Origin of the sequence: Microcoleus sp. FACHB-672 (genome assembly GCF_014695725.1) — a bacterium.
Lineage (GTDB): Bacteria > Cyanobacteriota > Cyanobacteriia > Cyanobacteriales > Oscillatoriaceae > FACHB-68.
In genome coordinates this window covers 288,357-346,027 of sequence record NZ_JACJOU010000015.1, presented here as the reverse complement: position 1 = coordinate 346,027, position 57,671 = coordinate 288,357, and the positions used below count along the sequence as shown (strand labels likewise).

Genomic DNA, 57,671 nt, shown 5'->3' with positions numbered 1-57,671 from the left:
CGAATCTCCCAGATATCCTCAACCTTGGCTGGGCGAAGAACACATCCTGGTAATAGAGAAACACTTAACTGATTCATAAATTCTCAAGCTAACGCCGGCAGACTTTATGACAACCAAAGTAACTGAAATTGCCTCAAAAATTACCGGCTTTTCAAATCCGCAATCGCATTCATGGTCATTGTAGCAATTGCCCGATCAGTCGCCTTCGGCAAATGGTAATACTTACCCCCAGCCGATTGCGCCAACTCCTTGGCAAAGCCGGTGGAAACAAACTTATTCTCCGTATCAATCACCAACAACTGAATCCCCAGCATCCGAATTTTGCCGGCAATCTCTAACAATTCCCCCTTAATATCCGGCTTTTCACCCTCAACCGGCGGTTCACCCAGCGATCGCGCCAAGGGAATATTCCCCCGCCCATCCGTAATCGCTACAATTACCACCTGACCGATATCCCCAGATTGCTGGGCATTAACCCCCACGCGCACCGCTTGAGTCAACCCGTGTGCTAGAGGCGAACCCCCACCGCAGGGCATACGTTCCAGACGCCGGCGTGCGGTTGTAATCGAACGCGTGGGCGGCAGCAGCACCTCAGCCGCTTCCCCTCTGAAGGGAATCAGCGACACCTGATCGCGGTTTTGATACGCCTCCGTCAGCAGGTGCATCACCGCACCCTTTGCCGACTGCATCCGGTTCAGCGCCATTGATCCAGAGGCATCCACGACAAAAACCACCAATGCGCCGGCTTTTCTCGCCAACCGCTTTGCCCGAATATCTCCTTGCTCAACAAATACCCGCTTGCTGGGTACGGGTGGGTTTGGTTTATCGCTGGTTTGTGCCGGCAGCTCGGCATCTCCATGACGCGCCCGACGTGCCTTCTGATAAGGTGCAGCAGCGCGTAACGTCGCATCCACCGCAATTCGGCGAACCGGCCCTTTTGGCAACACCGGCTTCACATACCGCCCCCGATCATCCGAGAAAATAATACTGCGACTGCCCGACTTTCCGCGTCGCTGCGCCATTTGAGCGAAAAACAGCACTTCCGGGTCAAGAATCACTCCTTCAGGGTCGAACAGAAACTCCTCCGGAACGCTCATCTCCTCTTCCTCTGGGGGTTCGGGATTTTCCTCTTCCTCCTGTTCTTCCTGCTCTTGCTCTGACTGATCTTCCGGTGGTGGCGGTGGCGGCGGGGGTGGCGGTTCCTCCGGCGGGGGCGTCTGCACAATCGTTGCGCGAGGCACAATCACCAACTCCACAGCGCGGCGCAAATCCTCAGCATTCACCGCTGTGCGCCCGTCCAAAGCTGCTGCCACCTTCGCCACACGTACCGCAAACAGCTCAGCGCGATGTCCCCGCACTCCACCCCGAACCGCCTCTTCTACTAAATAGGCAATTTGCTCGCGGGCAATCGCCACATCCTTCAGCCACTCCCGCGCCAGAATAATCTGCGTTTTCAAATTATCCAAATCTTCTGCATACTGCTGCAAAAATGCTTGAGGCGAATCTGCGTAGGAAAGCGCTTGCTCAACAGCTTGCACCCGCTCATCCAATCCCAATACCCCATCCGCAGAGAGGGCGATCGCAATTCGATCCAGCAAATGCTCCCGCAGCGGCCCTTCTTCCGGGTTATAAGTGGCAATGAATAGAGGTTTGCAAGGATGCTCAAAACTAATACCTTCGCGCTCAACTCGGTTGCGTCCTTCTGTAAGCACACTTAGCAACAAGTTAGCAATATTGTCATCAAGCAGGTTAATTTCATCCACATACAAAACGCCCCGGTGCGCCTCTGCCAGCAACCCCGGTAAAAAGACGGTTTGCCCCTGCCTGACAGACTGCTCAACATCCACCGAACCGATGAGCCGGTCTTCTGTTACCCCCAGCGGAATCTGCACAAACGGTGACGGAATGATTTCCGTACTGGGAACTTCGCCCCCGATTTCTTCCTCCCACTCGCTGGGATCGGCATTCCAAAACGAACCCTTCACCGCTTCTATCGGCGGCAGCAGGGCGTGAAGTGCGCGTGCCATAACCGATTTAGCCGTTCCCCGACGACCGGCAATCGCAACGCCTCCCAACCCCGGATCGACCGCCGCCAGCAGCAGAGCTAACTTGATTGCTTCTTGGCCGACGACCGCTGTTAGGGGAAAAGCAGACATAGAAGTGGGGCTACTCAGCAAAGGCATGGTTTCTCTCAAGGCAGAATCAGAATTTTACCACAGCCGGCGCAACTGCCCTCATTCATTCAATTTAATTTCCCAAAAAAAACTTTTCAAAGCGTTAACCGAAACCGCTAATTCAACGACAGTTTATTCGGAAATTTTGACTTCCATAGGAAAAATTACCGTAAATTTAGAGCCAAATCCGACTTTTGAATTTAACTCGATTTTACCTTGTAATAGTTCCACTAATCTGGTCACAATGGCTAATCCTAGCCCCGTACTGTTAGGCACATAGGACTGATTGCCGGCATCTGCTCCTCGGAAATACGGTTCAAAAATTTGCAATTGTTTTTCTGGAGCGATTCCAATTCCCGTATCTGTGACAGTAATCGACCACTGCCGGTCGGGCAACATCTGGCACTTAATGTTAACTGAACCAGAGTCAGTATAACGAATTGCATTGCTCATCAAGTTTGTAACAATTTGCTGCAATCGCAAGCAATCTGTCACCACTGGCTCTGAAAAATCCTCACAATCTCCAATGACTTTTATATTTTTTGAACGAGCCAGCGGTTCTACCATTTCCGTAACATTAATAATAATTTCTTTCACATTCGTTACGCTTGGCTGCAATATCATCTTTCCGGCTTCATAGCGAGAAATTTCCAAGGCGTCATTGATTAAATGAAGTAACTGTCGGCCTTGCTTCAAGACTTTATCAATATGTCCTAAATTGGGAATCGAATCTTTAACTTCAGGATTTTTTTCTTGTTGCCGCAAAAATAAATCTGAATAGCCGATAATTGAAGTCAGGGGTGTTTTCAATTCGTGGGCAAGATGAGAGAGATTATCCTTACTTGCCCGAACTAAACGAGTCAGTTCCTGATTGGTTAGCTTGAGTTGATTTTGCAGATCCTCCAATTCCCGCAATCGTTCTTCCGTATATGTTTTGAAGCATCGGGCGATTACTTCATCCAGGCCGGTATCAATCAGCCGGCAGGCTCGAATCACTTCTGCCGACGAACCTTTGATTAAATCTTCTTCTAAAGTGGAAAAAATTACCCAGCGCAACAAGCGATATTCCCGCGCAATTTCTTCAGCGTCATAACCTTGCTTAGCTCTGAGCGTGCCGTGTTCTAAACTCTTTTCCACCAAAGTTTTAATATCATTGTCGTCAGAGGGAGATAGCATTCTGGCTATTGCCTGCAGAACAATCGGGACGCTATCACGCACCCCTTTATAAGTCAGTTCCTTGGCGGTTTCGATTCTATCATCCTGCCGAACCGTTTCAATCCAAATTTCTATAATTGTATCAATCTTATTGAGGAGCGCTTGGCTGAAATCCATCATAGTTCGTGCGAGAGGATGAGTATTTACAAGACTTGTCTCTATCTAGATTAAAGTAAAAAAGCGCTCTTTTCAAGAGAACATCGCGTCAGCCCGGATCACCGGCCTTTTTCTAATCAAAGAACCCAACCCTAAAAATTCACCCGTGATTTATCCCCATTCTCGCACTTTTCTAAAAGCAGCAGACAGCATCAAATTTTTCCAGTTTTGAATCGAGTGCCGGCTCTTTGAAATCACAGTTTAATTGTTTTCAAAAATAAAAGCAGTGACGCTAGCCTGTTAACAGGCGCACTCATCTTTAAATTAAATACTGACTAGGGAAGCAGCCCATTTTTTTCGCCATACCTCCCTAACTTAATCAAGAGAGCAGCCTGTAGCCAACTGCTACACCTGTGAATGAGTTTAAATTTTACATGGGCTACCACATCTAACTAAAATACAGTTTTCCCATATTTGCTCAAAAGCTAACAGCGTCTGCTTGCAGTAGGCCGGCATAAACGCTTATTTTACAGAGCGCTAACAGGACAAGCAACTCAGCTGACACTAGCTTCACCCCAGGGCAATTGAGGAACACCGGCACCCAGATTCGCCTTCCCTACCTCGGCTACCGTCAACCCTAAAAAGTGAAAAGCCAGAGAATCTGAGCTGTTGACGCTTCACCTACCTACCTTTGCGCCCGATGGTTGGCGGTTAAACAATCCAGCTGAGTTCAGCTTGATTAAGCTATGTTAGATTTAACAAAAAATAAAATCAGCCAGATTAAAATAAAAAAAATATAAAAAAAGTCCATTAAACCAACAAAATAAAATCTATCAGCTCTGTAAACTTTATTAAGACTCCCTAAAGCAAAGTGCCACCAGATCAGAGAATAAGCAGGTAAGAAATGGGAATTAACACATTGAAAAATCGAATTAATCAGCCTGCCGATCACGCATCGGAGGCTGATCCTTTTTTCAAAATCTCCCTAGATATGCTTTGTGTTGCCGGTTTCGACGGCTATTTCAAACGTATAAACTCGATGTGGGAAAACACCTTCTCATTAAGTGAAGAAGAACTGTTTAGCAAGCCGTTGATTGAATTCGTGCATCCCGAGGATCGAGAATCTACCCTGGCTGCGATTCAAACACTAGCCGGCAACACTGACACACTTTCCTTTGAAAATCGCTATCGCTGCGCCGACGGTTCCTATAAAAGACTGTTGTGGAATGCCACATCTATCCCACAAGAAGAATTAATCTACGCCGTAGCAAAAGATATTAGCAACAACGAAACCACAGCGCCATCAGAGCCGACAATTCAAACGGACGAATCAGAAGCACCTAACCCAAAGAAACCCCCCAAACTCACCCGTACCATCACCCTGCTTAGACAAGAAATTCGCAAAAGTAAACGCGTTCAGAAACAATTGCGGCAAAGCGAAGAACGCTTACGCAGTTACTTAGAACTCTCCGCAATCGGCATCGCCATCACCTCCCCCGAACAAGGCTGGCTAGAAGTCAATGACACTTTATGCAAAATCTTTGGCTATAGCCGCTCGGAACTGATGCAAAAAAGTTGGGAATCGCTAACGCATCCTGAAGATTTGCCGGCTAATTTAACACAATTTAACCGAGCTTTAGCCGGCGAAATTGATAGCTACTCAATCGATCAACGATTTATCCGCTCCGATGGCCAAACGATCCACGCGAACATCTCAGTGCGCTGCGTCCGCCAAAGTGACGAATCAATCGATTATTTCTTTACCTTAGTTCAAGATACCACCGAGCGCGTACAAACCCTAGAGGCACAGCGTCAAAGTGAAGCGCGGCTAAATCTGGCTCTCAAAGCCGCTCGGATGGGCGTTTGGGACTGGGATATTGCCAGCGGCCAAGTCACCTTTTCTGACAGCATGGAAGCCCTATTTGGCCTGCCTCCAAACAGCTTTGCCGGCACCTATTATGCCTTTCTCAACCTCATCCATCCTGAAGATCGTAGTCGGATGATGCTAGCCCTCGCTTGCGCCGTAGAAGCCGGCCACGAGTACAATATCGAAAACCGAATTATTTGGCCCAACGGCATCGTGCGCTGGGTTGCCGGTAATGGGAAAGTCTTGCGAGATAGCGCCGGCAACCCCGTACGAATGATCGGCACCGTCACAGACATCACCGCACGCAAACAAGCCACCGAATCTCTTACACAAGCCAACGAAGAACTGGAAATGAAAGTTGAAGCGCGGACTGCCGCCTTTCGACACGCCATTGGACAACTGCACGGCGAAATTGCCGAACGCAAGCGCGTCGGAGAACAACTTCGCAAATCCCAAGAAATGTTGCAGCAAGTGATGGACAATATTCCCCAATTAATTGCTTGGAAAGATTCCAATTCCGTTTATCTCGGTTGTAACCGCAGCATGGCTAGGGTGGTCGGCTTATGTTCTCCAGAAGACATTATTGGCAAAACTGACAGCGATTTACCCTGGAAGCTTGAAGAGGCCAATTTCTTGCGTGAAGGCGAGCTGCGAGTGATGCATACAGACACGCCTGAATATCACATTATCGAATCCCACCAGCAAGCCGATGGCAACCAAGTTTGGTTAGATAAAAATAGAATTCCCCTTCATGATGGAGCTGGCAATGTTGTCGGTATCTTAGTTACTTCTGAAGATATTACTGAACGTGCCTCTGCCGAAGATGCCTTGCGGAAATCAGAAGCACAACTAAGACAACAAGCAACGCAATTAGAAGCGACTTTGCGTCAGTTGCAAAAAACTCAAACGCAATTGATTCAAACCGAAAAAATGTCTTCTCTGGGGCAATTAGTTGCCGGTGTAGCTCACGAAATTAACAACCCGATTAACTTTATTTACGGCAACATCGAATACGCCAGCCAATACATCCAACAACTGCTCGAAGTCGTACATCTTTACGAAGAATGCTATCCCACACCGATGCCGGCAATTCAAGCAAAAGCAGAAGACATTGACCTAGATTTTGTAACAGAAGACTTGCCCAAAGTTCTCAATTCCATGAGGATAGGCGCAGATCGCATCCGCGCAATTGTGCTGTCCTTACGCAACTTCTCCCGCTTAGATGAAGCCGAAAAAAAACGAGTCGATATTCACGCCGGCATCGATAGTACCCTGCTGATATTACAACACCGGCTCAAAGCCAAAGCCGCTACTGAGGGAATTGAGATCATTAAAGAATATGGCAACTTACCCTTAGTAGATTGCTATGCCGGCCAGCTCAACCAAGTCTTTATGAATCTCCTCTCCAACGCCATCGACGCCCTAGAAAGCCGGCCCATCCCACGGATCATTACAATTCGTACCTCAATCAACTCTGAACCCCTTAGACCCAACTCTGATATTGAACAATCAACTCAAGACATCACTTCAGCCATTATTCGCATTTCTGATAACGGCCTAGGCATGACAGAGGAAGTCCAAACTCGCCTTTTTGACCCCTTCTTTACTACCAAACCCGTCGGTAAAGGCACAGGTTTAGGCTTAACAATCGCCTATCAAATTATCGTAGAAAAACACGGAGGCCGGTTGAGTTGCAATTCCGCGCCGGCGAAAGGTACAGAATTCATCATCGAAATTCCCCTGCAACAGACCCAAGAACATGAATAAACCCCATCTACACATCCAACACCCTTAAAACATCATCCGCGTGAATCTCCCAATCCCTAACCAAAACACTCCGCCTACATCTGCGTTTATCTGTGGGCGCAGGTGAAACTTGAATGACGAGCAAAGCACATTCAAGTTTCACCTGTGGAATCTGCGGTTAAAACATCCAACCTTTTTAATCCCTATTAGAACCCCAAAAACACTTACAAACTCGCCTCATTTCCCAACATTTGCAACTTATACAAACTCGCATAAAGACCTTCTTGCTGTAACAATTCCTCGTGACTACCCGACTCTACCAACTGCCCCCGCTTAAGGACAAAAATTCGATCCACATTGCGAATCGTTGAAAGCCGGTGAGCAATAATAATTGCAGTACGTCCTACCAAAAGACGATCAAGCGCATCCTGAATTAAAGCTTCAGTCCCTACATCTAAACTTGCCGTCGCTTCATCAAGAACCAAAATTTGAGGATTGCGAATTGCAGCGCGGGCAAACGCTAATAGCTGTTTTTGCCCGCCAGAAAGATTCGTTCCTCGCTCTCGCAATTGGGTATTATATCCTTGGGGTAGCTGTTCCATAAAACTCGCCACATTCGTTTGCTGAGCGGCTGTCTGGATTTCCTCAAAAGAATAATCATCTCCAAGGGTAATGTTGCTCTTGACATCACCGGCAAACAAAAAACCATCTTGCAAAATCACACTGAGATGCCGGCGCAATTCTGCTTGAGGCATCTGACGAACATCGACCCCATTCACAAGAACCCGCCCTTTAGTCGGTTCATAAAGCCGGCACAGCAGCCTGATAATCGAACTTTTTCCCGCGCCGGTAGGGCCAACTAACGCTACCTTTTCACCCGGACGAATTGTGAAATCCAAATCTTTCAGGACATATTCATCTTCTTTGTAGGCAAACCAAACGTGTTCAAAGCGAATTTCACCAAGTTGTTCGCTGCCGGCTGCTGACAAATGGCTTTTAACCGATGCTGCCTCTGGATCTCGAATTTCAATCGGTTCACTTAAAATATCGCTGATGCGTTCAACCGCAGTGAAGCCGGCTTGAATCGCGGTGAATTTTTCAGCAAATTGTCGCAGGGGATCAAACAAACGCTGGGCAAACAAAATAAAAGCAGATAATGTACCAAAACTCAGCGCATCTTCCATGACACGAACACCACCCAGCCACAAAACACCGCCAATAGCAACGAGGGCGATCCATTCCAGGGTTGCAGATACCGCTGAGTCGTGAAAGATGGTTTTATCCACCTCTTTGATATAGCGCAGGTTAATGGTACGAAATAGCTCACTATTAAATTGTTCGCGGCGAAATAGTTGTACCACCCCAATACCGGTGATGTTTTCTTGTAGGGTGGCATTTAAACTCGAAAGTTCTTCTCTCGCTTTATAATTCGCTTTGCGATATTGCTGTTGAAAATAAATAATTACACCGGCAACCGGCAACAACATTAGCAACAGCATCAGAGCCAGTTGCCATTGCAGGGTAAACATGGTGATGGTAATCACCACAATTGAAAACAAATCGGTAATAATGCCAATTGCGCCGGTGGAAAATACTTCTCCCAAGGCATCTACATCACTGGTGAGGCGAGTGATTAGCCGGCCTACGGGTGTCCGATCAAAAAATCGCACCGCCAGAGATGTGACGTGGTGAAATAAGTCATTGCGAATATCGGCAGTAATTTTTTGGCCAACCTTCTGCACCAAATAGCTTTGCACCGATTCTAAAGCTAGCCGAATCACGACAGTGAGCAGCAGCAGGCCGGCAAGTATATTCAACCCCTGCGATAGCGGTTTGCCTTGAAGAAAGTCAAAGGTATTGGGTTCAGAACGAATGAGTGAAATTGCCTGCCCAACAATAATCGGCTGAATGGCACCGGCAAAGGATAGGGGCACCAATAACACAAGGGAGATGGCCAGCAAACGCCCGCTACGTCGGGCATAGGGCACTAAACGCAAAAATAAGCGCCAGTCGTTTTCGCGCGATCGCCGGTTTTCGGGAGCCTGTGTCGGCGGTGATAAGCTAGTCATTTAAAACCTAAGCAGCAGCACTGTAGAAAAAACACGCTCTCCCAATGTAACGCAGTCGTTTGCACTGTCATCCTGCGCCAGAGAGAGACAAGCCGGCTAAGCTTCGAGCAGTTCTTCCCCAATCCACCCCACAATCAAGCTATTTGGCAAAGCAGACAGCCCATCTGTGTTCATCTGTGTGCATCTGTGGTTAATATAAAACTCTTGTATTTTCAGCGGAATGTATTGGCAATCGGATTTGTTGGGAAGTTGAGGGTTTTGATTTTTAACCGCAGATGAACGCAGATAAACGCAGATAATTTTTACGCTGAGTAGCAGGGGCTTTGGTCAATTAATTGTAATTATGCTGTGGCAAGTGTTGCTTCTCGCAATTGGGAAATTAAGTGTTCTAAATTATCGCTATTGAGGCGATAACTGAGGGGATGGGCGATTAGTCGTGCGCTGCTTTCAAAGAGTACGTCAATCTCAATTAATCCGTTTTCTGTGAGGGTGCGACCTGTGGAAACTAAGTCAACAATGGCTTCGGACATTCCGGTAATTGGCCCTAATTCAACTGAACCGTAAAGGGGTACAATCTCCACCGGCATATCTAAATTGTGGAAGTATTCGCGGGCGCAGTGAACGAATTTGGAGGCAACTCGTCCGTGTGCCGGCAATTCTAGGGACTGCCGGTAGGGACTAGAGGCTTTTACCGCTACCGACAGCCGGCATTTGCCAAATTTAAGATCGGCAAGGTGGGCAACTTTTGGGCTTTTCTCTCGCAGGACATCGTACCCCACAACTCCCAGTTGAGCTTGGCCGTATTCTACATAAACCGGCACGTCATGTGTCCGGACTAGCAAGGCTTTTGCAGTGCCGGTGGTGTCGTGGATCTGGAGTTGCCGGTTGGATGAATCGAGAAAAGCACTGAAATCTAATCCGACGGATTGCAACAGCTTGATGCAGTCTTTGAGTAGTGCGCCCTTGGGCAAAGCAACAGTAATCATGGGGGGTTGGTTTTGCAGTTAACGTCCAGCAAAATAGTAGCTGAAAGCTGACCTGTCAGATGTTGTGTGACGTTTCGTTACTTTGTGATGTCAAAGCAGATCCGATAGCACACACTAAACCCGAATCCATTGCTATGTATGAAGCTTAGGCGCGAATGGGTGGCAGTGTACAACGAAGTAAGCCCAAATCATGCGAATTCTTTTGGTTGATGATGAAGTGGAACTGACTGATCCTTTGAGCCGGCTGCTGACTCGTGAGGGTTACAGTGTGGATGTCGCCTGTGATGGGGCTGTCGGCACTCAGTTGGCATCTCAGGGAGGCTATGATTTGCTGATTCTCGATTGGATGTTGCCGCAACTGTCGGGGTTGGAAATTTGCCAGCAGTTGCGGCGCAAGGGCGACACCACACCTGTGCTATTTCTGACGGCTAAAGATACTTTAGATGACCGCGTGCGAGGTTTGGATGCCGGCGCGGATGATTATCTTGTTAAACCTTTTGAACTACGCGAATTATTAGCGCGGGTTCGTGCTCAATTGCGGCGATCTGCCGGCCAAGAAGCTACACTTGTTGCACCTCGGTTGCGCGTTGAGGATTTGGAACTAGATCTAGAAAATCAGTTAGCCTACCGGCAGGGACGCGTGATTGAACTGTCTGAAAAAGAAAGTCAGTTGCTAGAGTATTTCATGCGTCACCCCGGTCAATTATTGACTCATGCCCAAATTTACCAGCATTTATGGGCTGAGGGTGATAAACCTAGCAGTAATGTCTTAGCCGCACAAATTCGCCTGCTGCGACGCAAAATTGAAGGTGCCGGTGAGACTCCCCTAATTCACACAGTCTACGGCAGAGGCTATCGGTTTGGGGGTGCCGGCGACTTGGTTTAGGCTGCCGGTGAGTACGATGCCAGCACTGGCTGACATTGTGTTGCGCTTCAAAGGTGAGAAAGTCGGTTAATATTGTCTAAATTCTCAGCCTAATTTAAAGTGTGGTGCTCGGATGAGTAACAACGTGCCGGTCAAAACAATTTTGATTCTGGCTGCTAATCGTACAAATACTGCTCCCTTACGATTGGATCAAGAAATCAGGAAAATTGACGAGGGGTTGCGACGGGCAAATAAGCGAAGTTGTAGAAGCCGGACAATACAAAGAAACTTACGTTGACATCGAATTGCTCAAAAATTATTACGAAGGGGTTGATGTCATTAAAGTATTTGCAACGGTGGATGGAAGGAATTTTCAATTGTTAGAGTTACCCGCCTTAGACCAATCTTGGAAAGGATTTAGAAATCCAACACCAACTAATGCTTTAGAACAATTGCTGGCGGCGGTTGTGGATGAAGATAAACCTCAGAGAAATATTAGGGTTGTGGCTGATTCGAGTGAGGAATGGACAAAGGAAAAGGTGGAAATGATTTTGAAGAAGAGTGGGGTTTGAGTTAGGAATTGGGAAAAGTTTAAGAAATCTACTTTTTCTTTTCCCCTTCTACTGGTCGGTGAGGTAGCCGGCGCACATCTGTTTATCGTCTTTTGTGACATTACGATTGGTTTTCAGATAATCGCTAATCCAATTGCAGCCTTCTGACATAATGCTTTCTAAGTTATTATCGACTCTCCACAGTTTCACGGTATTGTCAGTACCTCTAGTTGCCAGAGTTTGACTGTCGGGACTCCAACTCATACTATAGGCAGACAAGACAAAACTCTCATGATCGCTAAGAGTTTGCAGGAGTTGGCCTTGTTTACTCCACAGTTTCACCGTCTTGTCACCACTTTCAGAAGCCAGAGTTTGACCGTCGGGACTCCAACTCACACTCCAAACAGAATTCTGATGACCACTAAGAGTTTGCAGGAATTTGCCTTGTTTACTCCACAGTTTCACCGTCTTGTCACCACTAGCACTAGCCAGAGTTTGACCGTCGCGACTCCAACTCACACTCCAGACAGATCCTTGATGACCGCTAAAAGTTTGAAGGAGTTGGCCTTGTTTACTCCACAGTTTCACCGTCTTGTCACGACTTGCAGAAGCTAGAGTTTGACCATCGGGACTCCAATTCACGCTCCAAACAGGTTCTTGATGACCGCTAAGAGTGTTGAGGAGTGTACCTTGTTTACTCCACAGTTTCACCGTGTTGTCCTCACTTGCAGAAGCCAGAGTTTGACCGTCGCGGCTCCAACTCACACTCCTGACAGGTTTTTGATGACTGCTAAGAGTATTGAGGAGTTGGCCTTGTTTACTCCACAGTTTCACAGTTTTGTCATCACTTGCAGTTGCTAGAGTTTGACCGTCGCGACTCCAACTCACACCCGAGACAGATCCTTGATGACCGCTAAGAGTTTTGAGGTGTTTGCCTTGTTTACTCCACAATCTCACCATCTTGTCACCACTTGCAGAAGCTAGAGTTTGACCATCGGGACTCCAGCTCACACTCCAGACAGGTTTTTGATGACCGCTAAGAGTTTGCAAGAATTTGCCTTGTTTACTCCACAGTTTCACCGTCTTGTCCTCACTTGCAGAAGCTAGAGTTTGACCGTCGGGACTCCAATCCACACTCCAGACAACTTCCTGATGATCACTAAGAGTTTGCAGGAATCTGCCTTGTTTCTGCCAGAGTTTCACTGTGCTATCACGACTTGCAGAAGCCAGAGTTTGACCATCGGGACTCCAACTCACGCTCAATACAGCTGCTTGATGACCGCTAAAAGTGTTGAGGAGTGTGCCTTGTTTACTCCACAGTTTCACCGTCTTGTCATTACTTGCAGAAGCTAGAGTTTGACCATCGGAACTCCAACTTACGCTCAATACAACTGCTTGATGAGCGCTAAGAGTGTTAAGAAGTTTGCCTTGTTTACTCCACAGTTTCACCGTTTTGTCACCACTTGCAGAAGCTAGAGTTTGACCGTCGGGACTCCAACTCACACTCCAGACAGGTTTCTGATGAGCGCTAAGAGTTTTGAGGTGTTTGCCTTGTTTACTCCACAGTTTCACCGTCTTGTCATCACTTGCAGAAGCTAAAGTTTGACCATCGGGACTCCAACTCACACTATAGACAGATCCTTTATGACCGCTAAGAGTGTTAAAGGGTTCACCTTGTTTGCTCCAGAGTTTCACCGTCTTGTCATTACTTGCAGTTGCTAAAGTTTGACCATCGGGACTCCAACTCACACTCCCGACAGATCCTTTATGACTGCTAAGAGTTTTGAGGGGTTCGCCTTGTTTACTCCAGAGTTTCACCGTCTTGTCATCACTTGCAGAAGCTAAAGTTTGACCATCGGGACTCCAACTCACACTATAGACAGGTGCTTGATGACCGCTGAAAGTTTTGAGGGGTTCGCCTTGTTTACTCCAGAGTTTCACCGTCTTGTCATCACTTGCAGAAGCTAAAGTTTGACCATCAGGACTCCAACTCACGCTATAGACAACCCTCTGATGATCCGACAAAGTATTGTGTTCTCCGATAGCATAAAGCGTTTGCTTCAAGGCATCTAACACTTCCGCTTGAGTGTCGTCCTTTTCCCAGAGTAATCTATTAAGTTGTTTGAGTTGTTGTCCCGCCCGCAATGCTTCCAATAACGCAGTGAATCCTTGACCAGAAACAAGTTTTTCTCTAGAAGATGCAGTTTTTAATCTTACGCCCGTTGCTTTCAGTATTTCGCTATTAACTATCATCGTCGCAGCTATAGAAAAAATAAATACACCCAAGGAAAGCCAACTAATCAAGCTCGCTTTTTGTCGAGCTTTCGCTAAAATTTGATTTGCTTTCTTCTGAGCTTCCAATTCTGTTTGAAGTGTTCGCTTGTCTATTTCTTGACTAAGGCTTAAAAATTGATAATCCAAATCGCTCAAACTTTTACTACTTGCCCAAGTTTGGGCATTTTGCAAGGCTTGACCCCGCAAGAGCCGCGATTCATCTTTACAACCAGACTCTATCCAAGCTTTAAAACTTTCGCTATAAGGGCGGAGATTCGCTAATTGTTTTTCCACCCAATCAGCCGTAAAAACTGATTGATAAATTCGGTTATAAACTTTAAGTTTGCCAGACTGCTTAACCACCAAACCAGTTAATCGTAGTTCCATTTGTTCGGGACTATCATCAGTCGCTATTTCATTATGCTGTAAAATTTGCTGATATAGTCCCAATAACCGACTGGCACGCTGTTCGCTGTGTAAAATGCGATCTCGAATCGTCTTTAAATGCTCTGGTTCATCCTGCATTTCCCAATTCTCAATCACCTTTTCTCGCACTAAAGTTTCTACCCACTCAGCGGGATTTTGCATGGATGCTGAGTTGGCATAATTAAACAGTAATTTACAAACTCTTTGCGTTAAAAATGGCTGTCCGCCGGTCCAAGATAACACCGCTTCTAGCAAGAGTTGAGACTTTTCTGCTTGAGCTTCTAACCCAACTGCTAAAGGTTGGGCTTCAGTTAATTGAAACCCCGTTAACTCTATCCCTCGACCAATATTAAAAGGAGTGCGTCGCTTGTCTTGAATTAAATCTGATGGAGTGGCTACCCCTAACATCGTAAATGTTAATCGCCGATAGTCGGGTTTATCCGCTCGATTATTATAGCAATCACGAATCACCGCAAAAAAATCTTCTATTTTAAAACTTAAACTGAGTAAGCTGTCTGATTCATCGACAAAAATTACTATATTTTCTGAAAGATTCTTGAGTAATACTTCTTCAATAAATTTACTAAATCGTTTAACATTCGATAGTAAGCTGTTCTTCTCCCACCATTCATCTAAATCAAAAACGTCATACAAATTTAATCGGCTGATGATGCTATCGATCACCCCTGCATACCACTCTTCTGGCGTAATATCTGAGGTGCCAATTTCTGTGATATCAATGCTACTACAGGCGATTCCCTCTGCTTGTAACCGCTGCATTGTCCGCACTCGCAGGGATGATTTTCCCATTTGTCTGGCATTGAGAACATAGCAAAATTCTCCTGCTTTTAAAGCTTGATAAAGTTCTTCATCCGCCTTTCGCGTGACATAAGTTGGGGCGTTTGCAGGAAGGCTCCCTCCAACTTGATATTGATCATCTTTCATAGGTCATTGTTAATTCATAGGGAAAAATTAGAGAATTAAGGAATCAATTTGTACAGGCGTACAGGTTCAGGAATTCCCTTTAACTCTTGCAAGCCCAAGTCAATCACATTTAAATCTGAGTGGGTTCTAACGACTTGATAAACTGTTTCAGAAATACAGATTCCTCCTGGCTCTGCTTTCCCTTCTAAACGAGCAGCTAGATTTACACCAGTGCCCCTGATATCATTATTAAGAAAGAAGATTTCCCCCAAGTGAATACCAATCCGATGTTGCAGGACATGACTTGCTGGTAAGGTTTTAGCAGCTTCGGCTAAATTTCGTTGTATTTCTAGCGCACAGGCGACTGCTTTTACAGCACTTTCTGGAAAGAAAATTAATAAACCATCACCCATTTCTTTAAGGACTTTGCCTTGATGTTTATCACAGATGCTTCGGATGATGCTGAAATCTCGATTCACTAATTCTAGTGTCAGCTTTTGGTTTGCAGCTGATAAAGCGGTGGAATTAACGACATCGGAGAAAATAATCGCTCCTAAATTACTCTCTATGTTCAAACTTGATTGGTTATTCGTTTGTTGCACAGCAGTCATTTTCGGTTGAGGAGCGGCTAGGCGATGTCGAAAATATTGACGATACAAACCACACAAGGGCATTACAGCATTCCCCTGAAATTTGATCAACCCCATACTTCGCAATTTAAAAGCCTGTCGGGTATTAATTTCTACAGGTTTTTCGCTGTTAATCACTTGTCTACTTGTTGCTGCTAGTTCTGCATCTGTTTCCAAGTTAACTAAATGCCGGCGTAAATGATCGTAGTAAGGGCCTTCTTCAGTAGGAGCAACTTTTAGCAAGCGCTCTAAGGTAATTCTCCCTCTGGCAACTTGGTAGAGAGCAACTCGAACTAAATAAGGATGACCACCCACCATTTCCATCAGATCACAAATCTCTTGCTCTGAAAAATTTAATTGGTGTCGATTCACTAAATCTGTTACCTGTCTCTGATTGAGTTCTGGTAACTCTATGGGCAATCCCACATTAAATGGCGACTGATTAATATTGAGAGGAATATAAACTTCTTGAGAGTGAGAAATGACTAACCTCAGCTTTTTCCAAATTGCCTCATTTTTTCCCCGCTCGTGCCAAGCTCGTAATAACCCAAAGAAGTCGGTGGCTATTTCGGGATGCTGAAAAATCTGATCAACTTCATCTAACCCTAGAACAAGAGGCTGATCACTGTTTAATAGGAGATAGCGTTGGAAATACTTTGTGCTTTTATTTTTACTGCCCAGAACACCTTTCCAATATTCTCCTAACCTATCCTCTAAATTTAATTCATTGGTAATTTCACCACAAAACCACTGCAACAAATCATCAATATTGGTGAGAAAACTGCTATCAGCCGATTGGAAGTTTAAATAAGCCGTTTGATATCCCTGTTTATTTGCCTCGTATAATATTCTCTGCACTAAGGAAGTTTTTCCCATTTCCCGGGGGGCTTTGATTCGGATTAAAGCTCCTGGTTTGACAATCGTTTGGTAGCAATCCGATTCAATGGGAGGCCGGTCAATATATAGGGGTGAATCTAAACTAACAGAACCTTCTGGATTATCTAAATTTGAAATAGAAACGGGAGGTGAATCGAGTGGTTGCAGATTCCCAACTGGAACCGGCTGCTCCTCAACTATATTGTCAATAGCTGGAGCAATCGCGACTTCTGTTATCGCTAAGTCAGAAAATTCTGATTTCTTCTTTAAAACTGGAGTGAGTTCTTCCGGAATGCCGGCCATCGCGATGCTGACGCAACCTGACTTATAAGCAAACTCGATAGATTCACCGGCTGCCAGTGCATCATAAAATCCTACGGCGAATTCCCTGGCAGCATTATCTCCCACTGCTTGCTTCATCCCAATCACGTAGGGGATATGGCGCGCGATCGCATTTGCTTGCACGTCCGAATAGCAGGCGTTGAGTACCACGCATTCTACCCGATCCATAAACAGTTCAAACAACGCGGCTAACGCTTTTGCATTGACCAGTTTAGCCGGCCCCGTCTCATCCTCCAGCGATAAACCGTCTTCTCCTGCACCATGCCCAGAGAAATGGACAATCTCTGGGTTACAATCGATTACAGCTCGCTGCATATCTCGTGGCGTCACTACCCACTGTTGCTCTAATTGAAACTTGTCACCCTTGTTAGCGAGTTCCAACCCCTGGGCAATTTCCTGAGCCTCTTTTTGTAAGTTTACATAAGTCGTATTTTTGGGGTTAGCAGCCAAAAACAGAATCGTTTTTTTCTTCCTGGAGGAGCTAATCATAAGCTGGAGCGTGGCTACAGGTGAATGAGTTGTTTTATATTTAATTGTCTTATATTTCTTCCCGGAAGGCTGTATAAGTGCGAATTGAATAGCCTACTGGCTGCAATCGGCACAGCTCAGTTAGAGAAGAATAATCGAAGGTTTAAAGAATTGTTTAGTAGCCTACACCACAAGCGAAATATCCGCAGATAGTTAGTGAACACTCGATATTAAAAACTTATCTGATCCGCGATGATATAGTAAGTTAATTAAAGTTCTCACACTTGTCCTTTAAAGTCAAGGTGCATCACTTTCTTGGCTTATATCTATGAAAAGTAACGATAGCCTCAATATTTCAACTCAAAAAATATACTAAGTATTAAAATATATATATTGTGTCATAAAACGTTTTGCCCTAATCTTTGGAATCAGGGCTTAACGAACGAGTTAACGAAGCTATAGATTCCACGCCCCATCTTCCTCTCAATCCTCTTCAGCATTGAAATGTGTGGGTGCCGGGAATTAAACGGAGAGGGTGGGATTTGAACCCACGGAACCTTTCGGTTCACTCGATTTCAAGTCGAGCGCAATCGACCACTCTACCACCTCTCCAAGTGGGCATAGTTTAATATTAGCCGGCTCTGCCCCAATTTGTTAAGCTTCCTGGGTAAATCAAACACTTTAATATCCTTTAAGCCGGCATCCCCACCGTACTGCTGCTTTGGAAAAGAACTTGTTCAGAGGCGATGGAGAAATCTTGAGACACCCAAACTAAGGTAATCTCGGACACCACACCGTTACTGAGGGAGACAATCGAGAAGTTACGTCGGCGTTCGTTCTCGGTATAGGCAATGCGAGGCACACTGGCAGCATTCAAGTAAACGGTGCCTTCAGAACTGACATGGACACTGCGACGCAATCGCTGCTGTGTGTGGCGTAAGTTATGGTGCATATGGCCAAAAGTGACAAACGGCACCTGTTTACCCAACGCTTGTGTTTGCGCGATTGCTTCCTCGAAATCTGGATCGCCAAAGTCTCCGCCAATCGGGTTCCAATCCTTGCCGCAGGGATCTTCCGGCAAATCACCTAAGCCGGTAGGGCCATTGTGACCGAGAAAAATCACGGTTTTATAAGCCGAACTCTTGGCGGCAGCGACAATACGATTGGTGGATGCTTCAAAGCCGGCCACATCAAAGCGCCGGTAAAAGTCGCTATATTTCCACTGTGGGCCACCCCAGCTAAACGGACGACTTCCCACGACGGTTAAATCTAAACTGGGAAAGTCTAACTTGCTGTAACCGACATGGGCTTCCCCTAATAAATCTAGCTGTTGCTGCACCCGGTCTTCTTCTTGCCGGTTGTAGGGACACTTGCTGCGCCCCCAATCTGTTGCCGTGTACCATGCGTCATGGTTGCCCATGATCGCTGCTTTGGGAAGATCAATGGATGCAATTTCCTGCACCACCGGCACCGACTCGTTGCCAAAGTCCCCCACAAATAGCACCAGATCAACGCCTAAATGCATCAGGGCGAGTCTATCTGCCTCTTCCCACTGATCATGAATGTCCCCAACTACGGCGATTTTAATCGGTTTATCCTGATGATTCTGATTGATAACCATGCCAATTCCTGTGCCCATCTCCTTTCCAGCATAGGCAAGCATGGCCGGTTTTGGCAGTATTCGGAATGGGAAATTGGGGATTGGGCGTGGGGGATTTAACCGGCTCTGCTTGTCCCCTGCAATTTTTGGTAAAAACTACTATAATTCCTTTACACACTAACCCCATTCCGGCTGAGGCAACTCCTAAACTGTGTTTACGACTGCACTTCTCCGACGCGATCAAACCGCTGATCTGCCCCATGACTTGTTTGCGGCGATTAATGCCCTGAAACAAGAGCTAAACGCTGTGATTCTGGCTCACTATTACCAAGACTCCGATATTCAGGATATCGCAGACTGTATCGGCGATTCTCTGGAGCTTTCCCGCAAAGCCGCCAACACAAATGCGGATGTGATTGTTTTCGCCGGCGTTCACTTCATGGCAGAAACGGCCAAAATTCTTAATCCCAACAAACTGGTATTGTTGCCCGATTTGGATGCCGGTTGCTCCTTGGCAGACACTTGCCCACCGGCAGCTTTTGGGGAGTTTAAAGCCGCTCATCCGGGACATTTGGTGATTTCCTATATCAACTGCTCAGCCGCGATTAAGGCAATGAGCGATATCATCTGCACCAGTTCCAACGCCGTTAAAATTGTCCGCCAAATTCCCGAAGATCAGCCGATTATTTTTGCCCCAGATCGGAATTTAGGCCGGTATGTGATACAGCAAACCGGCAGAGATATGGTGCTGTGGCAAGGCAGTTGCATGGTGCATGAAACCTTCTCAGAAAAGAAAATAGTCCAGCTCAAAATCGAACATCCAGAGGCTGAAATCATTGCCCACCCGGAATGTGAGGAGCCGGTGTTACGCCATGCTACCTATATTGGTTCCACGTCTGCGCTACTGAAATATGCTCAGCAAAGTTCTGCGAGTGCTTTTATTGTTGCAACGGAACCGGGAATCATTCACCAAATGCAAAAGCAGACGCCTCACAAACAGTTTATTCCAGCACCGCCGGTGAACAGCACTTGCGCCTGCAATGAATGTCCTCACATGAGGTTAAATACACTGGAAAAGCTTTATCTGGCAATGAAAAATCGTGCCCCAGAAATTACCCTTCCAGAAGAGACACGATTAGCGGCATTAAAACCGATGCAGCGAATGCTAGAAATGAGTCTTTAGATGAATGCAAAAGGATGAATAAAAATTCTGAATTCATCCTTTTGTATCCCGTTGAAGGAAGCTCAGCCTTGGATAAATTCCTCGATTTGGTGAGTGAGTTTATCAACAAGTCCTTCATCGCTATCGGGTGCGGCTGCAATTTCTGACTCGATGCGTTTAACCACATCTGCCGGCAAGTTAAGTAAGCTCACCAGGTTTTGGTAAGCGTCGGCTTCTTCCGTATTAATTGCCGGCTCATCAGGGGTGCGAGCACTAGAAGAAATGACTTCATAACCAAGCCTTAGCACTAATTCCCGCTCTTCGGTGCTTGCCAGTTTGGGAATCAACTCATTGAGCGGGATATTTTGCATGAGATAATCCCGCAATTCTTGTTGCAATTTTTGCTGCTGATTTGAGTTGGAAGCAAACAGCTGACTAAAGCGCTGTAGCATAAAATCTACTTCTTCTGTGGCAAGTTCCCCATCAGCCCATGCCATAGCTGTCACAACTCGCAGCAAAGTCATCTGACGGGGGGTAATTGGTGGGGGTGGGGGTGGTTGTAGTGGCATAATTATTCCTTCTTGATTTAACAGTGTTTTAGGTACAAAGTTGCCAACAACCTACCACGCGATCGCAACAGGTTGCTAAGACGTAACGATCTTTTTAAGGACTGTTGCTGGTATGGGGCATGGGGCAAGGCTTCGCCAACCTAAAGGTAGGGGCATTGGGCATTGGGCATTCTCTCCCACTCAGCACTCACCACTAAAAACTCCCCCTCTCCCACTCAGCACTTAGCACTCAAGACTCAGCACTTAGATCGAATGGTTGAAACCGGCACCCCTAACCAACCGGCAAAGTTTTCTGCCTGCGCCGGCGTTGGATCTTCCACCGGCACTACTTGATAACGGTTGGGACGGGGTAAAGTTAGAGTCACTGACAGACAGCGCAATTCATCTTGATGGAAGACTGCCACCTGAATCGTCTCGTTGGGTTGATAGTCTTTCAGCCGGTCATTGAGCTGATCTGCTGACACTCTAATTCCATCAATTGCCAGTAACTCATCACCGGCATCAATTCCTGCCACCTGAGCCGGTGAACCCATCTCAACAAATTTGATGACATCTTTACCATTTTCTGTCTTCACTGTCAAGCCCAAGAAAGGCACCACAGAATTGCTATCATCAGCAGATAACCGCAGACCAAAAGGCTCCAGGTACTCATCAAAGGGCAGTTCTTCAGTTCCGTCAATGTAACGAGCGAAGAAATCCCCTAAATCCATCTCTGAAACTGATTCAAGAACGTTCCGCAGTTGTTCTGGGGTGAAACCAATTTCAGGTTGCCCAAATTGCTGCCACATCAGGCGCATCACATCATCAAGGGAACGCTGATTGTTATGACGCTGCCGGATTAGCAAATCGAGCAAGAGTGACACCATTTCCCCTTTTAAATAATAGGAAATTTGGGAATTGCCAGAATTAGCATCCGGGCGGTACAGCTTAATCCACGCATCAAAACTCGACTCACTAGCCGGTTGCACTTGGCGTCCCGGTATTGTTTGCAAGCGAGTGATTTCTTTGCTCAAGTTTTCTAAATAAACGTTGACATCGTAAATGCCGGCGCGTAGAGGAATCACCAAATCGTAATAACTGGTTGTTCCCTCACAAAACCACAGGGAAGGGGTATAGTTTTCACCTTCATAATCAAACACTTCCAGCGCTTTTGGTCGAATGCGTTTGACATTCCAGAGGTGGAAAAATTCGTGCGCCACCAGTTGCAGGAAACGCTCGTATTTATCTCTAGCACGGAAGCCCAAGCGATTATAGTTTAAGGTGCAGCTGTCTTTGTGTTCCAGACCGCCAAATCCTTGAGCCGATAGATGCAGCAGAAACACATAGCGATTGTAGGGCAGCCCGCCAAACATCTCGGCTTCGACTTGGATGATTTTTTCAATATCGGGAATAATTTGCTTTGGTTTAGCATTGCCCTGCCCCCAAATAACCAGCTCATGCTGTTTGCCTAAAACTTCAAAGGGATAGAGTCGGTGGGTGCCAATTTCAAACGGGCTATCTACCAAAGTGTCAAAATCCGGCGCGTAAAAGGTGTTAGCTTGCCCGGAAACAGGGCTTAAAGAGGTGGAGACGCGCCATTCCGGTCGAGGTAGCAAGATGGTGACAGAAATAGGTTGCTGCTCAAATCCGGGCAGATAGAAGAACAGGGCGGCACCGTTAAAATAACCGTGGGTGCTATCCAGGTGATTTGTCCGGACTGTCAGCTCATTAGCATAGAGCCGGTAGCGCACAATGATTTCAGAAACACCGGCTGTATCAATTTGCCAGTAGTTTTTTTTCACCTTGCGCCAGCTCAATGGTTGCGCGTCAGCCGTTTGAGCGCCGAAGTTTTGCAGGTTTTTGGCGTATTCTCGCACCAAGTAAGAACCTGGTGTCCAAACCGGCATTTTTAAATCCAGTACCGGCTCATGCCAGTTGAGTACGCGTAGCGTCACTTCAAATAAATGCGATTCCGGCTGGGGCATCGCCACTTGGTAATGAATTGCCGGTGCTACGCTGGGTGTTTTGCTAGGGCGTGTTTGAGTTGCTTCAGTCATTTCATTTGTGCCAGTGACTGCAAGAAATGGGGCATGGGGCATCGGGCATCGGGCATCGGGCATCGGGCACTTATTCCCTTCTCCTCCTCCCTAGTCCCCTCGCCCCTGCCTTTAAACGTGTCCAGCTAGATGGGTCAATTGTTTGATATTGAGTAAGTAAATAGCGTCGCGATCAAGATCGATCTTGAGCCAGCCTTTTTCATTGAGTTTTTGCATAATTTTGCTGGTTTCTTCTACCCCGATGTCTGTAACATCGGCTAAGTCTTTGAAGGGAATGTTAAAAATTTCTATTCCCTTTTCAGTTGGCTGACCGTAGTTTTCTGCTAAAGAAACTAAGGTATTTGCGAGTTTGACTGCCGGAGGCCGGTTCCGCAGTTGGAAGCGAAAGTTAGTCTGTCGCAAACGCCGCACCATCAGTTGCAGCATCCGGTGGTGCAACTGAGCATCCTTAGAAAGGGTTTGAATAAATCGCTGAGCGGAGACACTGAGTAGCTGCACCGACGAGAGGGCGATCACATCTGTGGAGCGGGGAGATTCATCCAGAATGGCCATTTCGCCAAAGAAATCACCCCGGCCTAGAATGGCCAGCGTGACGACGTTCTCCCCGGCAAGGCGTCGGACTTTGACCCAGCCGGATACTAAGAAGTAAACAGCATTTCCCCAGGCATCCTCCATCAGGACGGCTCGGTTGGATGGGTACTCGTGTTCTACAGCAACAGAGAGTAGCCATTCCAACGTCTCTGGGTTGGCGGCACTGAAAAGAGGGAAAAGCTCACTAAAAGCTTCTGTCTGCATGAGAGCTCGTCAAGATAAGAAATCAGGATGGGTAGGAGTCAACGGCTAGGGAATTTGGGTTGCAAAAACCAACAACATAGATTCCTATTTATTGATGTTGACATACTACCCGCCACAATCGGAAAATACTGCAAGGATTCTCGATCTATTAACTCATCTTCAAGCGCTTTCCCCGGTTAAGTGCTGACTTTTTGGGCAGTTTTCTAGGCCGTAGTATCGGCAACTGCTTTCTGAATTCTTGGCAGCAGCGACTCAACGTAGTGGGGCCAACCAATAACAATGGTTTGTTTATGGGCTAAGGTGGCTGGATCGATGGCATCGGGCTGAAAGCTTAAAGGCCGGCCCTCTAAGTCGCAACAGGTTAACTGGGCCGCTTTTGCTAAGGCAATCGGGCCGGTGGTATCCCAGAGCTTGACGCGCCGGTTTAGATAGATATAAAGGCCGGCTCGTCCTTGAATCACTTCCAGAACTTTGAGGCCAAAGCTGCCCAGCGAGTAAAATTGAGCTTCAGGAATCAACTGTGTAAGCGCACGGCCAAAGTTTCGCTGATCTTTGGTGCCCACGATCACCGGACAGAATGATGAAGAAGGGGCCAAGGGTTCTTTTACCGGCAAGGGTTGTGGGGGGGCATCTCCGGCGGTTTGAAACAGACCCCAGTCTAGTCCCCCATAGTAGAGGCGATCCTCTGCCGGCGCGTAGATCCAGCCAGCAATCGGTTCGTGATGCGATAGCAACCCCACCATTACGGAATAGTGGGGCTGTCCTTGAATAAAATCTTCGGTGCCATCCAGGGGATCGATCAACCACAACCGGGAGTAGCCCGCCCCAAATGCGGTTCGCGACTGTTCGTTTTCCTCGGTAATGATGCCTTCGTGGGGAAACAGTTTGGCAAAGGCGGTTGCGAGGTGCCGGTCTAACCATCGATCAATACTGGTTACATAGTCATCCGGCCCCTTTTGGGCAACCTGAAATTGCTCTTTTGCCATTTCTGCGGCTTGTTGACCGCCCAAACGCATTAACTGCCGGATTTGTTGCTCTAGCTCAGGAGCCAAAGATTTCATAGAAAATACAATAATAGTGATTTTTGTTGATATTGCTAGAAATCACCTTAGTGTAGGGTAGGATTTCATGCAGGTAAAGAGCAGAGGAATTGAAATTACAAGGACAGGGATCTAGCGCTTGAGTTCCCGCACCGTCAAAATCTCCGCTTTCTCGACGCAGTTTCACAAAAATCCGCATAAAAAAACGGGCTAACCCGTAATTGGTTAACCCGCAAGCTTGGGAACGCACTCCGTGATATTACTTTTGCAGAACCAATTTGACATTGGCATTTTGCAGGCCGGGGCGACGAACTTCAGCCAAAGTCTTGTTAACTGCGTACTTCTGATTGATCGAGTTAATCAGTTCGGTTTGATTGTGCTTTTTGGCAACGCCCCAGAGGTCGGCGATCAAGTCAAAAGACCCATCGGCATTGCGAGACCAGCCCAGATCATATTCACCTTCCAACACTGCCACGATGTCTGAACGAACTCGTTGGCCATTGTATCCCCGGACATCAGCTTCGGTCTTGACATTAATGCCCAAGTCACGCAGAGAAGCTTTCAGGATTTCGGCATCGGTGATTTTGGTACGCAGGGTGCTGAAGTGAGACATTTGGATTTCCTCCTAAGGACTTTGAGAGATACGACAACGTTTGGATCTGAAGCAGGCCGCTGTGTGGATGCACATATACGGCGTTTTGTCAAACTGCTAGCCCTTTACTGGCTAGCCTTTACTCCTGTTGGGAGACAGGAGAAAGCTTTTAGAACTCCAGTCGCTGATATTCGGCGACGGAAGATGCAGCCGGTCTCGCTCGCTGCCTCGCCCAATCTCGCAGGGCGGTGACTTGCTCTGTCATCGTCTTTGACAGTGGCAGCGTTGACTTAATGGCGGCGATTATATCCAGCTGCGTGAATTCTCTATCTTGAGCGAAGGCTTCGTACATGGCTGCGATCAGTCCTTGCTCAATTTCTGCTCCTGAGAAGCCATCGGAGACATTCGCGAGTTGCTCGATATCAAACCGAGCAATGTCTCGATTCCGCTTTTTCAGGTGAATTTTAAATATTTCTTGGCGCTCTTCACTCGTGGGCAAATCCACAAAGAAGATTTCATCAAACCGGCCCTTTCTGAGAAACTCTCCAGGCAAGCGCTCAACCCGGTTAGCAGTAGCCATCACAAAGACGGGTGATGTTTTCTCTTGCATCCAGGTCAGGAAAGAACCAAAGATCCGGCTAGAGGTTCCCCCATCCGAGTCAGCGGAACCTGACGTGCCGGCAAAGGCTTTATCGAGTTCATCGATGAATAAAATCACCGGCGAGATGGACTCGGCTGTTTTCAAGGCATTGCGGAGATTCGCTTCTGATCGGCCAACCATTGACCCGTCATACACTCGCCCCATATCCAAGCGCAGCAAGGGCAGTCCCCACAGCCGACAGGTCGTTTTGGCGATTAGAGATTTACCGCAGCCCGGTACACCCAAAATTAGCATCCCTTTTGGTTGAGGTAAGCCATATTCTCTCGCCCGTTCTGTAAAGGCGTCGGAACGCTGTCTCAGCCATCGTTTCAATTCGTCTAGACCCCCCACCGAATCGATGGTTTCGTCTTCTTCTATATATTCGAGGATGCCGTTGCGCCGAATTAGCTGCTTTTTCTCGGAAAGAACAATATCTACTTCGGCTTCAGTGAGGCGACCGGCACTGACTTGAGCTTTGCGATAGACTTTTTCTGCTTCATCTCGCGTTAAACCCAAGGCTGCTTTTAGCAGCTTTTCTCGGGTCTCGGTGGTAATGCGGCGGGTTCGGGTCTCTGTCAATTGACTCGACAAAACTTGATTGAGTTCTGCCATTGTCGGCAGGGCGAAGTCTAACACAACGACTTCTTTTTCTAGCTCAATCGGAACCTGCTGCACCGGAGACATGAGAATAATTGTTTTTAGGGTGCCTTTAAAGCTTGCGATCGCATCCCGTAACCATCGGGTTGTCGCTGGGGCATCAATAAAGGGGTGTAAATCTTTAAATATAAAGATACCTGGTTCGCGCTGCCGAATTACCCACTCAATCGCTGCTTCTGGAGAGACAGTGTTGTGCTGGGTTGTATTGCGCGGTTGCCCGTATTCCACGATTCCGTGGGTGACTGTCCAAATAAAAACTTTGTGTTGGGGCTTGCTCTGAGCAATCGTTGCAATTGCTTGCTCGGCCCGCTCTTCCTCGGAGGTCACGAGGTAAATTAAAGGATATTGAGCTTGAATTAGAATACTGAGCTCTTCTTTCATGACCAATCGACCTTTTAGAGACGGTGCAAACATTGCGGGATTGGGATGCTCATCGCTGCTGAAGTTGAAGTGCGATTTGCGCTCGTCTTCAGAAAGCTAAGCTCTAGCAGGGAACCAATTCTTGTTCTCCTTGTTCAGGGCTAGAATTGACTTTTTGTACCCTTTCAACCGAAAGACCCTCTTCAGCTAAGACTCCGGGCTGATCTTTGAGAGAAACCATTTCTCCCTCTCGCAGAACCACTGAGTTTGTACATTCTGGGCAGCTATAGACCCGGTGAGCGCCGCCGTGAGATGCCTCTACTTCGTCTACCACTTCTGGATGGGCTAAGTAAAAAACTATTGCTCTTTCCGCAATGGCAGACATGGGTTCGGAGTCAACTGCAGCTCGGATTTTAAGCTGGCGATGCAGTTCGGGTGGAAGATACAACGTAACCTTTTGCTTATCTTGCATATGACTGTGAATTTGTTTACCCGGGTATGCATTTCAGAATAGCGGCTCAATTTTGAGCTGTCAAGATGCTAAAGCGCTTTAACGGCATTACTGTAATATTTCGTTACATTGATTCCCCGGTTCCCCATGCCTAGGGATTTGAATGTTAGATCGGGGCGAACAAAACGAGAGCAGTTGCAAAGATGTCTGTCACTCATTACATCAGGCGTTATGCCGTCACTGGGCTGGTTGTGGCGGCAATGCTGTCGGGGTGCCGGCCCTCTGAGTTTCAACCGGCAACCAATTTAGAGACTTATCGCAACCCGCGTTATAAGTTTGAGTTTCCCTATCCCAAAGCGTGGGTTGCGGCTGAACCCCCGACGAATCAGGATGGGCAAGCGTTTAACGATCCAAAAAACCCAGAAGTTGAGATTCGAGGTTGGGCCGGCTATCGGGTGTCAAGTAGCGGAAAGCACGGCAAGCACAAGCGATCAAAAAAAGACGAGTCAGAAGCTTTGAAGCAGAACTTTACAACCCAGCAAGGGGTAGCAGGGGAATTGGAAGTGAATTTAGGGCCACAAACCAGTTCGATGACCTTAACCTTGGTGCAGGGAAAATTGGAATATAACTGTTACGCCCAATCTCCCAGCGAAAAATTTGCCGATTACTATCGGCTTTTCTATAACATTGCCGGTCAGTATAAAATTCCTCCGGCACCCGAAAGACCTTAATCAAGGTGCCCTAGAAAGAATAAACGCGATTGAACAGATCAACCTGCGGCCAAAAAATCCTCCAGCGCCGGCACATCTACCCAGCAGCCGGTGGCGTGAGATTCTTGAGTTAAATCCATTAATAGCTGCGAGTAAACCCCCTCGCGCAAGCCTGATATCGGTGAACTGCCCCGATCAATCGCTTGCACCCAATGATCGATCACCCGAATGATCGGCGCGATCCGCCCGTCGGGGTAGGTACGGGGAAATTCCAGCCGCTGCGGAACTTCAATAGCCGCTAAAGGTTGCCCAGCCTGACTTCCCCACAGCCGAAATCCGTGTACATAATCTTGCTGGTTGTCACTGCCTAAAACTAACGTGCCGCGTTCGCCGTACACCTCTACCCAATGCCCACGTCCCTGATACGCCACGGAACTTAGGCAAACCTGACAGGGTGTGCCGTCTACCAACTCAAGCATCACTGTGCAACTATCATCCGCATCCACCGGCTTTAATTCCCCACCGGCAGCCGGATCGGGGCGTGCAGGAATTGCTGTGCTTAGCTGGGCGCACAACCGGCGCACCGGCCCAAACAACCAGCTAATATAGTCGAAACTGTGGGAGCCAATTGCACCTAGCGCACCGCCCCCTTTCTCTTTTTGGGCGTACCAATTCCAAGGTCGGCTGGCATCCGCGCGGCTGGCAACTAACCAATCAATCTTAATCAGACGTGTCTGCCCCACATACCCTTGTGAGAGCAGTTCGGCAAAATGCTGCCACGCCGGCACAAAGCGAAATTCAAAATCCATTGCGGCGATTGCGCCGGTAGATTGTGCCAATTTGTACAGTTCTCGCGCCTCTGCTGCTGCGAGAGTTGTGGGTTTTTCTAAGAACAGATGTTTGCCGGCACTCAACACCTGTTTCGCCATTTCATAGTGCAAAAACGGGGGAGTTGAAATGCTAACCGCCTTCACTTCTGGCAAGGCGATAACTTCTTCTATTGTATCACAAGCATGGGGAATTTTTTGAGCATCGGCAATTGCTTTTGCCTTATCAATATGCCGGTTGTAAATTGCTACCACCTGCGTTCGATGGTGTTCTTGAAATGCTGGAATGTGGACTTTTTGACCAAAGCCGGTGCCGGCAATTGCTACGCCGATGACTGGTTTTTCTACAGAAGAGCTGGAAGAAGAAAACATTTTTTACCTCAACAACCGAATGGTGTAGGGATAACGGTAAAGCTCGCCTTTTTTTGCCTTAATAGACGCAAATAGGGTCAAAAGTAACTGTCCTAGCCAAAGGATCAAGCCCATCAACCCTCCTAGAATTGCCAGTCCTACTCCAGCAACGATTAGCCCTAAACCAACAAACCCTAAAATCGCACTGGAATTTGTGCTAAATCCCAGCCAACAACTTCCCACGCTTAGCAACAATACAACGCCAATAACGAGACTGTAGAGGAGCAGGGTAATTTGAAAGTTTAAAGATTCCTTGCCGTGGGCATCAATCAAGGGGTGTTGCTTTTTCTTCAGCATCCAAATAATAAGCGGCCCTAAAATGTTGAGAAAAATTAGGGAAATGGGAATGCCAATCAGCAATATTGTAGAAAGTGATAATGGTATCCACAAAAGGGAAGAAAGATGACAAAGCATTGCCCATGTTCGGGCCGATTCGTTTTTGTTTTCTTCCGCCATCACCGACTCTCCTGGAAATTTCCTTTCTGTTGGCTTTTTAGGGCGGCGCTAGCTTCTTCTACCCATTTAATTACTTGATGTCCCAAGCGAACGTTATCAAGCCGATCAATTTCGCGGACGCCGGTTGGGCTAGTGACATTCACTTCGGTTAAGTACCCGCCTATGACATCAATACCAACAAACACTAACCCGTCTTCGCGCAGTTTTGGCGCGAGGTAAGTGCACATCTGGTGTTCTTGTTCGGTAATTTCAGTTTTAGCCACTCTGCCACCCACAGCCATGTTGCCGCGAAATTCGCTGCCGGTGGGAATACGATTTACCGCACCAATGGGATTGCCATTAAGCAAGACAATTCGTTTGTCTCCCTCCTTGGCTGCCGGCAGATAGGTTTGAACCATGACGGGAGTTTTACTGTTTTGGGTGCTAATTTCAATTAAAGAATTGAAGTTAGGATCGTTCGGTTGTAAAAATAAAATTCCTTCGCCGGCTTTACCCCCCAAAGGTTTAAGAACTGCCGAGCCTTTGCGATCTAGAAATTCTCGAATCACCGATTTATCTTGGCTGACAATCGTTTCTGGAATTGCTTCCGTAAATTGCAGGGCATACATTTTTTCATTAGCTGCCCGCAACCCTTTCGGAGAATTAATCACCAGAGTTTTAGTTGGGTCAATGTAATCCAAAATGTAAGTGGCGTAGAGGTAAGGAACGTTCACCGGCGGATCGGTACGCATCAGGACTGCATCCATTTCCTCAAGCGGCTGTAAAGTCCGCTCTCCGAGAGCGTACCAGTCGGGTGCTTTTATCCATCCAGCCTCGCCCAACTTTACGGGTGTCAGCTTCACCTGTTCGAGGATGGCATAAGCTTTGCCACCCACTACGCTTAAATGATTGGCTTGTGTTACCCAAACTTCGTGTCCCAGTGCTTGAGCTGCCTCCATGAGTGCCACGCTGGTATCGTGACCGGGATCGAGCTGTTTGAGCGGGTCTATGATAAAGGCAAGTTTCACGCCTAGTTTCCTCTGAATCGTGCATGAGCGCGTGCAGCGTTCCCTAGTTTATTACACGCTTCGACACGAAAGAGCGATCTCTGTTTGGAGATCGCTCTTATTCACTGGTTTAAGAAGCCCCTAAACTGGGCAGAAGGCTGTTAGAGGAGTTCATCGAGCTTGCCTTGGGCGTTCAGCGCATGAATATCGTCGCAACCGCCGATGTGCTGGTCATTAATGAAGATTTGCGGAACACTGCGCCGGCCATTGGCTCGTTGGGCCATTGCATCCCGCGCGTCTTCATCCCCATCAATGCTGTATTCTATAAACTCAACCTTTTTCTTTCTCAGCAAGTCCTTAGCGCGGATGCAGAAAGGGCAGGTTCTCCAGGTATAGATTTCTACTTTAGGAGTCATTGTATCCTCATCGTTTAAGTTTTATTTTTTTAATTGTAAACGGCGGATGCCTCTGGTGTTTAACCTGGCTCTAGCCAAAGTTTAGCCTATTGTTAAAAATTGCCGGTGTTGCATTAGAAAAAGTCTTACAGATAAAAACAAAACCCCCTGTTTGAGATTAGAGGGGGCAAAGTTATTATTAAATAGAACAAGTTTTGGCTGACCGTTACGATGCGGCTGGTTGTCGTTTGCGTCGTTGGGTGAAGATCGCCAGTCCTGTAAGCAAGACTGCAGCGAGTGTACGAGGTTCAGGAATGGTTTGTTTATCCGAAGACTGAACGTATATAAATTTACCTGTTCCGCCGGCATCCACATAACCTTCGCCATTAATGCTTTGATAGCTTATCCCAAAGTTATTTAGAGCAAACTTGCTAACAGAACCCTCGAAAGCCAAGGTGGTTGTAAAACTACTTTTCTGGGCAAGCCGCGTGCTGGTATCGTTGTCAACACCGCCGTTGCTGTCTTCCTCACAGGTGTTGCCGCCGGTAAAGCAAACATCTATTACGCCAAACTCATTGGAAAAGCTGCCGGTGTGATCGTTTGCAAATAGCCCTGTGGAACGGGTGTTTCCACTGCCGCCGGCACTTCCAACACCTAGCAAGTCGAGTTGATTGCCCTCTAGATCCGTGACATTGAAACCCAAAGCAGAGGTTCTGGACAGGATGCCGTTGCTAGAAGTATTTTCGAGGGTAATTTCAAAGCTCGCCTCGGTTTTATCGCCAGTGTTTGTGATGCCTAGAAATGTCCAAACTGCTTCTGAGGAAAGGCCGGCAACAGTCTGATTATTTACATTACCGTCAAAGGTCGTTGTGAAAGTGCTACCGATAACATCTTTACTCGCATCAATTTCAAGGCGACCGGCATTGAGGGTAAAAGCTGAAGCCGGGGCAGCTAGCGCCATCGCTGACATTCCAGTTGTAGCGAGAACAGCGGCACCAATGGCGAGTTTTAAAGGTTGCCTAAACATCTTTCTACACGGTTGATTACCGGAATATTTCGAGACGTGGCAATATCTGACTAAATCCTTTGTAACCTTGGACGGAAGTCTATACTTAGCGCCAGATATTGCCACGTCCGCGTCTCATGAGTAAAATTACTGAGTTGCGATGAGAGCAAATTTAAGATTGCTGATCAATAGTATCTTGTCTGCCGCAATCTCAGTAATCCTACTTAAGGGTGATTTTCAGCCGGACTCTTCAATAAATTTACTCAGGTGCAACCGCGTAGTGAATAAGTTGGGCAAGTCGTTGTCGCAGAGTTTCTAAGCCCAAAGCATTGGCTGCTGAGATGAACACAGCCTGGGGAAATTCCTCGTGGGCTAGGGCCAAAGTATCTCCATCAACGCGGTCAATCTTATTAAATGCAACCAGTGCCGGCCCTGGTGTCACCGGCATTTCAGCCAAAATTGCCATCACAGAGCGAATCTGACTGTGCCAAGCCGGATGGGACAAATCTACTAAATGCAGCAAAGCGTCAGCTTCGGTGACTTCCTCCAAAGTGGCGCGGAAGGCATCAATCAGGGCGGGGGGCAATTCGTGGATAAAACCGACTGTATCCGTTATCACAATGGATCTCGGTTCCTTGGTGACAGCATCGGGAATCACTAAGCGGCGAGTTGTGGGATCAAGGGTGGCAAATAGCTGGTCAGCGGTATAAACTCCGGCATTCGTTAGCACATTGAGCAGCGTAGATTTACCGGCATTTGTGTAACCCACAATCGCCACCGAGGGTACGTCTTCATGCTGTCGGCGGTTTCGCAACCGGGATCGATGGGCTTGCAGCTGGTTCACTTCCTGTTGCAATCGGGCGATGCGGCGCTGAATTGACCGGCGTTCGGTTTCAAGTTTCGTTTCACCTGGCCCTCTGGTGCCAATACCACCGCCCAAACGGGACATCGCTTGACCTCTGCCGGTGAGGCGCGGCAGCATATATTCGAGCTGGGCCAATTCAACTTGCAATTTACCCGCGCCGGTGCCGGCACGTTGAGCAAAAATATCTAAAATAACTTCTGTGCGATCAACAACGCGAATGCCGATTTGAATTTCCAAGTTTCTGACTTGTGCCGGCGAGAGTTCGCGATCAAACACAATTAGGTTAGCCCCCACTGTTTGTGCTGCCAAGGCAATTTCTTGAACTTTACCTTCACCGACTACAGTTTGCGGATGAGGGCGGGGACGCTTCTGCTGAACGGTTTGCAGCACTTGGCCGCCGGCAGTATCCACTAACCGCGCCAGTTCCGCCAACCCATCTTGAAACCGCTGAGGCGTACTGTCGCCGGTGATCACACCCACCAGCAGCACCCGATCATGATCGGCGTCTACCTGCTGGGCAACAAATTCTCGCTCGAATTCTGCTTCGAGTCCTTCTACCAAGTCGAGAAAGTCTTGGTTAGCCAGAACATCGAGGCTCATCGGCGGCGACACGAAGGTGCTGAGGACTGAGTGCTCAATGGGAAGATTCTCTCTATCCCCGTCTCCTCCTCTTCCCGTCTCCCCCGCTTCCTGGGTCACTAGATGCGCCAAGTAGGTTTCTTTCACATAGCCGGTTGCACCCCCACCCCGACGTTCAAAACCTGCGCCGGTGAGGGTGAGGAGTACCAATGCGTCCAGCCGTTGAATGGCCATTGCGGTGAGGGCCGCTTCGTCTGGTGCAGCCGGCTTGAGTTGGGTGGCAATGCAGCGGATGCCACTAAGACGACCGGCACCATAACGGGGTAATTCCAGCGGCGGGATTTGGGTTTGGCGAGGTGTACCCACGCCAACTCGAATTAGCTGCCCGCGCCGGTTGATGTAGGCAGACACCGGCTGACCAATTTCTGTACTGATGGCGGCGATTCGCTGGGCAAATTCGGCTGTTGTGATGAAGTTGGCCGGTAGCCGCTGATGGTATAGCTTTTGTAGCTGTTTAAGCTGGCTGGATTTTAGACCTTGCAGGTTGCCGTAGATGGTTTCGATAGGCGCTTTTGACCAGGAAATCTGGCCCCTCACTTCAGTAGTTTTATTGCTATCTTATCGCGGTGAAGCCTGTAAATTTACGCCTGTGGCCTTGACCGGCTTTCCCTTCCACAGAGAATTTTAAAAGTTTACGAATCTTTACATCTAAGCCCTTATGGGTTCGGCAAGATTTTCGGGCCGGTGGTTGGTATTCTTCACATTTTGCCTAGATGGAAACTGGATCTTTCAGGAGCTATCCATTAGTTTATTAAGCAAGCAATTCACTGACTGCTACATTAAATCCCTGTAAAATAGTTTGAGTGCTAACCACTTCATCGGCATTAAATAAAAGCCAGCGCTGTTCTGTGTGAATCATAATTAGTTGAGCTTCAGGGAACAGCACCCAAACTTCCAAACAGCCAGATTCTAAATATTCTTTTGATTTAGCAAATAACTCTTCAGCACTGTCATCAGGAGAGGCGATTTCGGCAATGAGTGGGAAACTTTCGGGAAGGACAGTAAGCTCACCATACTGTTGTAGCAGCTCAGTCGTGATGTAAGCAACATCAGGACGCCGAGCCTGCTTGTTAGTTCGACAAAGTGTTTCTGGACAAATTTCTCCGCCTTGCCCACTCGAAATGATGTGATTTCTCCAATAGGAGATCAACTTACCTTGAGCCAAACCATGCTTAATTGTCATACCTGTTTTCTCCACCAGCTCGCCGTCAACCCACTCCATTCTCTCAGGAGGATGAATCAAAAAGTCTTCGATTGAGATCCATTCTTTTTCTGTTGATTCTGTAGGGGTTTCTAACAAAACTTGAGTTTCTAGCATGGCGTTCTTCTTATTTTTACCGCAATTGCTTCTATTATGACTAACTCTTGCTTTAGGGTGAATAAGCGGGCTTGATAAAACTTCAGGCAAACAAGGATATACGCTAAAGTTTTAGCCACAAACCTGTGAATCTGAAAAGCTGTCTTATCACCCGTTTATGACTTGCACATTAGGTAGTTTTATCTGCCGGCTCATTCATCCAAACCTCAACAATTCAAAAGAATGGGAGCCTAAAAAGTAAAGGTCGTCCGAATCGTCCCAATCACAATATCTTCATTATCATTGTTGTGATCGGGTGCGGTGAGCCAAACCACACCAGGCGTAATGGCGATGTTATCTGTCACCTGATACTGGTACAAAGCCTCTATGTGCAGGGATGTGTCCTTATCTGCCCCAAACACATCAGGCAGTCCGGGGACAGCAGCACTTACGCTAGAATTGCGAACCATCGGCTCTACACCGACGATGATAGCGCCCAAATTCCCTTCTTTACCCAAATCGGGAAAGGCAAAGTTAAGATTGGCGTTCCAAATTTCCATATCACCGCGATCAATTTGTCCGCCAAGGGTGGAGAGTACAGTTTTGTTGACGTAGCCAACCCAACCACCCACAACAAAGCGCTTGCTGAGTTGCCAAGAAGCTTCAACCCCAAAAGCATTGCTGATAATTGGCAGATCCAAATCAGTTTCATTCCCCAAAACGGTTCGCAAATTAGCGCGGTTACTACCGGCACCCATTTCATTGTTGTAGGAATTGATATAGGTTAAGCCGATGTTAAGTCTTTCACTGGGTTTGACTAGCAATTGAGCCATCGCACCGTAAGCACCATTGAAAAACCCAAAAGTTGGATCAGGATCGAAGGCGTCAGCAGCCATATAACCCAGGTTCAGTTCTAAGTTATCGCTGAACTCATACCTCGCCCCAATGCCGGCACCCCCGATCATGTAATAAATAGGATGGCGGGTGGCAAAGCGAGACAGTGCGCCCAGCGCGCCATCTCCATCAAGGTATGGGTTGACGGTATTGGCAAAGTCATCTGCGGCACCGGCATTGGCGGCAACAGTGATCTCCAAGCGTTCGCCCAAGGGAAACGTGTAAAGCAGGGCGTCTATACCAAAGACATTGCCATCGCTTTCTTCGTAAGCATCGGCTGCGAAAAATAGATCCCCTTCAGGTGCCGGGTTGGAATTGGCAGATAAGGCATTCAAGTTGCCGAGTTGCAGTCGGGTTCTGAGCAAATCTTCGCCGGTGAAACTGGTTTCTAAGTTAAAGCGAGTCCGATGTCCGAAGTGGGGGACACTGCTCGATCCTGTGCCGATGCCGTCAACGGCGGCAAAGATGATTTCCCCTTCGAGTTTGGTGGTGGTGGAGAATTGATTGGCTTCGAGTTCATTAGCACGCGCTTCTAAGGCATCAACCCGACCCCGCAAGGTGGCGAGTTCGGCCTGAAATTCCTCAAGCAGCCGGTTAAGGAGTGCTAAGTCTTCTTTGCTAACAAAGTCTCCCCCTGGCTGAATCAGCTGGGTAATTGCTTCTAAGCAGGCATTTAAACCGGCAGCAAATTCATATCGCGTGATGGCGCGGTTTCCCCGGAATGTGCCATCGGGATATCCTGCGATACACCCATATCGCTCAACCAAATTTTGTAAGGCTTGAAATGCCCAGTCTGTGGGTTGAACGTCGGATAGCTGAGAAACGGAGGTCACTTGCTCCATGACGCTGCTTTCAGCGTTGGATGGGTCAATCTGTTCTAAATCGCTGACATTGCCGGTGGGGCTGTCTTCAGAGCTAAATGCGTCATTCTGTGCTATATCGTTCGGGCTTTGCCTCACCGGCACCTGAACCAAGACGTTACGGCTGATCGGCTCACTCAGCGTTATGTCTTTTTTGTCTACCGATTCCACAGATGCCGGTGGTTCTGCTGCCACTGTCGCGCCGGCGTAAACCGCGAGAGATGCGGCTACCACATTAGGTATTAATTGTAAATATTTCCACAAAACTTTTGCCATTGTTATTCTTTATCCTCACACCCTTTAAGTTGCCAAAATTTGCTCTTACAAGACTCTTATTGGGAAATGTTAGTTGAGAGTCAACGCGTTTTGAGAGTTGATTTGTGCCGATCTGAGCTATACCATTGTCGGGTTTATTGTGATGATAATGACAACTATTGTCAACGATTTGACAAAATTCTCAATGAGTAGGAGGGAAGCGCCAGTTAAAGCCGGACACAGCGGTTTGCCAAATCGGTGGTAAAGACGTGCCGATGTGACAGATCCTTAGAATAAGCCAGCGACAGCGTTTCAGAGTGCCGGTCTAGACAGGTAACGAAATCTGAGTTTTAATAGGTGAGTTTGCAGGCTGTCAGGTAAGCTCAGGCCAATAAAAACCATCCGGGCTAGAACATCTAAAGATTGGATTAAATAAAATCCCCCCTCGCTGGGGATCTCAATTGAAAGCCAAAAAAATTCTGAAAAGCGCGTGAATTCAAACCAGCAACAAGACAAACGGCTCATCAGCCTGTTTACAGCTATCTCGATTGTGGTAGCTAATATGATCGGAACGGGCGTTTTTACAAGTTTGGGCTTCCAAGCAGCAGATATAAAGTCTGGTTTCGCCTTACTGTGTTTATGGGTAATCGGCGGAGTCTTTGCCCTTTGTGGCGCACTTTCTTACAGTGAACTGGGAGCAGCAATGCCCAGATCAGGCGGTGAATTTCACTATCTATCCAAAATTTATCATCCAGCAATTGGTTTCCTGTCCGGGTGGGTTTCCGTTACAGTCGGGTTTGCCGCACCCATTGCTGCAGCAGCGATGGCATTGGGACAATATTTATCAAAAGTTTCCCCAATATTTAATCCGCTGTTAGTTGCATCCTTAACTGTCATTGGCGTGTCCATCATTCATACAAGTGATCGCAAACTTGGAAGCTACTTTCAGAATGTTTTCACTGTTTTGAAAGTGCTGCTGATTGTCTTTTTGGTTGCTAGCGGATTGTTAATCGCACAACCTCAAGATATCAATTTCCTGCCGGCTCCGGGAGATATGAATGTGATATTAAGTTCTCCCTTTGCGATTTCCCTCGTGTTTGTCATGTATTCCTATTCTGGTTGGAATGCGTCTACTTACATTGCCAGCGAGGTAGCAGAACCGGAAAAAAATGTGCCGCGATCTTTAATCGCGGGAACTTTAATCGTTCTCGTCTTGTACCTGCTGATTAACTTTACATTTTTGTATACCGCGCCCATTGATGAGCTAGCTGGACAACTGGAAGTGGGATATATATCCGCTACCCGGATTTTTGGGGTTGCCGGTGGAAAGATTATGAGCTTGCTGATCTCCTTCGGCCTGATTTCTTCGATTAGCTCAATGGTGTGGGCCGGCCCTAGAGTTACTCAAGTCATCGGAGAAGATATTCCGTTTTTTAAAGTGCTAGCCAGCAAAAATAAAAATGGGGTTCCATATCACGCGATTCTCTTGCAACTGGCAATTGTCTTGGCGCTGGTGATTACTTCTTCATTTGAGACCGTTTTAACGTATTTGGGATTTACCCTTACCCTGTCTTCGTTTATCACCGTTTTGGGTGTATTTGTTCACCGGCTAAGGTATCCCGATGCGCCCCGGCCTTACAAAACATGGGGATATCCCATAACGCCGCTGATCTTTCTAGGAATCAGTGCTTGGATGTTGATCTATATTTTACTCGACAAACCTCAGGAATCGCTGGCAGGATTGATGACGATTTTTGTGGGTTTGCTGGTTTACTTCTTTGTGTCAAGAAACAAGCGGCTGGCGTCTTCCGGCTCTAAAAACTAGATAATTCTTTAACTCTTTGTTGAGCGAACTTCCATGAATCGAAAGCACTTAATGTACGTCCTGAGCGCAACAATGACGCTCCAATTTTTTGTATCTGCTTGTGGCAACCAGGTTGGAGAAAATGCAAATCCCAATCAGCCTAATGGCACTCAAAATTCTCAGCAGCCAAGCAGTTCTACCACCGTCATCAATGCGAATCAGAAAAGTGATGGTGAGAATTCTAAAAATGCGGTCGTTACCGACATTCCTGTAGATAAAGCAAAAGCGGAAAAGTTCACAGATACGGCTAAGTTTTTAGCCGGCATCAAGGTGGATGCCGGCAGCACCCTAGCATCTTTACAAAAAAGTAAAGCGTGGAACGATCACGCCTACTATTTCGACAGTTCGTGGCAAAGACTAGACGCTCAACAACTGTCAAAAATCAGAAACTGGTCTAGTAATGAGCTAAAATCTCTCAACCAATCTTCAGATCCAATATTTTATCCATTCAGTGGGCCTGATTTCTTATATGCCTATTCTTTCTTCCCGAAAGGCAGTGATTACGTTTTAGCGGGATTAGAGCCGGTGGGAGACATTCCGGATCTTGAGAAAATCCCACCCGAAAAAATGGATAGAAAACTGCAGGAAATCACTACCTCGCTGAATGCTATCCTGCAATTAAGCTTTTTCCGCACTAATGATATGAAGGTAGATTTGGCGGAAAAAGGCGTTTTACCTGTCTTATTTGTGTTTTTAGCACGAACCAATAATAAAATTTTGGATGTGGAGTACATTACGCTCCAAAAGGACGCTACGGTTCAAGCATTTGAGAACGCACAAAAGGCTCGTGAGGCTAAAAACTTAATTCCTGGGGTTAAAATTTCCTTTCTACCCCAAGGAGAATCCAACCCGCGAACCCTGTACTATTTCTCCGTAGATTTATCCAATGGTGCTTTACAAAAGACTCCGGAATTCAATACATTTGTCAAACAGTTTCCCGAACCTACCACTTACCTGAAAGCTGCCTCTTATTTGATGCACCGAGAAGATTTTTCTAACATTCGGGATCTGATTCTAGCAGAAAGCAGCAGTTTGTTGCAGGATGATTCTGGAATGCCGGTTAAATATGTGGACAGTTCTAAGTGGAACTTGAAGTTTTACGGGAACTACACACAACCAATCGATCTGTTCAGCACTCGGTATCAGGGAGATTTAAGGGATATCTATAAGAGTGATAGCAGCATCAAGCCTCTAGATTTTGGGATTGGCTATAAGTTTCAAGTCAATGAATCTAATTTAATGCTAGCAACCTCCAAGAAGGAACAGCCGGCACCGAAGCCCTAGGGTTTGCTTGCAGAAATCAGCAGAGGTTAATAAAAAGAAAGAGTGAAGAGAGAAAACCTGATCCTCTCCTCACTCTTTCTTTTCGTGCAAAGCTTAGCTATTTCCTAAAGCTTTTACCAATCGATAGTTTGCAACGATAGCTTCTGCAAACGTTTCGTTCACTCGATATTCAACCTCAAACTCATCGCAAACTTCTTTGACAATTTTGGAGAGTTTGGGGTAATGAATATGGCAGATATGGGGAAAAAGATGATGAATGACTTGGTAGTTTAAACCGCCAAGATACCAGTTTAAGAAATGGTTTTTTGGAGCAAAATCAACGGTGGTTCTAACTTGACAAATCGCCCATTCGTCATCAACGTTGCTCGTTTCTGGGTGGGGAGTGATAAACTCTGCGTTGTCCACCACATGAGCCACTCGAAAAACGAGCGCGACTATAAAACTAAAGATGACTGTAGTAATTACAAACCCCACCATAATCTGTAAGGGAGTGTAACCCAGCCATAAAGGCAAACCGATAACATAAGCTAACCAAAATACCTTAAAGGCAAAAAAGGTAATAACATCTGCAGGTTTCGGTGTTGGGATCTCGTGGTCGTAATATTTGCGTTTGAGTAACAGGACATTGATATCCTCAACAAACCAGTGAGTCTGCAAAAATCCATATAACAACCAAGTGTAAATATGTTGGTATCGATAAAACCATCGAGACTCTTGATCAGGAGACAAGCGCACTAAACCCTCACCATTTATATCAAAATCATGCTCAGCAATGTTGGTATAAGTATGGTGAAGTTTGTTATGGCTGTATCGCCATAAAAAGCTAGAGGCTCCTAAGACATCTAAAGCGAAACCAAATAGACTATTGACCCATTTGCGAGAGGAATAACTTCCATGATTGGCATCATGTCCGACATTGAAGGCAAAGGCAACCATCCCCAAAGCTAGAACCACACAGCCGAGAATTTTTACCAACCCAGATGATGGCACGAAGAGAATAAATAGCCATGCCGAAAGCACCCAAGCGCAAATAATTGCGGTTTTCAGGTACATAGCCGGATTATCTCGTGGAGAAATGTTTTCTGTTTCAAAATAAGCTTCAACTCGTCGGTTGAGTTCTTTTCTGAAACCTATGCTTTTGGAAAAGGTGATCTTGGGAACAGCGAGCTGGGACAGAGTCATGTCATCCGTTAGATAGGAACCGACGTATTATAACGTTTTGACGGCAGCTTTAGCTGTGTCTAAGGTAACTTAGCCGGCTAGCTCTAGTTTCAGAACTTTGGGAGTATTTGTGTTAATATTAAAAGATTACTAATAGTTATAGATCGGTGTAGAAATTATGAATAGTCGCTTAAATTATCATGTCTGGGCCGCAATTCTTTAAATTCATGAGTTTGTTTAATTTTTAGTATGGAAGAGTGCGAGCGCTTTATCGAAAATAGCGTCACCGGCACGGGTTGTCAAAATTGCTTGCGCTAATTTAATAAAATCAATATCGGGATTGCTATCGCCTGTAATAACTTTGCTAGCTGAATAATAGGTGATATCGTCAACCACTAACTCATTGGTTGAGCCTGTTTGCAGGCATAATTGCTTTTGATTCCACGAAAGACATTTCCCTCTAAGCGTAAACTGAAACCAAACGATCTCATTATCTAGAAGATCAAGAAACATATCAAAATAAGGTTCGTCTCCTTGATACCAAATTCGGCTCATATATGCTTGGCTTTTTGATTTTAATAGCTTCTGATTGATGCGGTGCAATGAAGCTCCTAGCGCTACAATTTCATCTTGATTCATGGTGGACTCCACTGTCTAGATCGTGAACCCATCTGATTTGTTGATGCTGGGTTAGCCGGCTAGAAGTCTTAACTCCGAGTTTCCATAAGACTGCAACCGGAGACAGCGAACTCAGCGATATGAGAACAAACGTGCCGACATAACTCAGTTAATGGTAATCGCATTTCAGATTTAAAAAGCTAGATACCGGCACGTTTGTTAATTGTGTTTTTAGGCCCCAGCAATCTGCGACCAAGTGGAAAGCACAAAAACCACCACTGTTGCAATTGCCAGCACTCCTTGAATTAAATTTCCAATAAGCGAACCAACCAAAATTCCAACCGCTGCTTTAATTGCCAAATTCAAGTCTCGCTGGTAGAGATATTCACCAATGATTGCACCTAACAGCGGACCCAGCAAAATGCCCAGGAGCGGGCCACCAAACGGGAGTGCCGGCAGCAACCCTAAAAACCCCACAACTAAGCCCACAACAGCACCGATCTGCCCCCATTTGCTGGCACCGGCCTGTTTTGCCCCCCAGTACGTCGCTAGAAAATCAACGCCAATACTGACCAGCAAAACCGCAATCGCTACTCCCAAGGGCCATGCTAAGCCGGTGAAGCCGTAAACGACGCCCCAAACAACAATTGCTCCTAAAATTAAACTGGCTCCCGGAATGCCGGGAACCACCGCCCCCACTACACCCACGAGCATTACTAAAATAAGCAGCCCATAGAGAATTGTCATCGAATTTTAAATCTCCACTGGTGCAACATCATTATTTAAGCCAAACGCTCTGTTGGCTTCTTCACGCTTCAAGATATCGGCTCAGAGTATCGTCTAGTTTATTAGCAATTCCCTCAATCCAGTTTTCATCTTGTTTCGTATAACTGCGAGGGGCATTTGCGCCCAAAACCATGACGCCTCGATTTCCCACCGGCTGACAAATAACACCCTGAGTATTTTCTGGCAAATAGTCAAACTCGATGCGCCCTGGATAAAGCTTGAGCGCCACTAAATAAACCGGCTTTTGTTTATCTAAAACCCGCTGCAAAATCGCTCCCGGCTTCACCTGGGAATTTTCGCCCAAAATGCCCCGCCGCAGCAGCACACGCCCCTGATACCAAACAACCAGCGAGCGCGTTACTGTATTGGTGAGCAGTTGCCGAGATGCCCAGGCGAGTTCAGTTTTCACCGGCTCTGGCAAATCGGGTGCAAGTTCAAAGCCTTCTTCCCCCACCAACTCAACCACCTCCGGCGAGCGCGGCTGCACCTGCTGCCACAGCAGCCCTGTCAAAATTAACAGCGCACTTAACAGCACGCCCAAGGCATCCGAGCGAGCTTGTGACTCGGTTAACTGCGGTGTCAGAAAGCGGTTGAGCAGCAGCAGCACACCCGCCAGCCCACCCGCAACGAGAGGCAACTGGCGTAGCACTTGATTTTGGTCAGGTTTAGCCATGCTTTTTGTTCTGTGTCATTTGTCCTCTGTCCTTTGCAACTGACAAAGCCAGCTTGACAAAATTTTGATTTTGTTGTTTTGTTTCAGCCATGACAACTGACAACGGAATGTGGAATCACTCTTCGCCTGGTTCAACGATCCTTTGGAATAAATAGCCGGTGCCGCGTGCGGTGAGGATCAGCTCTGGATTGCTAGGGTCATCTTCTAACTTCGCTCTCAGACGCGAGATGTGAACATCCACCACCCGCGTGTCCACATGACGCTCTGGGGTGTAGCCCCATACTTCCTGCAAAATCTCCGAGCGAGAGAATGGCTCACCCGACCGGCTGACCAACAGTTCCAGTAAACTGAACTCCATGCCGGTGAGACGAATGCGCTCATCTCCCTTGTAGACTTGCCGCTTGTTCGTGTCAATCCGCAAGCTGCTGACATGAATGACTCCAGAACTAGGAATGCCAGACGCGCCGGTTTTGTCTACGCGACGCAACACTGAGCGAATACGAGCTTCCAGTTCTTTTGGAGAAAACGGCTTGACCACATAATCATCAGCCCCCAACTCCAGGCCGGTGATCCGATCCGCCACATCTCCCAAGGCTGTTAGCATGATGATGGGCACATCTGATTCTTTTCGCAACTCTTGACAGACACCGTAGCCATCGAGCTTCGGCATCATCACATCCAGAACTACCAGATCAGGAATAGCGCTGCGAAAAGTCTCCAGGGCTTCTTCTCCATCAGCCGCTGTCACCACATCATAGCCAATCATGGAAAGGCGCGTTTCCAAAATCCGACGGATACTGGCTTCGTCATCAACTACCAGTATCTTTTCCTTATGGTTTTCCAAGCTACCCAACGCTCCTTAAGTGTGATTTCTAAGGATTAATTTTTACTACTCTATCATTAGAATTGTCTCACGTTCCGTCGTCTTGAGAGGGCTGTAATTCTTATCTATCTTAGATTTCAGGCTTTTTAAAGATTTATATCAATATTCAGGGTTTTTAACAACTAAAGGAATGCCGAAGCCTCGAACCCAGTACATGTGTAACGAATGCGGTGCAGATTTCCCGCAATACTTTGGTAAATGTCCAGCCTGCGAGAGCTGGAACTCGTTGGTTGAGCAGGTAACAACCTCGGTGCCGGCGAACCCCTATCGCCCTAGCTTAAACGGCAGTACCTGGATGAAGGAAAACGGGGAAGCGCCAGATAAAAAAGCTGGCCAACCAAGATCCTCCTTTAAACTTTCTCAAATTGCCGATACCGCCCTAACTCGGTGCCCTTCTGGCTTTGGGGAATTAGATCGGGTGTTGGGCGGTGGCATCGTCCCTGGCTCTTTGGTACTCATAGGCGGGGAGCCAGGAATTGGGAAATCAACCCTGTTGCTACAAGTGGCCAATCAAATGTCCTACAATTCTCGCGTCCTCTATATTTCTGGGGAAGAGTCGGGACAGCAGGTGAAATTACGAGCGCAACGCCTGCAGGCTTACGAGCCGACAGAGAGTGATCATGATGTTGATCCCGAAGTCGGAGAAAGCCAGAGAGAGGAAGACAGGGAGCCGGGGAACGGAGGCGATGCTGGTAAACTCGTGCTTCAGTCCCATTTTGATCCAAGTTTCTACCTGCTGCCAGAAACCAATTTGGAAGAAATTCTCAGGGAACTTGAATCGCTTAAACCCAATCTGGCAGTGATTGATAGTATCCAGACAATTTACTTTCCCTCCCTAACTTCAGCGCCGGGATCAGTGGCGCAGGTGCGCGAATGCACAAACGCGCTAATGCAGGTGGCGAAGCGGGAGAATATTACCCTGTTTATTGTTGGACACGTAACCAAAGAAGGCGGAATTGCCGGTCCCAGAGTTTTAGAACACCTCGTCGATACCGTGCTTTTCTTTGAAGGCGATCGCTTTGCCTCTCACCGGCTCTTACGCTCAATGAAAAACCGCTTTGGAGCCACCCACGAAATCGGCGTCTTTGAAATGGTTGCCAACGGTTTACGGGAAATCGAGAATCCATCAGAGCTATTCTTGGGCAGCCGGGATGACTTCATCTCTGGCAGTTCTACGGTCGTGGCGTGTGAGGGAACACGACCGATTGTGGTGGAAGTGCAAGCTTTAGTTAGCCCTGCCAGCTTTGGCTCGCCGCGCCGAGCCACCACCGGCGTTGACAGCAACCGGCTAGTGCAAATTCTGGCTGTACTGGAAAAACGGGTTGGGGTTCCCTTGTCTAAGTTAGATACCTATGTAGCGACTGTGGGCGGAATTGGGGTACACGAACCGGCTGCTGACTTAGGGGTGGCGATCGCTGTGGTGGCGTCTTTCCGTGATCGCGTCGTCGATCCACACACGGTGATCATTGGGGAAGTCGGTTTAGGGGGACAAGTTCGCCCGGTTTCTCAGTTGGAATTGCGGCTGCGGGAGGCAGCAAAACTCGGTTTCAAACGAGCGATTGTTCCAAAGGGACAAATGACGCCTGATTTGGGATTAGAAATTTTGCCGGTTGCCAAGGTGCTAGATGCCATTTTGGAGGCGATTCCCGGTCAACCTTCTCAGCCTTCTGAATTGGCAAACTCCTATGCTGATGAGGAAGACGAGGAAGATGATGTATTTGGAGAGGAGGATGACGAGCCGGTGTTCTAGACAGGCAAATCGGGTGCGTGAGTCATGCACCCGATCTTGCCAGCATCAAAACAATGCCGGCAGCATCCACTTTGAGAATTTATGACCTGATGAGCTCAACCGGCTCTGCAACTTCTGTTGGCTGTGTACTGTTTAAACACTCCTTCAATTTGTCAGCCAGAACTTTTACGTGAGGCTCTTTAAGGATGCCAAGGTGATCGCCCCCAATTTCGTGCACCTCTAAGCCGTTAATAGTCAGAGAACGCCACAATTTAGGGTCAGTGTAATATTTCTCAAATGCAGTGCGATCCATCGCCCGGAATAAAGCCAGCTTGCCGGCATAGGGTTCGGGGGAGTATTTTTCAATAGCCCGTTCTCGAACGGCAATACGCACATCAGCGGCAATCGATTCTTCAGGTTCGCTTAATTCTGGCTGAGGCTTGCCCTGCTCTGACTTGCCAGAAAGTTTGCCTGCTATGCGAACAAGCTTACCCTTAGTTGACTTAAGCTTATGGCCAACTTTCTCTAAAACGTAGGAAAATCCCTCTTGGCCAAGCTTCTCTATGTGAAGAGAAAGCCGCTTTTGCCGGGACATTTCTGGCGTCTCCCCTGGAAATCGGGTGTCAAATAAGGCCACAAGTTCCACTCGCTCACCGGCTGCGCGTAGCTGCTGCCCCATCTCGAAGGCAACTAAGCCGCCAAAGGATTCACCGGCTAGATAATAGGGACCCGTTGGCTGAATGGTGCGGATTTCTTTGAGGTAGTGGCTGGCTATGTCCTCGACACTGGTTAAGGAAGACGTTTGCTCGTCTAGTTTGCCGGCTTTGAGCAGCTCAATTTCAGCGTCTAGGTAAACCCCGTAAACTGGCCAGTCCGTATCGAAATGGCGAGCCAAATCGCGATAAAGTAACATTCCGTAAATACAGAATAAAGGTGGCTTGCCAGTTGCGCGATTCAGCGGCACCAGCGATTGTGCTTGCATCGCCCCACCTTCCGACTCGATAATTCTGGCCAGCTTTTCAATCGTGGCGGCTTGCAGAAGCGTCGCCAAGGGAAGACTTTTGCCGCAGATATTCTCGATTTCCGATAACAAGCGCACGGCGACTAAAGAGTGCCCGCCCAAGTCGAAGAAGTTGTCTTTGATGCTGATCGGCTTAACTTCTAACACTCTTTCCCAAACTTCTTTGAGCAGGCGTTCTAAGCCGTTGCGGGGAAACACGATGTTTCTTTCGCTGCCGGCACCGGAAGAATGGAGTGCCGGCAATGCGCGGCGATCTAGTTTGCCGTTGGGCGTCAGTGGTAGTGCCTTGAGCATCACGAAGCTAGAAGGCACCATGTAGTCTGGTAACTTTTCACTGAGGAAACTACGGAGTTCAGCGTAAAACTCGCTTTTGTCGCTGTGAGTTGAGGGTGAGTGGGCAACGATATAAGCGACTAGACGCTTATCACCAGGTACCTCCTCTCTCGCTGTCACCGCAGTTTCCTTAATTGCGGGGTGCTGTTCGAGTAAGGATTCGATTTCCCCGATCTCAACACGCATCCCCCGGATTTTTACCTGAAAGTCAGTCCGCCCTACAAGTTCTATGGCACCATCCGGCAACCACCGAGCCAGATCGCCGGTTTTGAAGAGTCTGGACGAGGACTGCGAGGGGCTTGAGGGCCTGTCGGCAAAGGGATTTGAGATAAACTTTTCAGCATTGAGTTCGGGCCGGTTGAGATAGCCACGACTTAGGCAAGCACCGGCTATATGCAGTTCTCCGATCTCCCCAACTGCGACTCCCTGCCCCTTGGCGTTAAGTATGTAGGCTTGGTTATGAGGGTAGGGATAGCCTACTGGTACATATCCTTGTTCCCGGTCAAAGTCTTCTGGGATGGGATAAGCGCAGGTGCCAATGGTTTCTGTTTGACCGTAAATGTTGAAAATGCGGGGCTGATTTTTTAATTTGCCGCGTATTTTTTGCAGCAGTTGACACGGCGTGATTTCCCCAGAAAGCAGAATCATCCGTAATTTAGATGACATCAGTGCCTTGGCACGGACTGGCTCAAGCCCTTCGACTGCTTGCAGTCCATAACGCCAAACTGAAGGCACGGTGTCAGAGACTGTAACACCTTGTTTTTGGATCAGCTCGAAAAGGCCGAGGGGATTTTTTATTTGTTCGCGGGTGGCGATGATACTGGTCGCGCCTTGCGACAGGGGCACCATTAACTGCCGAACGGATGAGGAAAAGGAGAAAGATGCCGTGTGGAGATAGACATCTTGTTCGTTGACTTCTAAGACTTTGGCAATTGCCTGAATATAGTACCAGACATTTGCGTGGGTAATTTGCACGCCTTTTGGCTTGCCGGTGGAGCCAGACGTATACATGACATAGGCGAGGTTTTCCGGTTTTACCTCAATGGCTGGGGCCTGATCGCTATGTAGGGCAATAGTTTCCCAGTCTGTGTCTAAGCAGAGTAGCTGCGTTGATTGCTGCGGTAGTGCTTTCACCAGATGGCTCTGAGTCAGCAATAGTGGCAGTTGAGTTTCTTGCAGAATAAAACTTAGGCGTTCTTGTGGATAGGCGGGATCTAGGGGAACATAAGCGCCACCGGCCTTAAGAATGCCCAAAATTCCAATGACCATTTCCAGTGAGCGTTCCGCACAAATTCCCACTCGCACTTCTGATTCAATGCCGCAGGTTTTGAGATAGTTCGCGAGCTGGTTCGCTTTTGCATTGAGTTCTCGGTAAGTTAGCTGCCGCTCTTCACACCTCACTGCGATTGCATCGGGAGTAAGTTCAGCCTGAGCCTCAAAGATTTGAGCCACTCCCGTAACTTTTGAACGTTCAATTGTAGCCGTTGAGTTGTAATTCACCGTGTATCCTCAGCTTAAACTTTTAACCGCACAATGACTTTCGTACAAAACTATTCGTTTCTTTTTTTATTAGTAACAATCACTTGAATGATTCATGCTTTAGGTTTTATCTCACCTCTTGCCATTTCACTAAACCCTCAATTAATTCCGGGCAAAAAAAGACGTGCTTAGCATTTCTCTTTGTGATTTTTCACAGCAAACAGCACCGGCACCAAGCCGATTTTAAGCGCACGTATTCACCATTTCACCCTGAATTAATTGAGTTTTTACTTGTATATTGCACCCTTGCTCTATAACCTAAGCTTGTCGTAAAAAATATGCAAACCACTTTCTCCTGGAACTTTCAAAATTAAGTGGAGTCTGCTTAGTGCCGGCAAGTATCAAGTGATCAAGATTCAGGTTGTATCATAATTAACAGAACATCTAGACGCGTTTTCTTTTTGAGTTAGTAATGGGCGAAATGGATAAATTATTACTTACAATTCACTTAATCATTAAACTCTTGATATCCGTATCTATCTCTAGATATATTTATCCAATGCTCGCTTGCTTCGTTGCCAAGCGAGCGCAACCATTAGCCCCTTATTCAACTCTGGGATGCAACCCTAGCAACCTATCTCTGCCGCGTGTTTCAGCGTGCGGTTAATCAAAAGTGACAGAGCAAAACAGTAACAAGACATACAGAAATGCTAGATGTTTCCAGTTTTCTAGAATTTTGACATTACGCTATTAGGTCTCTCAAATTGATGCCGCTATCAGGCTAGTGTTGTTTTCTAACGTTGGCAATTTGGCAAGCGAGATTTCTTATTCTGCGCTAATGAACTCCAAATAGTAATTACTCAATTCTTTGACAGCAAGATCGTAAAATTGCTTGCCATGTTCAGGCGTTGCCAAAGCAGGATTTGAACCCATGCGACCGTCAGGGTAACGCCGGCGGAATTCAGCAGCGCCGTAAATTGCATGACCACTGGCTACCTCGGCTGTGAGAGGAGCTTGCTTAATCGCCTCTGGATAGACATACTGAGTCAGCGCAACCTCGCTGGGTGTAGCGTGGGAACCTTCTTGGTCGCCATATAACTCTTTGGCAAGTTTATACACAGATCCGCACATGAACCAGTTGCCAACTTGACACTGCACCCGATCTGCATTGTTAATGTTTAACTCTGCGAGCACTGCATAAGTTTCGGAGAAAGCGGCCTTGAGTGTGGCTATGTTGCCGCCGTGGCCATTAATAAAGAAAAATTTGGTAAATCCTGCTTTGGCTAAACCGGCCACATAATCGCGAACCAGCAACATCATCGTGCTAGGACGCAGGCTAATGGTGCCAGGAAAGCCGGTGTGGTGTAGTGCCATGCCCACATTAATGGTAGGGCCAACTAGGGCGTTGCAGGCTTCTCCAACCCCCCGCGAAATCGCTTCAGCACAAATGGCATCGGTGCCGATCAAGCCGGTTGGGCCGTGTTGTTCCGTCGAACCGATGGGAAGGATGATGCCGGTGGATGTTTCGAGGTAAGTTTCAACTTCTGGCCAGGTACTTAAGTGCAGCAGCATTGGGAGATTGCAGTGAAGGTACAGGTTTGATCCTAGCGAGGCTGACGGTACGCCTGCTAGCGAGGTTTAGAATTAAGTTAAAGTTTAAAGAAAATTGATGGCACAACCTTCGACCACAACACCGGCTGAAATGATTGCCGGTTTTCACGCCCTATCTGACCCGATCCGGCTTCAGGTTTTGGATCTGCTGCGTGATCGCGAGTTATGCGTGTGCGATCTGTGCGAACAGTTGGAAGTGAGTCAGTCTAAGCTGTCTTTTCACCTAAAAACGCTCAAAGAAGCCTCGCTGGTTCGCGCCCGTCAGGAAGGACGCTGGATCTACTACAGTCTTAATTTGCCTCAATTTGTCGTACTTGAGCAATATTTGGCGGAATACCGGCGCTTTAGTTCGATTCTGCCGGTGCGTCGATGCCAGGACGCCTCTTAATTCATTAACTTTCTTAATATTCTTCCTGCGTCATACCAGCTAACTGTTGCTTGACAAATCAAATTTATTTGAAATGATAGAGAGGTTCCCTCAGTCTTGTCATTCGGGTTAAGCCGATGAACACAATAACGAAACGGGTGGCTTTTGGGCTGTGTCTTTTCGTGCTAACGAGCGGTGCCGGTGCGGCGCTCAACTCATGCAGTCGCGCTAAGTCACAGCCTGTATCAATTTTGATTGATGGATCTAGCACCGTGTTTCCGATTACGCAGGCGGTTGCCAAAGAGTTTCAAAACGCGCAAACAGAAGACGTTGAGATCAAAGTTGACTTCACCGGCACCGGCGGTGGGTTTAGAAAATTTTGTGCCGGGGAAACCGATATCAGCAACGCCTCTCGCCCCATCCAACCCAAAGAGATGGAGGCTTGCAGAAACGCTGGCATACCTTATATAGAATTACCCATTGCTTTTGATGCGGTGACTGTGGTGGTTAATCCCCAAAATACTTGGGCCTAGGACATCACCCTGGCAGAATTGCAAAAGATGTGGACACCGGCATCTGAAGGCAAACTTACCAGTTGGCAGCAAATTCGCCCATCTTGGCCGGACAAACCGCTAAATCTTTTTGGCCCCGGCAAAGATTCTGGCACCTTTGACTACTTCACGGAAGCCGTAGTCGGTCAAGCCAAAGCCAGCCGGAGTGATTATACAGCCAGCGAAGATGATAACGCTCTCGTGCGGGGAGTCAGTGAAGATCCCAATGCGCTGGGTTATTTTGGCTATGCTTATTACGAAACCAATCAAGATCAATTGAAGCCTTTAGGGATTGATAGCGGAAAAGGGCCAGTGTTGCCTTCATTGAAGACTGTGGAGAAAGCTGAATATCAACCGCTTTCGCGTCCTCTGCTCATCTATATCAATGCCAAATCGGCCCAAACCAAACCAGAGGTCAAAGCCTTTGTCGATTTTTACCTGAAAAACGCATCGGCCATCGTTAAATCTGTGGGCTATGTGCCTTTACCGGATGAAGGATACCGGCTGGGCGAGGTTCATTTTCATCGCGGTAAAATTGGAACGGTGTTTGATGGAAAAGCTCAGTTCAACTTGACACTGGGCGAGTTATTACGGAAACAGGAAAAGTTTTAGTTCTCTAACCGGCACATCGGACACTTAGAGAGTGCGTTAATATCAAGGTTAGGAATTTTAGCACGCTAGGGATCATTGCAGAAGCGATACTTAATCAGTTGCAAATGTCAATCCCAGCCAGGAAATAATCTCAAGTAACTCTGGAAAGCTAGTTAGGGAAGGCAAGACAGCTCAGCACTTTACTTCGATTTAACCTGAAGTTAATAGAATTTTAACTTAATTATTAACTTTGATGTTTACAGTTAACCCGTACGCTTGGGAGAATTCACCTGTAAGTGTGTTCAGGGAATAATATGTTGTCTCAACTTCGCTCAACTCGCAGTGCGTTTGTCGCCTCGGCGATCGCACTTTCATTTAGCTTAGCTGCTTGTAGTGGCTCAAATTCTAATAATAATGCGGGTAACACCGGCAGCACAACCTCTGGATCTAACGCATCTCCAGCCGCAACAACCGCCGCTGGGGGTCAGAATGTCAGACTTAATGGGGCGGGCGCTTCGTTTCCAGCACCGCTGTATGAAGTTTGGTTTAATGAGTACAACAAAGCAAATCCCAACGTCCAAGTTAGCTACCAATCTGTCGGTAGTGGAGCAGGGGTGAACCAGTTTACCGAAGGAACGGTAGACTTTGGAGCCAGCGACACCGCCATGAAGGACGATGAAATCACGAAAGCCCAAAAAGGCGTTCTCATGGTGCCCATGACAGCCGGCAGTATCGTGCTCGCTTACAATGTTCCGGGTCTTGAGAATCTCAAACTCCCGCGCCAAGTTTATAGCGATATTCTTCTTGGCAAAATCACGAATTGGAACGACCCCTTGATCGCGGCAGCCAATCCGGGTGCAAAACTGCCAGACAAAGCGATTAGCGTGATTTACCGCTCAGACGGTAGCGGCACCACCGGCGTATTTACTAAGCACCTGAGTGCTATTAGCGCAGATTGGAAGGCCGGCCCAGGTGAAGGGAAAACCGTGCAGTGGCCGGTTGGAAGCGGCGCAAAGGGTAACGAAGGCGTCACAGAACTGCTGAAGCAGACTGAAGGTGCAATCGGTTATGTTGAATACGGCTATGCCAAAAACAACGGCTTGAATATGGCTTCTTTGGAAAACAAAGCCGGTCAGTTCGTTGAACCGACTCCCGAAGCATCCTCCAAAACCCTTGCTGCCGTTCAACTTCCCGAAAATTTCCGCGCATTCATTGCTGACCCAGAAGGAAATGAATCCTATCCGATCGTCACCTATACTTGGTTGTTGGTGCCCAAGGAGTTCAGCGATCCAGCCAAAGCCAAAGCAATGGAAGATGTGATTAAATGGGGACTGACTGACGGACAGAAGTTCAGCTCAGACCTCGGTTATATCCCCCTGCCCAAAGAAGTTGTTGACAAAGTTCAACCGGCAGTTGATGCCATTAGCCCTTCCTAGGTTTAGGCCGGCTCAGACAATTTTCTGCCTACAGTCTAGGCTAACTGTCAAAAAGCCAAAGGTAAAAGCTCAGGGTCTTTTACCTTTTGACTTTTTCTTTTCGGCTGCTTACCAGTAAAATGTGTAAGCGGCTAAGCATTTAACTGTCTAAAATAAATATTTCAGTTTTTTATCATCAGTCATTGGATTAAGACAAATCATTGATGATTGCGAAGCAAGCTGTAAATACCCAAACAATTTTGTTTTTTAGCTGAACGGCCATTTTCAGCTTTTTCTGTAAAAAGGTTAATTATGAGCAGTCATTCGCAAAGCAGCGGGAGAAACCGTTCGCTCAATCTTGGACAAACCCTTGAGCGGTGGATGAATAAAATCTTTGTGCCGCTCACTCTATTTTGCGCCCTCTCAATTGTGGGCATTTTGCTTTGGATCACCTTCTTGGTTGGGATGCAAGCGCTGCCGGCTATTGAAAAGTTTGGTTTGGGGTTTCTTTTTTCTACAAGCTGGGACCCTGTGCGTGACGCGTTTGGGGCACTGCCTCAGCTGTACGGCACTCTCATCAGTGCAGTCATCGCCCTATTTTTTGCGATTCCCGTGGGATTGGGAGTCGCGCTATTTCTGAGCGAGGACTTCTTGCCGCCCAAGGTTCAGGTAGCCTTAGCTTTCTTAGTAGAACTCTTAGCAGCCATTCCCAGCGTTGTGTACGGGCTTTGGGGGCTGTTTGTGGTCGTTCCTCTTTTTAAACAGGTCGGTCTTTGGCTCTACGAACATTTTCGCTGGATACCCATTTTTAACGAGCCTCCGAACGCTACAGGTTTAGGAATGCTGCCGGCAGGGGTGGTTTTAGCAATTATGGTTTTACCGACAATTGCCGTCATCTCTCGCGATTCGTTAATTTCCCTGCCACCGGATCTGCGACAAGCGTCAATGGGTTTGGGCGCAACTCGTTGGGAAACGATTATTAAGATCCTCGTCCCGGCAGCCTTCTCTGGAATTGTGGGGGCAGTCATGCTGGCATTAGGCCGCGCTTTGGGCGAGACAATGGCGGTAACGATGCTCATCGGAAATGCCAACAATATCAATGCTTCCATTTTAAAGCCGGCGAATACTGTTGCCTCGCTGCTGGCGAATCAATTTGCAGAAGCAAGCGGTTTGCAAGTCTCCGCACTGATGTATGCATCCTTAATGTTGTTTGCGCTGACGCTATTAGTTAATATCCTGGCTGAAATTCTAGTGCGCCGGGTTCAGCGAATCTAAAAATGCAGAATGCAGAATTGATTTCTCATTCTTGATTCTTCCTGCTTCATTTTTCATTCTTAACTATCATGCCTGCAAACCCAAATAGCACTCCTTCTGGCTACCCAAGCAAGACTCTAACGCGCTCACCGAATTCTCCCCGGACGCTGTTTGGGACGCTGATGACCGGCTTGACATTCTCTGCGGCTGCCATCGCCCTCCTGCCGCTTGTTGCCGTCCTTTCCTACGTGATTATCAAAGGTGCTAGCCGAATCAACTTTGGTGTCTTCACTGAACTGCCGCCGGTGGCATTACAGGCGGGTGGGGGCTTTGGCAATGCCATCCAAGGAACACTGCTGATGGTAGCGTTTGGGGCGCTGATCAGCATTCCCGTTGGCGTCTTAGCAGCAGTTTATGTGTCTGAATTTGCTGCCGGCACTCAGTTTGCTAGCTGGATTCGCTTTTTCACCAACGTTCTCAGCGGTGTCCCTTCGATCATTGTCGGCGTATTTGCTTACGGCGTCTTCGTACTGACCACAAAAAATTACTCAGCTTTCGCCGGCGGCTTTGCTTTATCCGTGCTGATGTTGCCCATCATTGTCCGGGCTACAGAAGAATCGCTCAAGCTCGTGCCCCAGGAAACCAGACAGGGCGCACTGGGTTTAGGAGCCACAAATTTTCAAACGGTGGCGCGGGTTGTTTTACCGGCAGCTTTACCCGCCATTGTCACCGGCACCACCTTAGCAATCGCTCGTGCGGCTGGAGAAACCGCACCCCTTCTGTTTACCGCGCTTTTTAGTCAGTATTACTTGCCCATTTCGCAGAACGGTGTAGAAGCGTTGAATCAGCCGGCAGCATCTCTCGCCGTTTTGGTTTACAACTTCGCCACTCGTCCCTACGAAAACCAGAAAGAGCTTGCTTGGGCAGCAGCGCTTATCCTCGTGCTGCTTGTCTTGCTCACCAGTATTATTTCCCGTCTCTCTACGGCTCGTAAAGCCTATTAACTCTTATCAATCTGTTAAGGCTTCATTGAATAGGGTTTGTCGTGATTGCTATAAACCCTATTCAAAAAGCCAAAAGGAGGATTCCATACTTAGTGCTTAAATATTGAATTTTATCTGAACTGATTTAGTAGTTTTAATTATTCTAGCTTTATATATAAATTATTTAATTTTATATAGAATACCGTCATTTATTTGAAATTTTTATACAAAAAAGCTACCATATTATATCAATTTATTTTGAAATATATAATTGATAAAAGGCGCATAGCTTAAATATTAGTTTAACGAAAAGCCCCAAAGCTACTTTTCAGTAGGGATTATCTATATTTATCAATTTTTATTGAAATACTTTTGTAAATCAATTTTTATTGATATGATAATTTTGAACACCGGAGAAAGGATATTGAGGCCGAGACAGTATTTGAAGGCAAGGCTTAACTTGACGCTGGGCAAGTTCTTACGCAAACAAGAAAAATTCTAATCATTTTAGATAAAAGCTGCGGATACATCAGATGGGCAAAAAGTCAGATTTTAAGATGGCTTTACAGAAATCGATTTTTTACTGCTGGCGAGAGGCGCTGGCAGAGGGTATCGGTACATTCATTCTGGTGTTTGCCGGCACCGGCGCAGTCATGGTGAACCAAATTAGCGGCGGTGCTGTTACCCATCTTGGGGTTAGCTTCGTCTTTGGGGCAGTCGTGGCTGCTTTAATCTACACAATGGGACATCTCAGCGGCGCTCATTTTAACCCTGCTGTAACTCTCGGTTTTTGGGTAAGCGGTTATTTTCCCAAATACAAGATACTGCCCTATATTTTGGCACAGTGCATCGGTGCGTTTGCCGGCTCAACGGTACTGCTAATTGCTTTGGGATCGGTTGCAAAACTGGGGGCGACTTTGCCACTCAACGGCAACTGGTCACAATCTTTTGTGCTCGAAACTATTCTCACCTTCATCTTGATGCTGGTCATTTTAGGGTCTGGCCTTGATCGCCGTGCTCATATTGGCTTTGCTGGTTTAGCGATTGGGTTAACAGTTGGAATGGAAGCAACTCTCATGGGTCCTATTACAGGAGCAAGCATGAATCCCGCCAGGTCGTTTGGCCCCGCCTTAGTTGCCGGTATTTGGCAGCATCATTGGGTCTATTGGGTTGCACCTATTTTAGGAGCGCAACTTGCTGTGCTGGTCTATCGGCAGCTTTCTCAGGGATTTCAAGATATTAAATAAAACCCAGAAAGTTCTGTCAATTAGTTACGCCGCTATCTCCCTATTATCTAACAACTCATCTTTAACAACAGCCATGAAACGAGTGATGTTTGTTTGCAAAAGAAATTCCTGCCGGTCTCAGATGGCAGAGGGATTTGCGAAAACTTTAGGTGCCGGCAAAATTTCTGTCACCAGTTCCGGATTCGAAGGCAGCCGAGTGCATCCCACCGCTGTGGAAGTTATGTCTGAAATCGGTATTGACATTACAGATCAGACTTCTAAACAATTAAGCGATTTTAGCGCAGAAAACTATGACGCCGTGATTTCCCTGTGCGGCTGTGGTGTTAATTTACCAGAAGCTTGGGTGCTGCGAGATGTATTTGAAGATTGGCAACTAGACGATCCAGATGGACAGCCGGTGGAAACGTTTCACCGAGTGCGGGATGAAATTAAGGAAAGAGTGGCAAAACTCGTTGAAACTCTCAGTTAAAGAAGGCTGATTTCTATGACAAATTTTGATCATCCACCCAGAATTTTATTTTTGTATGGCTCTTTACGAGAGCGTTCTTATAGCCGGCTCTTAGCAGAAGAAGCCGCTCGAATTATCGAAGAATTTGGTGCGGAAGTCCGTTTTTTCAATCCTCGCGAATTACCCATATACGGCAGTGTAGAAGATACACATCCCAAGGTGCAGGAGTTACGAGAATTGAGCTTGTGGTCTGAAGCTCAGGTGTGGTCAAGTCCTGAGCTGCATGGCAATATTAGCGGCATTATGAAAAACCAAATTGATTGGATTCCCTTAAGTATCGGGGCAGTCAGACCCACTCAAGG

General features: G+C 47.2%; 45 protein-coding genes, 1 tRNA gene and 1 pseudogene (2 of these 47 cut by a window edge). 16 read left to right on the top strand and 31 right to left on the bottom strand.

From position 1 onward, the window contains the following. From H6F56_RS11225 to H6F56_RS11215, 3 genes are all read right to left on the bottom strand, one after another. A protein-coding gene (locus tag H6F56_RS11225) for a GNAT family N-acetyltransferase (protein ID WP_190667829.1) crosses the window boundary here: on the bottom strand, positions 1-77 show its 5' end (the start). 391 nt of this gene lie to the left of the window's left edge; only the first 77 of its 468 coding nucleotides appear in the window; the start codon lies at positions 75-77; its stop codon lies off the left edge, out of view. 63 nt (positions 78-140) lie between these two features. Continuing rightward, complete coding sequence (bchD, locus tag H6F56_RS11220; protein ID WP_190667827.1) at positions 141-2,183, bottom strand: magnesium chelatase ATPase subunit D; 2,043 nt, start codon at positions 2,181-2,183, stop codon at positions 141-143. Between the two features lie 123 nt (positions 2,184-2,306). Further along, positions 2,307-3,509, bottom strand: coding sequence for a sensor histidine kinase (locus H6F56_RS11215; protein WP_190667825.1), 1,203 nt, complete (start codon positions 3,507-3,509; stop codon positions 2,307-2,309). A gap of 880 nt (positions 3,510-4,389) precedes the next feature. On the opposite strand from H6F56_RS11215, the gene H6F56_RS11210 reads away from it, so the two are divergent. After that, positions 4,390-7,119, top strand: a complete 2,730-nt coding sequence (locus H6F56_RS11210; protein WP_190667823.1) for a PAS domain S-box protein — start codon at positions 4,390-4,392, stop codon at positions 7,117-7,119. A 203-nt stretch (positions 7,120-7,322) separates the two neighbouring features. On the opposite strand, the gene H6F56_RS11205 is transcribed toward H6F56_RS11210, so the two are convergent. Further along, positions 7,323-9,167, bottom strand: coding sequence for an ABC transporter ATP-binding protein (locus H6F56_RS11205; RefSeq protein ID WP_190667821.1), 1,845 nt, complete (start codon positions 9,165-9,167; stop codon positions 7,323-7,325). A 341-nt stretch (positions 9,168-9,508) separates the two neighbouring features. Next, positions 9,509-10,153 carry an ATP phosphoribosyltransferase gene (hisG, locus tag H6F56_RS11200; protein WP_190667819.1) on the bottom strand — a complete coding sequence of 215 codons (645 nt, stop codon included), beginning with the start codon at positions 10,151-10,153 and terminating at the stop codon, positions 9,509-9,511. Between the two features lie 190 nt (positions 10,154-10,343). On the opposite strand from hisG, the gene rppA reads away from it, so the two are divergent. Both rppA and H6F56_RS11190 read left to right on the top strand, forming a co-directional pair. Further along, positions 10,344-11,039, top strand: a complete 696-nt coding sequence (gene rppA / locus H6F56_RS11195) for a two-component system response regulator RppA (protein ID WP_190667817.1) — start codon at positions 10,344-10,346, stop codon at positions 11,037-11,039. A 206-nt stretch (positions 11,040-11,245) separates the two neighbouring features. Beyond that, complete coding sequence (locus tag H6F56_RS11190) at positions 11,246-11,590, top strand: hypothetical protein (RefSeq protein ID WP_190667815.1); 345 nt, start codon at positions 11,246-11,248, stop codon at positions 11,588-11,590. A 48-nt stretch (positions 11,591-11,638) separates the two neighbouring features. On the opposite strand, the gene H6F56_RS11185 is transcribed toward H6F56_RS11190, so the two are convergent. From H6F56_RS11185 to H6F56_RS11170, 4 genes are all read right to left on the bottom strand, one after another. Then, positions 11,639-15,214 carry an AAA-like domain-containing protein gene (locus H6F56_RS11185; RefSeq protein ID WP_190667813.1) on the bottom strand — a complete coding sequence of 1,192 codons (3,576 nt, stop codon included), beginning with the start codon at positions 15,212-15,214 and terminating at the stop codon, positions 11,639-11,641. Positions 15,215-15,249: 35 nt separating this feature from the next. Next, positions 15,250-17,529, bottom strand: a complete 2,280-nt coding sequence (locus tag H6F56_RS11180) for an AAA-like domain-containing protein (protein ID WP_190667811.1) — start codon at positions 17,527-17,529, stop codon at positions 15,250-15,252. Between the two features lie 506 nt (positions 17,530-18,035). Next, positions 18,036-18,120: transfer RNA gene (locus H6F56_RS11175), tRNA-Ser, on the bottom strand. 79 nt (positions 18,121-18,199) lie between these two features. After that, a complete protein-coding gene (locus tag H6F56_RS11170) occupies positions 18,200-19,129 on the bottom strand; it encodes a TIGR04168 family protein (protein ID WP_190667809.1) in 930 nt (309 codons plus the stop codon). 190 nt (positions 19,130-19,319) lie between these two features. Here H6F56_RS11170 and nadA point away from each other — a divergent pair, with 190 nt between their 5' ends. Next, entirely contained in the window at positions 19,320-20,291 is a 972-nt protein-coding gene (gene nadA, locus H6F56_RS11165; RefSeq protein ID WP_190667807.1) for a quinolinate synthase NadA, read from the top strand. Between the two features lie 62 nt (positions 20,292-20,353). Here nadA and H6F56_RS11160 read toward each other — a convergent pair whose 3' ends face one another. The 7 genes from H6F56_RS11160 to H6F56_RS11130 all read right to left on the bottom strand — a co-directional run bounded on the left by H6F56_RS11160 (position 20,354) and on the right by H6F56_RS11130 (position 27,431). Beyond that, entirely contained in the window at positions 20,354-20,839 is a 486-nt protein-coding gene (locus H6F56_RS11160; RefSeq protein ID WP_190667805.1) for a TerB family tellurite resistance protein, read from the bottom strand. 236 nt (positions 20,840-21,075) lie between these two features. Beyond that, positions 21,076-22,875, bottom strand: a complete 1,800-nt coding sequence (locus H6F56_RS11155) for a M61 family metallopeptidase (protein WP_190668201.1) — start codon at positions 22,873-22,875, stop codon at positions 21,076-21,078. 111 nt (positions 22,876-22,986) lie between these two features. Further along, positions 22,987-23,670, bottom strand: a complete 684-nt coding sequence (locus H6F56_RS11150; RefSeq protein ID WP_190667803.1) for a Crp/Fnr family transcriptional regulator — start codon at positions 23,668-23,670, stop codon at positions 22,987-22,989. 203 nt (positions 23,671-23,873) lie between these two features. Further along, on the bottom strand, positions 23,874-24,731 hold the full coding sequence (locus tag H6F56_RS11145; protein ID WP_190667801.1) for a 3'(2'),5'-bisphosphate nucleotidase CysQ family protein: 858 nt from the start codon (positions 24,729-24,731) through the stop codon (positions 23,874-23,876). 238 nt (positions 24,732-24,969) lie between these two features. Beyond that, on the bottom strand, positions 24,970-25,323 hold the full coding sequence (locus tag H6F56_RS11140) for a DUF1257 domain-containing protein (protein WP_190667799.1): 354 nt from the start codon (positions 25,321-25,323) through the stop codon (positions 24,970-24,972). Between the two features lie 148 nt (positions 25,324-25,471). Continuing rightward, entirely contained in the window at positions 25,472-26,980 is a 1,509-nt protein-coding gene (locus H6F56_RS11135) for an AAA family ATPase (RefSeq protein WP_190667797.1), read from the bottom strand. A gap of 103 nt (positions 26,981-27,083) precedes the next feature. Continuing rightward, on the bottom strand, positions 27,084-27,431 hold the full coding sequence (locus tag H6F56_RS11130; protein ID WP_190667795.1) for a hypothetical protein: 348 nt from the start codon (positions 27,429-27,431) through the stop codon (positions 27,084-27,086). Between the two features lie 182 nt (positions 27,432-27,613). Between H6F56_RS11130 and H6F56_RS11125 the strand changes: the two genes are divergently transcribed. Then, positions 27,614-28,141, top strand: a complete 528-nt coding sequence (locus tag H6F56_RS11125) for a hypothetical protein (protein ID WP_190667793.1) — start codon at positions 27,614-27,616, stop codon at positions 28,139-28,141. 38 nt (positions 28,142-28,179) lie between these two features. On the opposite strand, the gene H6F56_RS11120 is transcribed toward H6F56_RS11125, so the two are convergent. The 8 genes from H6F56_RS11120 to H6F56_RS11085 all read right to left on the bottom strand — a co-directional run bounded on the left by H6F56_RS11120 (position 28,180) and on the right by H6F56_RS11085 (position 37,032). Continuing rightward, on the bottom strand, positions 28,180-29,319 hold the full coding sequence (locus H6F56_RS11120; protein WP_190667791.1) for a Gfo/Idh/MocA family protein: 1,140 nt from the start codon (positions 29,317-29,319) through the stop codon (positions 28,180-28,182). Between the two features lie 3 nt (positions 29,320-29,322). Then, a complete protein-coding gene (locus H6F56_RS11115) occupies positions 29,323-29,814 on the bottom strand; it encodes a DUF4870 domain-containing protein (RefSeq protein ID WP_199312728.1) in 492 nt (163 codons plus the stop codon). Continuing rightward, the gene (gshB, locus tag H6F56_RS11110) at positions 29,814-30,821 is read right to left on the bottom strand and encodes a glutathione synthase (RefSeq protein WP_190667789.1); all 1,008 of its coding nucleotides are present in this window, start codon (positions 30,819-30,821) and stop codon (positions 29,814-29,816) included. Before gshB ends, H6F56_RS11115 begins: the two co-directional genes overlap by 1 nt. A gap of 140 nt (positions 30,822-30,961) precedes the next feature. Beyond that, entirely contained in the window at positions 30,962-31,216 is a 255-nt protein-coding gene (gene grxC / locus H6F56_RS11105) for a glutaredoxin 3 (protein WP_190667788.1), read from the bottom strand. A 205-nt stretch (positions 31,217-31,421) separates the two neighbouring features. Further along, positions 31,422-32,222: a cistern family PEP-CTERM protein gene (locus H6F56_RS11100; protein ID WP_190667785.1), complete on the bottom strand. Its 801-nt coding sequence runs from the start codon at positions 32,220-32,222 to the stop codon at positions 31,422-31,424. 238 nt (positions 32,223-32,460) lie between these two features. Beyond that, positions 32,461-34,242, bottom strand: a complete 1,782-nt coding sequence (gene hflX, locus H6F56_RS11095; RefSeq protein WP_323798337.1) for a GTPase HflX — start codon at positions 34,240-34,242, stop codon at positions 32,461-32,463. Positions 34,243-34,456: 214 nt separating this feature from the next. After that, complete coding sequence (locus tag H6F56_RS11090) at positions 34,457-35,023, bottom strand: Uma2 family endonuclease (protein ID WP_190668191.1); 567 nt, start codon at positions 35,021-35,023, stop codon at positions 34,457-34,459. 230 nt (positions 35,024-35,253) lie between these two features. After that, the gene (locus H6F56_RS11085; RefSeq protein ID WP_190667784.1) at positions 35,254-37,032 is read right to left on the bottom strand and encodes an iron uptake porin; all 1,779 of its coding nucleotides are present in this window, start codon (positions 37,030-37,032) and stop codon (positions 35,254-35,256) included. Between the two features lie 469 nt (positions 37,033-37,501). Between H6F56_RS11085 and H6F56_RS11080 the strand changes: the two genes are divergently transcribed. After that, positions 37,502-38,836, top strand: coding sequence for an APC family permease (locus H6F56_RS11080; RefSeq protein WP_190667782.1), 1,335 nt, complete (start codon positions 37,502-37,504; stop codon positions 38,834-38,836). 33 nt (positions 38,837-38,869) lie between these two features. Continuing rightward, positions 38,870-40,159 carry a hypothetical protein gene (locus H6F56_RS11075; protein WP_190667780.1) on the top strand — a complete coding sequence of 430 codons (1,290 nt, stop codon included), beginning with the start codon at positions 38,870-38,872 and terminating at the stop codon, positions 40,157-40,159. Positions 40,160-40,252: 93 nt separating this feature from the next. On the opposite strand, the gene H6F56_RS11070 is transcribed toward H6F56_RS11075, so the two are convergent. The 5 genes from H6F56_RS11070 to rpaB form a co-directional block, all read right to left on the bottom strand. Further along, the gene (locus H6F56_RS11070; protein WP_190667778.1) at positions 40,253-41,341 is read right to left on the bottom strand and encodes a fatty acid desaturase family protein; all 1,089 of its coding nucleotides are present in this window, start codon (positions 41,339-41,341) and stop codon (positions 40,253-40,255) included. Between the two features lie 216 nt (positions 41,342-41,557). Next, the gene (locus tag H6F56_RS11065) at positions 41,558-41,959 is read right to left on the bottom strand and encodes a hypothetical protein (protein WP_190667776.1); all 402 of its coding nucleotides are present in this window, start codon (positions 41,957-41,959) and stop codon (positions 41,558-41,560) included. A gap of 210 nt (positions 41,960-42,169) precedes the next feature. Next, on the bottom strand, positions 42,170-42,685 hold the full coding sequence (locus H6F56_RS11060; protein WP_190667774.1) for a DUF456 domain-containing protein: 516 nt from the start codon (positions 42,683-42,685) through the stop codon (positions 42,170-42,172). 61 nt (positions 42,686-42,746) lie between these two features. Beyond that, positions 42,747-43,397 (bottom strand): cofactor assembly of complex C subunit B, encoded by a 651-nt coding sequence (locus tag H6F56_RS11055; RefSeq protein ID WP_190667772.1) that lies wholly within the window; start codon positions 43,395-43,397, stop codon positions 42,747-42,749. Between the two features lie 115 nt (positions 43,398-43,512). Next, positions 43,513-44,241, bottom strand: a complete 729-nt coding sequence (gene rpaB / locus H6F56_RS11050) for a response regulator transcription factor RpaB (RefSeq protein WP_190667770.1) — start codon at positions 44,239-44,241, stop codon at positions 43,513-43,515. Positions 44,242-44,410: 169 nt separating this feature from the next. On the opposite strand from rpaB, the gene radA reads away from it, so the two are divergent. Beyond that, positions 44,411-46,030: a DNA repair protein RadA gene (radA, locus tag H6F56_RS11045; RefSeq protein WP_190667768.1), complete on the top strand. Its 1,620-nt coding sequence runs from the start codon at positions 44,411-44,413 to the stop codon at positions 46,028-46,030. Between the two features lie 79 nt (positions 46,031-46,109). Here radA and H6F56_RS27090 read toward each other — a convergent pair whose 3' ends face one another. Then, entirely contained in the window at positions 46,110-48,863 is a 2,754-nt protein-coding gene (locus H6F56_RS27090) for a non-ribosomal peptide synthetase (protein WP_190667766.1), read from the bottom strand. Between the two features lie 804 nt (positions 48,864-49,667). Further along, positions 49,668-50,414: a creatininase family protein gene (locus H6F56_RS11035; RefSeq protein ID WP_190667764.1), complete on the bottom strand. Its 747-nt coding sequence runs from the start codon at positions 50,412-50,414 to the stop codon at positions 49,668-49,670. Between the two features lie 97 nt (positions 50,415-50,511). On the opposite strand from H6F56_RS11035, the gene H6F56_RS11030 reads away from it, so the two are divergent. The 8 genes and pseudogenes from H6F56_RS11030 to arsH form a co-directional block, all read left to right on the top strand. Then, positions 50,512-50,841: an ArsR/SmtB family transcription factor gene (locus H6F56_RS11030; protein ID WP_190667762.1), complete on the top strand. Its 330-nt coding sequence runs from the start codon at positions 50,512-50,514 to the stop codon at positions 50,839-50,841. Positions 50,842-50,957: 116 nt separating this feature from the next. After that, positions 50,958-51,983: pseudogene (locus tag H6F56_RS11025) on the top strand (PstS family phosphate ABC transporter substrate-binding protein). A gap of 293 nt (positions 51,984-52,276) precedes the next feature. Beyond that, a complete protein-coding gene (pstS, locus tag H6F56_RS11020) occupies positions 52,277-53,398 on the top strand; it encodes a phosphate ABC transporter substrate-binding protein PstS (protein ID WP_190667760.1) in 1,122 nt (373 codons plus the stop codon). A 291-nt stretch (positions 53,399-53,689) separates the two neighbouring features. Further along, entirely contained in the window at positions 53,690-54,652 is a 963-nt protein-coding gene (gene pstC / locus H6F56_RS11015; protein WP_190667758.1) for a phosphate ABC transporter permease subunit PstC, read from the top strand. A gap of 68 nt (positions 54,653-54,720) precedes the next feature. After that, positions 54,721-55,635 carry a phosphate ABC transporter permease PstA gene (pstA, locus tag H6F56_RS11010; protein ID WP_190667756.1) on the top strand — a complete coding sequence of 305 codons (915 nt, stop codon included), beginning with the start codon at positions 54,721-54,723 and terminating at the stop codon, positions 55,633-55,635. A 536-nt stretch (positions 55,636-56,171) separates the two neighbouring features. Continuing rightward, the gene (locus H6F56_RS11005) at positions 56,172-56,861 is read left to right on the top strand and encodes an MIP/aquaporin family protein (protein WP_190667754.1); all 690 of its coding nucleotides are present in this window, start codon (positions 56,172-56,174) and stop codon (positions 56,859-56,861) included. 73 nt (positions 56,862-56,934) lie between these two features. Then, positions 56,935-57,330: an arsenate reductase, glutathione/glutaredoxin type gene (gene arsC, locus H6F56_RS11000; RefSeq protein WP_190667752.1), complete on the top strand. Its 396-nt coding sequence runs from the start codon at positions 56,935-56,937 to the stop codon at positions 57,328-57,330. Positions 57,331-57,345: 15 nt separating this feature from the next. Continuing rightward, positions 57,346-57,671, top strand: the beginning of a protein-coding gene (arsH, locus tag H6F56_RS10995; protein ID WP_190667750.1) for an arsenical resistance protein ArsH. Its footprint extends 343 nt past the window's final position; the window shows 326 of its 669 coding nt (coding positions 1-326); the start codon lies at positions 57,346-57,348; its stop codon lies off the right edge, out of view.

What these genes read in the sequence shown, in the direction of transcription:
- radA (WP_190667768.1), top strand. Translation starts at nt 44,411, where the DNA reads ATGCCGAAGCCTCGAACCCAGTACATGTGTAACGAATGCGGTGCAGAT.
- H6F56_RS11075 (WP_190667780.1), top strand. Translation starts at nt 38,870, where the DNA reads ATGAATCGAAAGCACTTAATGTACGTCCTGAGCGCAACAATGACGCTC.
- bchD (WP_190667827.1), bottom strand. Translation starts at nt 2,183, where the DNA reads ATGCCTTTGCTGAGTAGCCCCACTTCTATGTCTGCTTTTCCCCTAACA.
- H6F56_RS11210 (WP_190667823.1), top strand. Translation starts at nt 4,390, where the DNA reads ATGGGAATTAACACATTGAAAAATCGAATTAATCAGCCTGCCGATCAC.
- H6F56_RS11185 (WP_190667813.1), bottom strand. Translation starts at nt 15,214, where the DNA reads ATGAAAGATGATCAATATCAAGTTGGAGGGAGCCTTCCTGCAAACGCC.
- pstS (WP_190667760.1), top strand. Translation starts at nt 52,277, where the DNA reads ATGTTGTCTCAACTTCGCTCAACTCGCAGTGCGTTTGTCGCCTCGGCG.
- H6F56_RS11135 (WP_190667797.1), bottom strand. Translation starts at nt 26,980, where the DNA reads ATGAAAGAAGAGCTCAGTATTCTAATTCAAGCTCAATATCCTTTAATT.
- pstA (WP_190667756.1), top strand. Translation starts at nt 54,721, where the DNA reads ATGCCTGCAAACCCAAATAGCACTCCTTCTGGCTACCCAAGCAAGACT.
- H6F56_RS11055 (WP_190667772.1), bottom strand. Translation starts at nt 43,397, where the DNA reads ATGGCTAAACCTGACCAAAATCAAGTGCTACGCCAGTTGCCTCTCGTT.
- H6F56_RS11125 (WP_190667793.1), top strand. Translation starts at nt 27,614, where the DNA reads ATGTCTGTCACTCATTACATCAGGCGTTATGCCGTCACTGGGCTGGTT.
- H6F56_RS11130 (WP_190667795.1), bottom strand. Translation starts at nt 27,431, where the DNA reads ATGCAAGATAAGCAAAAGGTTACGTTGTATCTTCCACCCGAACTGCAT.
- H6F56_RS11145 (WP_190667801.1), bottom strand. Translation starts at nt 24,731, where the DNA reads ATGAAATCTTTGGCTCCTGAGCTAGAGCAACAAATCCGGCAGTTAATG.
- H6F56_RS11030 (WP_190667762.1), top strand. Translation starts at nt 50,512, where the DNA reads ATGGCACAACCTTCGACCACAACACCGGCTGAAATGATTGCCGGTTTT.
- H6F56_RS11065 (WP_190667776.1), bottom strand. Translation starts at nt 41,959, where the DNA reads ATGAATCAAGATGAAATTGTAGCGCTAGGAGCTTCATTGCACCGCATC.
- H6F56_RS11160 (WP_190667805.1), bottom strand. Translation starts at nt 20,839, where the DNA reads ATGCCACTACAACCACCCCCACCCCCACCAATTACCCCCCGTCAGATG.
- grxC (WP_190667788.1), bottom strand. Translation starts at nt 31,216, where the DNA reads ATGACTCCTAAAGTAGAAATCTATACCTGGAGAACCTGCCCTTTCTGC.
- pstC (WP_190667758.1), top strand. Translation starts at nt 53,690, where the DNA reads ATGAGCAGTCATTCGCAAAGCAGCGGGAGAAACCGTTCGCTCAATCTT.
- H6F56_RS11140 (WP_190667799.1), bottom strand. Translation starts at nt 25,323, where the DNA reads ATGTCTCACTTCAGCACCCTGCGTACCAAAATCACCGATGCCGAAATC.
- hisG (WP_190667819.1), bottom strand. Translation starts at nt 10,153, where the DNA reads ATGATTACTGTTGCTTTGCCCAAGGGCGCACTACTCAAAGACTGCATC.
- arsC (WP_190667752.1), top strand. Translation starts at nt 56,935, where the DNA reads ATGAAACGAGTGATGTTTGTTTGCAAAAGAAATTCCTGCCGGTCTCAG.
- H6F56_RS11155 (WP_190668201.1), bottom strand. Translation starts at nt 22,875, where the DNA reads ATGACTGAAGCAACTCAAACACGCCCTAGCAAAACACCCAGCGTAGCA.
- H6F56_RS11035 (WP_190667764.1), bottom strand. Translation starts at nt 50,414, where the DNA reads ATGCTGCTGCACTTAAGTACCTGGCCAGAAGTTGAAACTTACCTCGAA.
- H6F56_RS11060 (WP_190667774.1), bottom strand. Translation starts at nt 42,685, where the DNA reads ATGACAATTCTCTATGGGCTGCTTATTTTAGTAATGCTCGTGGGTGTA.
- H6F56_RS11215 (WP_190667825.1), bottom strand. Translation starts at nt 3,509, where the DNA reads ATGATGGATTTCAGCCAAGCGCTCCTCAATAAGATTGATACAATTATA.
- rppA (WP_190667817.1), top strand. Translation starts at nt 10,344, where the DNA reads ATGCGAATTCTTTTGGTTGATGATGAAGTGGAACTGACTGATCCTTTG.
- H6F56_RS11170 (WP_190667809.1), bottom strand. Translation starts at nt 19,129, where the DNA reads ATGGTTATCAATCAGAATCATCAGGATAAACCGATTAAAATCGCCGTA.
- H6F56_RS11205 (WP_190667821.1), bottom strand. Translation starts at nt 9,167, where the DNA reads ATGACTAGCTTATCACCGCCGACACAGGCTCCCGAAAACCGGCGATCG.
- H6F56_RS11180 (WP_190667811.1), bottom strand. Translation starts at nt 17,529, where the DNA reads ATGATTAGCTCCTCCAGGAAGAAAAAAACGATTCTGTTTTTGGCTGCT.
- H6F56_RS11070 (WP_190667778.1), bottom strand. Translation starts at nt 41,341, where the DNA reads ATGACTCTGTCCCAGCTCGCTGTTCCCAAGATCACCTTTTCCAAAAGC.
- H6F56_RS11120 (WP_190667791.1), bottom strand. Translation starts at nt 29,319, where the DNA reads ATGTTTTCTTCTTCCAGCTCTTCTGTAGAAAAACCAGTCATCGGCGTA.
- H6F56_RS11085 (WP_190667784.1), bottom strand. Translation starts at nt 37,032, where the DNA reads ATGGCAAAAGTTTTGTGGAAATATTTACAATTAATACCTAATGTGGTA.
- H6F56_RS11115 (WP_199312728.1), bottom strand. Translation starts at nt 29,814, where the DNA reads ATGGCGGAAGAAAACAAAAACGAATCGGCCCGAACATGGGCAATGCTT.
- H6F56_RS11005 (WP_190667754.1), top strand. Translation starts at nt 56,172, where the DNA reads ATGGCTTTACAGAAATCGATTTTTTACTGCTGGCGAGAGGCGCTGGCA.
- H6F56_RS11150 (WP_190667803.1), bottom strand. Translation starts at nt 23,670, where the DNA reads ATGCAGACAGAAGCTTTTAGTGAGCTTTTCCCTCTTTTCAGTGCCGCC.
- H6F56_RS11100 (WP_190667785.1), bottom strand. Translation starts at nt 32,222, where the DNA reads ATGTTTAGGCAACCTTTAAAACTCGCCATTGGTGCCGCTGTTCTCGCT.
- H6F56_RS11090 (WP_190668191.1), bottom strand. Translation starts at nt 35,023, where the DNA reads ATGCTAGAAACTCAAGTTTTGTTAGAAACCCCTACAGAATCAACAGAA.